The following is a 57671-nucleotide window of genomic DNA, read 5'->3' as shown; positions in this document are numbered from 1 at the left end:
AGGAGGAATACCGGCAGCAGCAGGGAAGCTATGCGGACAAGGAAACGCCGGGGCCGCCGGCTTTACGCCCTTTCTCCGTGGCGCCTTATACGGTTCCGCTCCCCCAGTTCATGAAGCTCGCTCAACCGCAAAAGCTGGCCGCCGCGATCGGCGAGTTGACGGAGATGAACCGGAGCATCCATATAAGCGGCGTCCGGCTCAGGCAGCAGGCCTTGTTTCAGGAGGTTATCGTCCAGCTTTCCGCCTCCGCCGGCGGAGACGCGCCGTCCCCGCAATCGGTTTGCGCGGATGCGGCCGCCTCCTACCTGCGCAAGCATTACCGCGAGCCCTTTTCCGCGACAAAGCTGGGCGAAAGCATCAACTTCCATCCCGTCTATATCGCCCGCTGCATGCAAAAGGTGTTCGGCTGCCCGCCGGCCGTATATTTGCTGCGCCTGCGCATCCAGCAGTCCAAGCTGCTGCTGCTGCAAACGGACCTGACCGTGGAGCGGATCGCCGAGCAGGTTGGCTTCAACACGGCCTCCTATTTCACCGCCTGCTTCACGAAAATGGAAGGCCTGTCGCCGCGAAAATACCGGCAGCGCTTCTTTTGGAACAAGCATTAGCTGACGGTTTTAAAACTCAAGCGAAAACATAAAGGGAAAAAATGTCGCTATTTCGACGGTATCACCCATTTTTAGATAAATAGAGGAGTTTAATGGCGCTGTTTTCTCAAGCCGCAGGGAGATGGCTGCTTTTTTCACTGTTCATTGGAAAATAAGGCCAAAAGATTCCGCTAAGTGCAATGAACACGCTTCATTCCGGAAAATAAGACTATAAAGTTCCGCTATTTTATGAGGGGGGCTTCTCTCTAAGACAAAAAAAGGCCGCCCAACAGCAGATTTGTCTGCTTGGACAGCCTAGACGCCGGATTTTATTTTTTGCCCGGGTCGATATCCTGCGGCCGCAGCCCTTCCCAAATATTGGGGATGTCGGCCTGTTCCGGGTGCTCGAAGACGAGAAAGGCGGTAGGGAGATACCGTTCCCCGTATTCCGAGGACGGCTTGTTGACGATTTCCCCGCCTTCTTTCACCAACACGGTGGACGACCCGCCGTCCAGATTGGCGGCGATGACCGCGCCGTGCTCCAGCATGACCTGCTGCACGTCGTACAAGCTTGCACCGATGCTGTAGCCCGGCTGGCGCCCGTCGATCACGACGAACAGTATCGCCCCGTCTTCCCTTTGCCCCATCGCCGTTCGCGGTGCGATGCCCCAGCCTTCTTTTTGATTGCGGATCTGTCCCTTGCCGTTGACGATGATCCGCGGCTGGAACGTGACGGCTTCCTGAATCCCAAGCTCTTCCAACTCTTTCAGTGTATATTTTCCGGCGATCATCTTCCCCTGCTTGTCCAGCCCCACCACCTGGGTGGACGTTTTGGAGCCGAGGCCGTTGTAATAAATCTTGCCTTGCGAAATCACGACCCCGATCGGCTTAAAGCCGTTGCCTTTCCAATTCGGGTCGGCAAATCCCCCGCCATTGACGCCGGCGACGGCTCCGGTCCGCTGCACCATGCTGGAGACCTTCTCGCCTTTGCCGCGTTTGGCCGGAACGCCAAGCCGGATTTTCGTCGGATCGTTGACGGTCAAGACGTATCCGTGATAGCCGCTGCCTGAAACCTCTTCGATTTCGACAAGCGGTTTTTCTTCTTTGGTTTCTTCCTGCTGCGGGGCTGCGATCGTATGGGTATCCTTCTCTTCGCCCATCTGCTCAAACTGGGCCTGATAGGCGGCCACCCGCTTGTCCAGCTCCGCTTGCCCGATAATGTATTTGGCCCAATGGCGGTGCTGCGTCGTAATCAAGGTATCGGCCATAAGGAACCGGACGTTATTGCCGGAAGGCGTAAAGAACAGCCATATCATGGCCGCCATTCCGATCCATAACATCACCAGAAACGTTAAAGAGGAAAAATAGATAAAGCCGCGTTTTCGTCTTTTTGGCGTTTTCTTGCGTTTTTGGCCCCGTTTCCCCCGTTTAACCGAGGTCCGGCTGGGCAAAGATGCTGTGGGCATGTCGATTTTCCCCTTACCTTGTCTATGATCGAATGATGCTAATATAACGAATTCTCCGGGATGAAAGTTTCAGTAACCTCATAATTGCCACGCTTTTGTCCCGTTCTTAGCACGATTCCATCCTAATTATAGGAGGTAGAAACGCATGTCCGCAATCCAATTCGCAAGTTAGCCTGGGCGGCCCTGCCGCACGTTGCCCGATGGCAACACTTTTTTACTTCCGGGCGGCGACCTTATCCCACTCCGTGTCCAGCTGATTCAAATAGGCAGCGGCATCCTTCTTTTGCAAGAACCCCTGAATCAGAGAGTCTAGCTTCATGGCCCCCGGAATGTAATGGTCCGCGAAGTCGGAAATTTGCCCGGCCGTGAACGCTTCCTTGAAGCCGTCCATGATCGGATCGTCCTGCGTAACCCCGGTGATCGCCGGGAACGCCTTCTGTTCGTCGATATATTGCTTCACATTATCGGGCTGCAGCAAAAATTGAACGAATTTCATCGCTTCTTCGGGATGCTTCGTATTTTTCGATACCGTCAGCAGCGTGTCCACCCCGGAAATCACTTTGTTTTGCGCCGGATCATTGGTCGCCGGGAGCGGGAACACGCCGAGTTCGATCGACGGGTTGGCCTTCTGAATTTCCGGTATCGCCCATACCCCTTGCAGATACATCGCGGATTCGCCTTTGGCGAAAGCGGTGTTGCCGTCATTGTAACCTTTGCCGAAAATATCCTTCTGCCCGTAATCGAGCAGCTTCAGCTGCTTCTCGGCCACTTCTTTTAACGTATCCGCGAACTTCACCGTACCTTCCTGGCGCTGCTTGAAAATATCGGTGCCGGCGATGCTTGGCTCAAGGGCGTTGAACGGCACCAGCGTGGTCCAGGAATCTTTATACGTGAGATAAAAAGCGTTTTTCCCTTCCGCTTTGAATTTCTCGGCCACGGCGATGAATTCGTCCCAGGTTTTCGGCACTTCGACGCCGGCTTCCTTGAAGATCGCTTTATTGTAAATCACGCCGCTGGCGTTGGCGGAGAACGGAAGCCCGTTCAGCTCCGCGGAGCCCGTCAGGTCGTTCAGCATTTTAATATAGGCCGGTTGAATCGTCTGGACGAGCGGATTGTCCGTGAAATCCTTGAACATGCCGCCGGCGGCCAGCGTCTTGAACGTGTCGGTGGCCCCGAGCCCTACGACGTCCGGAATGTCCTTTTTCGCCGCGCGGGTTTTCAGCACGGTTTCGGCGTCAGGCGGATTAACTTGGGTCACCTTGATGTCCGGATTGGCTTCGTTAAACTTGGCGATGAGCTTGTCGAACGTCGCTTTGGCTTCCGTTTTGTTCTGGAAAAATTCGATTTCGACCTTCTTGCCGGAGGAACCGCCAGAGGTTTGGCCCGCTGCCGCTCCCGTGCCGTTTCCGGAACCATTGCCGCAGGCGCCAAGCAGGGACACTGCCAGCAGGCCAGTCAATACGGGTGCTATTATTTTCTTCATCGTCTTAAATCCCCCTGATCAAATTGGAATGAGAAACGTAAACGTTTACGTAAATGGCCCCGCTTTCGGGCGTCGCTCGCCCATTTTAGCCGATTCCTGATGTCCAAAAAAACAAGACGCATTACGTAAACGCTTACCCAAAATATATAACCGCGATTTTTGTTTGTCAATGCCCTTTGGGAAAGCCCCTTCTCACCATGAAAAAAACAAAGTTGACAAAATAAAAGGCGCGTTCTAAGATTTGGGTAAGCGTTTACGTTGGATGCCGCTCGTTCCTGCGTAAGCAAAATTTTTTGCAGACGGGACTGGTAAAGAAAATGAACCCAACCATCAAGGACGTGGCCAATAAAGCCAATGTCTCTATCGCGACTGTGTCGCGGGTGCTCAACAACCTGCCCGGATACTCGGAAAAGACGAAAGATAAGGTGTTTAAAGCCATCGAAGAAATCGGGTATCAGCCCAATGCGATCGCCCGCGGTCTGATCAATAAACGGACCCATACGATCGGCGTCATGTTTCCCACCGTGTCCAGTCTCTTCTCTTCGGAAATTCTCCGCGGGGTGGAAGACTACGCCCAGGACAACGGCTACAGCGTTGTGGTGTGCAATACCGATTCCGACGGGAAGCGGACGCTCAAATATTTGCAGGTGCTGCGGGAGAAGCAGGTTGACGGCGTGATTTTTTCAAGCGAAGTGTTGAAGAAGGAGTACTATCAGGCATTAAAGAAAATGCAAATTCCGTTCGTGCTGGTCTCGACGGAGTCGAATTACAAGAACGTACCGTACGTAAAGGTCGACGATTTTAAGGCCGCTTTTGACGCCGTCCAGTATCTGATCCGGATCGGCCACCGAAAAATCGCCTTGATCGGCGGGACGAAACATGACAAAATCGCCGGGGTCACAAGAATCGAAGGTTACAAGAAGGCGTTGGAAACGCACGGCATACCTGTTGACCCCGCTTATATCGCTTACGGGGACTTCTTGTTTGAGCGAGGCTGCGAAGCGATGGAAAGCTTGTTGCGGAAGGCTCCGGATATGACCGCGGTGTTCGCGGCCAGCGACGAGATGGCCATCGCCGCCCTATCCGTGGCCGCCAAGCATGGGATCAAGGTTCCGGAGGACCTGTCGATTATAGGGTATGACGATCTCAAGCTGGCCCAAATGGTGGTTCCTCCTTTGACCACCGTCCGCCAGCCGCTGTATGACATGGGGAATCTGGCATCCCAGAAGCTGATCCGCATGATCAAAACCGGCGAAGCCGAAAGCAGCCGGATTATGGCCCATTCGATCGTGGAAAGACAGACGGTAAAACCCTATGCCTGATGTCTTTTTTTCGCACAATACGTAAACGTTTACGTTCGGTTGTCACACTTCATTCCGTTTTAAGGAGGATCATCCATGACCAAGCGCCGCACGGCCTTTTATTTGATGACTTTGCCCGCTTTGCTGCTGTTTTTCGCCTTTCACACCTATCCGGCCCTGCAGGGGATATTTTACGCCTTTACGAACTGGGACGGCTTCAGCGACGGTTATGAGTTCGTCGGGCTGAAAAATTTTATCAACGTATTCAAAGACTCCAATGTGCTCGAATCGTATATCTTCACATTCAAGTACGCGATCGCTGCGACGATTCTCATCAATGTCATCAGCCTGGTGATCGCGCTTGGGCTAAATTCGAAAATCAAAGCGAAAAACTTCTTCCGCGCCGTTTATTTCCTGCCGAACGTGCTGGGCGTTTTGATTATCGGCTACATTTTCAATTACCTGTTTTCCAACGCCTTTCCCGTTTGGGGCGAAAAGCTGGGCAGCGAATTTTTCTCGACCAACCTGCTCGGGAACGCCGACTGGGCTTGGGCCGGCATCGTCATCGTCGGCGTCTGGCAGTCCATCGCCTACAATACGATCCTCTACCTGGCCGGGCTCCAGACCATCCCAAACGATCTTTACGAAGCCTCGAGCCTGGACGGCGCGTCCAAATGGAAAGAGTTCTGGAAGATCACGTTCCCGATGCTCGCTTCGTTTTTTACCATCAACATGGTTTTGGCCATGAAGGGCGGGCTCATGGTGTTTGACCAGATCATCGCGCTGACCGGAGGCGGCCCGGGCACGTCCACGCGCTCGATCGCGCTGCTGATTTACCAAGGCGGGTTTACCGGCGGCGAATTCGCTTACCAGTCGGCCAACGCGGTCATTTATTTTATCGTCATCGTGGCGATTTCCCTGTTCCAAATCAAAGTTCTGCAAAGACGGGAGTTGGATCAACTATGAGAAAACCTACAAACTGGCCGGCTACGGTTCTCATTGCCCTGGGCTCGCTGTTTATTCTGTTCCCGCTTTATATGACGGTAAGCATCGCGCTCAAAAATCCGGAGGAAATGGCGAAGTCGATCTTCTCGCCGCCTACGGGACTGCACTTCAGCAACTTTGCGCGGGCCATCGAAGCGACCGGTTTTTTTCACGCGTTGGCCAATAGCGCCGTCATTACCGTCGTATCCGTCGTTTGCATCCTGCTAACCAATTCACTGGTTTCTTATGCGATTGCGCGGAATATGAACCGCCGTTTTTTCAAGCTGCTGTATCTGTACTTTGTCAGCGCGATGTTCATCCCGTTTCAGATCATCATGCTGCCTGTCGTCAAAGTGACGACCGATCTGGGCATGAACAACATTCCGGGCCTCATCATGCTGTACATCGTTTACGGCCTGCCGTTTAACGTGTTCGTCTACGTCGGATACATCCGGTCCGTGCCGATTGAACTGGAAGAAGCGGCCAGAGTCGACGGGACCTCGACGTGGGGAACGTTCTGGCGGATTATCTTCCCGCTGCTCGCGCCGATCAGCGCGACCGTGGTGATTTTGTCCAGCTTGTCGACATGGAACGACTTCCTGCTGCCGCTGATCCTGCTGGCCGAACCGACGCAATATACGCTGCCGCTGGTGCAGTACGTCTTCCAGGGGCAGTTCAGCACGGACTACAACCTGGCGTTCGCCTCCTATCTGCTGGCCCTGCTGCCGATGGTTGTCGTTTACCTGTTTCTGCAAAAATGGATCATCAACGGCATTACGCAAGGCGCGGTCAAAGCATAGGCTGCAGTTTAACCGGTTGCAAACTCAACTAAATATAGAGGAGAGCTAATCATGCAAAAAAAATGGTGGAAAGAAAGCGTAGTGTATCAAATTTACCCCCGCAGTTTTATGGACAGCAACGGCGACGGCATCGGGGATCTGCAAGGCATCGTGTCCAAACTCGATTACCTTATGACGCTTGGCGTCGATGTGATCTGGTTATGCCCCGTTTTCCGCTCGCCCAATGACGACAACGGCTACGACATCAGCGATTACCGGGAAATCATGGCCGAATTCGGCACGCTCGCCGATTGGCGGGAGCTGCTGGACGGCCTGCACGCGCGGGGCATGAAACTGATCATGGATTTGGTCGTAAACCATACTTCCGACGAACATGCCTGGTTTGCCGAATCCCGCAAATCGCCGGACAATCCGTACCGGGATTACTACATCTGGCGCCCGGGCAAGGACGGACGGGAACCAAACGACTGGAGTTCTTTTTTCGGCGGGCCGGCATGGGAGTATGACGAGGCGACCGATGAATATTTCCTGCACCTGTTCTCCCGCAAGCAGCCCGACCTGAACTGGGATAACGGGGTGGTCCGCCGCGAAGTCTACGAGATGATGACCTGGTGGCTGGATCAGGGGATCGACGGCTTCCGGATGGACGTGATCAACCTGATTTCCAAAGTTCCGGAACTGCCGGATGCGGGGACGGACGTACGGGACGGCAGCTATCATTTTGGCGGAAAATATTTTGTCAACGGCCCGCGGGTCCATGAATATCTGCAGGAAATGAACCGGGAAGTGCTGTCGAAATACGATGTGATGACCGTCGGCGAGGCGATCGGCGCCAGCCCCGAGGATGCGCTGCATTATGTCGGCGAGGACCGCAGCGAGCTCAATATGATTTTCCATTTTGAGCTGATGGATGTCGATTCCGGTCCCGGCGGCAAATGGGACGTCAAACCCTGGAGGCTTGCCGATATCAAAGCGAACATTACCAAATGGCAAACTTCGCTGAACGGAAAAGGCTGGAACAGCCTGTACCTGAACAATCACGACCAGCCGCGGTTGCTCTCCCGGTTCGGCGACGAAACCCGCTATCCCAAAGAATCAGGGAAAATGCTGGCCACGCTCCTTCATACGCTCCAGGGTACGCCATACATTTACCAAGGCGAAGAAATCGGCATGACCAACGTGAAATTCGCTTCGATCGGCGAATACAAGGACATCGAGACGATCAACATGTACAGGGAATATAAAGCCTTGGGGCATCCGGAAGAAAAGATCATGAACTCCATTTACGTTAAAGGACGGGACAATGCGCGCACGCCGATGCAGTGGAACGCGGAAGCGCAGGCCGGTTTTACGACGGGAACGCCCTGGATCGCCGTCAACCCGAATTACAAGGAGATCAACGTGGAGGCGGCCTTGGCGGATCCGGATTCCCTTTTCCACTATTACCGCCGTCTCATCGAATTGCGCAAACAGCACGAAATCATCGTTTACGGCGATTACTCCTTGGTTGCGGAAGATGACGACCGGGTATTCGCCTACGTGCGTGCGTTCGGAAACGAGCGGCTGCTCGTCATCCTGAATTTCTTCGGCGAAGAGACCAGCTTTGCCCTCCCCGCCGAGGTTGCCGCAGCGGACGCGGAGCTGCTCATCGGCAATTATGCGCGCGAGCCGCTGCCGGATCAGGGACTATTGACGCTGCGGCCTTACGAAGCCCGGGTGTACAAGTATACAGTGTCTTAAAGATGCGATCCCCCGCTGGCGTCGATCAACTGCCCCGTGATCCAGCGGCTGTCTTCGGAAGATAGAAATGCGGCGATATCCGCGACGTCCTGCGGCTGCCCCCATCTTCCGAAGATGGAATAGTCCGCGCCAAATTGACGCGAGTCCGGATCCTGGAGCATCGGGGCGTTCATCTCCGTCTCCACGAAGCCCGGCTGGATGGCGTTGATCGTAATGCGGCGCGGGCCAAGCTGGGCGGACAAGGACAACGTCAGCGCGTTGATCGCCCCCTTTGTCATGCTGTAGGCGGCAACGCCGGGCAAAGAGATCCGCGTCACGGCCGACGACAGGTTAATGATCCGCCCCTCGTCCCGCAGCCGCGGCAAAGCTTGCTTGACCAGGAAAAACGGGACTTTCACGTTGATGTCCATAAGTTCGTCGAACACCTCTTCCGTAGTTTCCTCAATCGGCAGCGTGGAGGCGATCCCCGCATTGTTCACCAAAATATCGAACCTGGTGTCGTACGTGCGTGTTTTTAGCGCCTCGTCCAATGCCTCATAAAACGCCCCCACGCTTCCGGCATCGCTGAATTTTTGACCTATCGCAAATGCGGTTCCTCCGCTTTGCTCGATGGCGCGGACGACCTCTTCGGCCGCTTCCCGGCTTTGCCCGTAATGGACGGCTACCAAGGCCCCTTCTTGCCCCACACGGATCGCAATGGCTCTGCCGATGCCTCGGCCGGCTCCGGTAACCAGCGCGGCTTTTCCTGTCAATTTCCCCATGTTCCATAACCTCCGAAAATTTAAGTTTAAATTCAAATAGATTATGGCATAGGGCGGATTTTGTTATGTTGCTCTCTCATTCGTGCCTAACGGAATGCGCGTTAATCCAATAAAGACAATATAACCGATACGGAATTGTCGGCAAATGACCGTTCAGGACGCGATTTCAGCAGCACGGTAAGGCCGATGAGCGATACGACCAATGTCTGAGCTAGAGCTTGCGCATTCAAATCCGCTTTAAGCTCGCCGGATTGTACGCCTTGTTCAAGCTTCTCCTGGAATATTACGGCAAGATACATCTCATGTTCCCTCGTAAGAACTTCAAATTTCTTGTCATGCGGCGCCAGCTCCACCATCGTATTGATGCAAAAACACCCGCGATTCTCCCCCCCTTGGTATTCCGCCTCCACCAGACTTTCAAAGTAGGAGCGAAACGCTTCTTTGACGGTTGCGTGCTTTTGCAGTCTGGTGCGGACATAAGAAGCGTGGGACCCCATGTATTTACGCAGGGCAGCTTCGAACAGCTCCGTTTTGTCTCCAAAAGCCGCGTATAGGCTTGGCCGCTGAATCCCCATTCTCGAAGTTAAATCGGTTAAAGACGTTGCTTCAAACCCCTTCTCCCAAAACAATTCCATGGCGGCCTCTAATGCTTTCTCCTTATCAAATTCGCGAAGTCTGGCCATCGTTACCTCCATCATCCTCGTTAAGTATCGATTGGTATAAAATAATTCTATTTTTCAAAGTGTTCATTGTCAATGATCGCTGTAACCACAATGAAATTTGTTGACAAAAAAAGTTTCAAGGCAGTATAGTTTATGTTAAATTATGTACCGAACGGTATATAAAATTCATTTTTTAGCGATGGAGGGTAAAAGATGGAGAAATCCCAAGCGAAAGCAAGCGCTGGCGCCCGTACTGGCAAGGCTGCGTCTCAAGGAGCCGCCTTAACGTCCGCACCTGCTGCCTCTTCTTTTATGTCGTACAAAATAGCTCTGTTGTTCGCCATCGCCTGCGGCCTGGCGGTTTCCAACGTTTACTACGCACAGCCGCTGCTCGATTCACTGGCGGAACAATTCGATATCACCCGGTCGTCCGTTGGAAGCATCATTACCGTTACGCAAATTTGCTATGCACTAGGGCTATTTATGCTGGTGCCGCTCGGCGATCTTCTTAATCAGCGCCGGCTTATCATCGTGATGATGCTAATATCCGCAGGGGCTCTTGCCGTTGTTGGCATCGCCAATACCGTCACCGTGCTGTTTGCCGGTTTAGCGGTTGTAGGATTGCTTGCGGTCGTAACGCAGGTGTTGGTATCGTACGCATCCACTTTAGCCGCCCCGTCCGAAAGGGGAAGCATCGTCGGGTTAGTGACCAGCGGAGTCGTGATCGGAATATTGCTCGCGCGAACATTTGCCGGGATTTTAACGGATATCGCCGGATGGCGCTCGGTTTATCTGGTCTCTGCAGCTTTAATGCTGATCATGGGTGTAACTTTATACCGGGTACTCCCGCAATATCACGGCAAAAAGGAACCATTATCCTATCCGCAATTGCTGCGCTCGGTGGTTCAATTATTCGTACAAGAAAGAGTGCTGCGCATCCGCGCAGGTTTGGCTTTACTCATATTCACGGCGTTTAGCACATTATGGACATCCCTGGTGCTGCCTTTGAGCTCGCCTCCGGCATCGTTATCGCATACCGCAATCGGGGCGTTTGGCCTGGCCGGCGTTGCCGGAGCGTTGGCGGCGTCTAAAGCGGGGCAGCTTGCCGATCGCGGCCTGGGGCAGAGAACGACGGGCTTGGCGTTGGTATTGTTGCTGATATCTTGGCTGCCGATCAGTTATACCGAATACTCCTTGCCTGTCCTGGTCATCGGCATCCTCCTCCTTGACGCGGCAGTGCAAGCGGTGCATGTCACGAACCAGAGTTTGATTTTTGCCGTGCGTCCCGAAGCGCGAAGCCGGCTCACTGGGGGATACATGATCTTTTATTCCATCGGCAGCGCAACCGGAGCTATCGCTTCAACCCATATCTACGCTTATTCCGGTTGGAGAGGGGTATGCCTGTTCGGCGCCGCCGTGAGCGCCATTGCCCTCTTGTTTTGGGCTTTGACCCTTCGGCAGATTAGACCGGCAGACTAGACCAGGCCGGCGTCCACATCGGGAAAGCGGACAGTCTTCCTGCCGACCGGCAAACCCCTCATAAAAATGGCCAGCCCCGGCCAGCGCCGTCTACCGGGTCGAAAACGGGAAAATCGCCGAGGCGGGAATGGCGGCCGCTTCAGCCCGCGTGGCCGTGCGCAGCGAGAGACGGATGCCGAAATAACCGAAGGAATTAGCCCTTCAGAAACTTTTCATCCCCCTATTACGTAAAAGTTGATATATGACGATGTTTGTTGATGTTTGGAGGTGGGGGAATTGATAAGAAACCGGAACCGGTCCCTGCTCTTGCTTATTCTTGTCCCGCTCGCCGGCGGACTGCTCTTTGGGGGCGGAAAACCGGCCGAGGCGGGCTATTGGAACGATTTTTGGAGCGGGGTCAATGAACTGTCGCAACTCCCCTCCGAGGTGAGTGAATTAAAGGCGGATTACCAGAACACTTTGGACAAGCTCGATGCGACGCAGGAAACGCTGGAAAGCTTCCGCCGGCAAAACGAGGAGCTAATGGCGCGCAACAGGGAGCTCGCCGCTACCGTATCGGCTTTGACGGAGGCGCAACAGATCCGTGACGCCAATGCCCGAAAAATCCGGGTGATGGCGTTTGCCGGCCTCGTGCTGTTTGCGGGCTATTTTGTCGTGCTGCGGCTCGTCCGGTTGGCGCTCCGCCGCTGATTTGCCGCTACGGAGAGGAGGAGTCCATGATGGATATTCTAAAGCACAACGACGGCCTGGCGGGGTTGGGCGGGCATACGGTCACCTTCGACTTGCGCGAAGCCGACAAGCTGCATCTGCTGCACCCCGGGCAAGTCATCGCTTACCGCGGCCCGGCCCATCACCGGACCGACAGACTGATGAATATGAAAGGCATCTACCGGAAACGCAAGCTGCTGCGGGCCGATTTCACGGGGCCCTGCCGGGTAACCGCCTCCCTCCCTCCCGCCATCGGTTTGAAAGTGCTCGAGTTTGCCGGGGAGAGCGACTTGCTGTACGACTTCCGGCATCTCTTTTTTTATACCGAAGGCATCCGTATGGAGAACCGCATTCTCAGCATGAAAAACATGATGATCACCCGTGACGCGGTAAAAGTCAAATTTTCCGGCCTAGGGCAAATCGGGATTCTGACCCAAGGACAGGTGATCGAGCTGCCGCTGCATCCCGAAGAGCCGCTTTACGTGGAAGCCGGACGGGTGCTCGCTTATCCCGAGCGCGCCAAGCTGGAGCTCTCCGTTTACGGCAATCACTTGGCCAGCCAACATATGCGCTACCAATGGAAAATGACCGGACAAGGCTCGGTGCTGGTCCAATCCGGCGGCCCCGGAAGCGGTGAACTGGTACGGGATCTGCAGGCGGAGGACGGCATCGTCAAACGTTTCCTGCGCGAGGTGATCCCTTTTGGCGGCGTGTTTATTAAGTGATCGGCCTCCAAAAATAGGGCTCAAAACAACAAGCGTCGCTTGATTGCGGGACAAGTGCAATAGCGTGGATAAGCGCATTAGTGTGAATAAGCCCATTAGTGTGGATAAGCGCATTAGTGTGGATAAGCGCGGGTGGCAGCCGTTAGTGTAGAAAATGTACCGTACAGCTTGATCATTCGAGATAACACGTTAATCAAGCGCCGATTTCTGGGTCGAGCCCAAAAATTTCTGGGTTGAGCCCAAAATAACGGCACTTTATGTCCTTATTATTCGGAGCCAGGCATGTTTGTCCCCATTAGCGGCATTTTGCCCTTATTTTCCTATGAAGGGTCCAGAACGCGGGCATTTCTTGATGATTCGAGAAAATAGCGGCATAAAATGCCTCTATGTCTCTCAAATGGACGGATACTGCCGGAATAACGCCATTTTTTGCCCTTATGTTTTCGAAGCAGTTTTTCGAAGCAGTTTTTCAAAGCAATTTATCAAAGCAGATTCTAAGAGCAATCTGTTTGGCAGGTTGCCCCGGCACAATACAAAAGAGCACCGCCGCTTTATCGGCGGGCTCCTCTTTGATGTTCAGCGGCGTCCCGCTCGCCTGTGGCCCTTCGGTCCAAGCGGCCAAGTGCCATGGCACTGAAAGGCTGACCGGGTTAGGATGCAGAGGTGCGCCTGATGGTTTGGTCAAGCGCCGTTGCTGGTTTTGGACCTCTTTGCTCGTTTCATTTTTTTATATCTACAGATATGGTCTTATTGTAGGTTTTAATATAATCGAACCCGTCCACCATGAGGAGCTCCGGTTTGTCCGTGGTGTTAAAAGAATACGTATTCTCCCACAGAATGTTGCCATTTTTCAAATCCCAAGGGCGGGATGCGGAAATCGATGATACGGGAACTACGTTACCGCCGGCTTGTATGGATAAATGGTCCGTTTCCAAGTGTACAAATTGTTTTCTGGCGATCACGATATCATAGCCTGTGTCGGTTTTGGTTACGCTGCGAATCCATATCTTTTCATTTCCTATTTTGATGGATCGGTCTGATGGTGCGGCAAGGGAGACGGGTTCTTTTACTTTCTGATATCCTGGGAAACTTTCCAGTACAAGTTCAATGGTCTTAATCTTGTCTGTTGGAAGCACATCAAATTCAATTTCAAATCCCGAACCAACCGCCCCCCTATATCCCCAATTTTTCACTTCTGTTCCATTAACATAAAGCTTAGTATTGGCTGGATATCTTGGGGGTTCCTTTAATTCATAATGCGCCTTCACGATGGTTGAAGATGGCGAAGCGGTAATGGAGTCATAGTGGACAGCGCCCTGATCAACAGGAACGGATTTGGAAATATTCTCTTTAATGATACTCTTCATCGCTTGAGTAGGGTCAAACTTGAAGGAAATAGGATACAATGCCTGTTCCCCATTACCCAGCCGCTCACTGAATGTAGCTGTCAATGTTCTGGAGAATGGACTAACCGGCTCGAATTTATACACTCCTTCGAACCGGGTTTCATCTTTGCTGTAATTGCCGTTTCCTTGAGTCGGATTGGAATTAGTCAAGAACCCGTGCAATTGGTCTACACCGTAACGAACGAAACCATTGTCATCCAATACGGAGCCTGCGGGCCGATTAATGGTGTAATACATTAAAAATGCGTTATCGTCGGCAATAACACCGTTAATGGTAATGACAGTACCGTCATCAAGCGTTTTGCTTTGGTTTACCTGCTGTCCGTATCCTTGCTCGGCCACTTCGGAAAAACTCAGGGAGGTCAACTCGCTTTGATTAAGCAGCTTGCCTCCGTAATAAGCGAAGGCAGGATATTCATACATTCCAACAATCAGAAGGAGCGCCGCGGCAGTTGATATACCCCATGTCAAAGCTGGATTCTTCTTTCTTTTCTTAGCGGGAACATTCTGAAGCGCATTGCGAAGTCTGCCTTCAAGTTCCGGCGGAGCCTGCACCCTATTCAAAAACTGCTTATGCTCCTGTAATTTCTCTTCGATCGTGTTCATAACGATCACCTCCGATCATGACTTTTAGTTTTTGGATGCCTTGCGAGATTCTTGATTTGATGGTTCCAAGCGGCGCACCGGTTATGTCCGCAATCGTCTGATACGGGAGATCATGAACATATCGAAGTTCGATCGCTTCCCGCTGTTGTGCGTTCAAATGAGATAGCAGCACCTGCATGTCCATCTCGGACTCCGAATAGCGATATGGATGATCGTCAGCCAATGCGGCAAGTGATGGTCCTCGCTCGTCTTCCAGCGGAAGAAACCGCGCCTTTTTGCGGAGTAATGTTTTGCACCGATTGACGAGAATGGTTTTGCTCCAGCTGTAGAAGGCTTCGCCCTTTCGCAATTGATCAATCTTTTCATACAGCGTAACAATCATGTCTTCCATCGCATCCATCGCGTCGTGCTCGTTTCCCATGTATGCATAGGCAAGACGATAATAAGCGTCCTGATCGGCTATGACTAGCTGCAGTAAGGCTTCCTTGTTGCCTTTTTGGGCTTGTTTGACCAGATGGCTTACTTTCATGTCCTCCCCCCTTTTCATAAGTAAGAGACAGCAGAGGTTATAAAAGTTCATTTTGCACAAAAAAAGCTCCACACCCGGGTCTCAGGGAAGTTGCTGCATCCCTAAGAGGTTGTAGAGGGGATAGATTTAATGGAAACTATAGTTGAGGGACTTCATCAAGTTCAAACCAATCATCAAATTCACCTACAAACTCTTGATTTAATATTTCGACAGTATCACTGTTATTCGGTCAGATGAGACATCTTTCTTTCAGGGCTCTCTCTTCTATTGATGTGATTACCCTTACGATGCAAATATAGCGATAATTCATATAGTGATATTTTACCAAATACCGAATAAATTATTTCAGCTGCCGCTTTGCTGGAGGAATTCACTCGAGACGATGGCCTCCGGCTGATATCAAGGTTAACTCTTTGGTAGGAGATGTTTCTTGAGCAAAATTAAAAGCCGCTCATTTGAGCGACTGCAGGATGTTGATAAAGCTCTGTTTTTTGAGTTTGTTTGAATAAGTTAGATGAATTTTTGAAGAGGTCCTACCCAATCTGATTGCTCTTCAACCAGCCAATCATTTTATCGCACCATTCACTGCAGCTCTTCTCAAAACTTATCCCCATTTCGATAATGGCAATGGACGAGAAAAGCGGATGGTCGCTGGTTAATTCCTGATTCTGCTCGCGAATCGAAGCGATCTTGTCCGTATACAACTCCACCCGCTGCTCATGCTCAGCCCTTTTCTTTTTCAAGTGAGGAATCAAAACTTCCGGGGCAATCAACCATGAGTTGTACTGCTTGAGGAGGAATTCATCCCAATTCCCCGGCTCGCTTGGCTCCATGACCCATTCCTTTAAATGTTCAATCCCTTGGTCCGTTATTTTATAAACTTTCCGTGCCGGTCTGTACGATTCCCGTTCATGCGATTGCAGCTGCACCAGCCCTTCCGTTTCCAGTTTGGAAAGCAACGGATAGAGCTGGTTATTGTTGATTTTGTAGAAAAAATTAATTCTATCTTTCATCTGCTGCTTGATGTCATACCCGCTTAAAGGTTCCCGAGCCAATAAACTAAGCAATACAAATTTAATGGAACTCACTTGGATATTATCCTCCTTCAAAATATACATAAGTTAATTTTAACATAAGTTATTATTGACATATAAACTTTCTTGATATAAGTTAATATTAACCTATAAAGCACACAACTACAATCCAAGAAAATGAGGAGCGATTACCATGCGTCTTGTCTTTAATGATCAAACTTTTTCCTTTGAGCTGCTTAGAACGCTCAGCTATGCCCCTTATGGAGGAGCCGATATTGGCGAATGTCTGTCAACCGCCTACCGGATCAAAGAAGGGGATTTTGAAAGCTGGTACACCGAATGGTATAAAACCGCCGAAAGAATTCAAGCTTTGGCTGACGACAGCCTGAAGCGGGGCAATCGAATCAGTGCGAAGGAGTTTTATATGAGAGCCTCCAATTACTACCGCACAGCGGAATTTTTCCTGCATGGCGCGCCGGGTGATCCACGTATCCTGGAGACTTGGGATAAAAGCCGGTCCGCATTCCGCCAAGCCATTCAATTCATGGATTTCGTGGAGCAAGTGGAAATTCCGTATGAGGGGACCCGTTTACCGGGATATTTTTACCGCGTAGATGACGAGCGGCGGCCTACCTTGATTGTTCACGGGGGCTATGATTCTACAGGGGAAGAGCTTTATTGGGAAGTGGCGGCGGCGGCACTGCAGCGTGGGTACAACTGCCTTACCTTCGAGGGTCCGGGGCAAGGCGCGGTTATTCGGGAGCAGCACCTGCCGTTTCGCAACGATTGGGAAAACGTTGTCTCGCCTGTGGTCGATTTTTTGTGGAATCGGGCTGAGGTCGATCCCCAACGGATCGCCCTTATGGGGATCAGTTTCGGCGGTCATTTAGCGCCTCGTGCAGCCGCTTTCGAACATCGCCTTGCCGCTTGTATCGCAAACGATGGTTTATTCTCCTTTCAATTTGGCGAGATGGGCCGGAAACTTCAGCAAGGGTTTCATGGCGATTTGGATGACCCTATTAATATGGAAAAATTCATACGTATATTAATGGAGAAGAACGTCAATATCCGCTGGGCGATCGAAAACGGCATGTTCACGTACAGAGCTAAAAGCATTAGTGAACTCGTCGCGAAAACAGCTGCCTACACCTTGGAAGGCGTGGCCGATAAAATCCAGTGTCCCACGCTCGTGTGCGAAGCTGAACATGATCACTTTTTCGCAGGCCAGCCCCAGATGTTATATGACGCGCTCGCTTGTCCTAAAACCTATATGAAATTCACCGCCGAAGAATGCGCTGAGGAACATTGTCAATTTGGAGCATTGCTGCTGTTCAATCACCGGCTCTTCGAATGGTTGGATCAAACGCTGCAAGTAGGCAAGTAACTGCATTGGACGAATAATTACGGATACCAACGAGGGTTAAAAAAAGATGACTCCTGTACAATACAGGAATCATCTTTTTAAGTACAAGTTTGGCCCGCAATTGGTTCAAATTTTGTACGCCTTCATCGCCTTGCGCAGCTCTTTCAGCGTCGGCCGCTTGCCGTAGAGCAGTACGCCCGTACGGTAAATTTTCGCCGACAGCCAGCCGAACAGGAAAATTGCGGCGGCGAGGATAAGCAGCGAAAGCGCGATCTCCCACACCGGCGTTGTTCCGACGCCGATCCGGACGATCATCGATACGGGCGAAACGAACGGGATATAGGAGCTTATTTTAAGCAGCATCGAATCGGGGCTGCTCAAGCTGAAAATCCCGATGTAAAAAGCGACCAGCGACAGCATCGTAATCGGCATCACCGCCTGGCCGAGCTCCTCCGTCCGGCTCACCAGCGAGCCGATGGCGGCAAACAGCGTCGCATACAGAAAGTAGCCGAGGATATAGAAGACTAGCCCAAGCACCAGCACCTCGACGCGGATCTGCGATAAATCGAGGTTGAAATCGGCCAGCACCGGCTGGTTGTACGGCAGCGTTACGTTGACCGCAATGACCGCGGCGAACACGAAAATCTGCAGCAAGCCGATAAAAAACATGCCGATGATTTTGCCGAACATCTGCGCCAGCGGCGATACGCTCGTAATGAGAATTTCCATGATGCGCGAGCTTTTTTCCGCCGTCACCTCGGAGGCGATCATATTCCCGGTCATCGTGATCGTCATGAAGAACAAAATGATCAGCGCGTATACGACGACATAGTTGATCGCGCCGGGCTCCGCCCCGCCGTTGCCGCCCGGCCCTTCCTTGGCTCCGTCTTCCGCGGCGGACTTTACCGCCTCGATCTGAACCGGCGCGTTGAGCGCGGCGATTTGAGCTTCACTAAGCATGCCCTTCGTAATGTACTGCACCTTGACGTGCTGAAGCGCCGCTTGCAGGGCGGTTTGCAGATCCGCCTTCATCTGGCCGGACTCGGACGTATACGTCACCGCCGGAAAACCGCGATCCGCCCCGGATGCAAACCGCAGATAACCGTCGATTTTGCCCGCTTCGAGCTCTTGACCCAGCGCGGCCTCATCCGCGTTTTCGTAGGGGATCAGCGTAAAACTAGCTGCCGGCTGCTTTTCCGCATAGGCCGTTAAGGCTTTCGCCAACTCCGGCTGGCCGGCATAGACGACGCCGATCTTCGACGGCTGATCGTTGCCCCCGGCAAATTTATCGATAAAATAAGGCACATGGAGGCCGACAGAAACGAGCAACGCCAACACGACCGTCGTGATGATAAAGGCTTTCGTCCGCACCTTGTTCATAAACGTAAAGCCGATCACCGTACGCATTTTATTCATTCGACTCGCCTACCTCCCGAATAAAGATTTGGTTGAGCGTCGGTTCCTTAATCTCAAAATGCTCCACTTCGGCAGATTCCATCGCGGTTTTCAGAATCGCCTGCGCAGCGGACGCATCCTTGATCCGGAGCAAATAACCGTTATCCGTCCGCTCCACCGCTTTAACGCCGTCTAACCTCTCCAGGCCGTTCACTTCCCCCGCCGTTTTCAGCAGCACCTCTTCGCGGGGATAACGTTTCTTAATTTCCTGCAAATTGCCCTGCAGTACCGTGTTGGAGCGGTGCAAAATCGTAATGTTGTGGCACAGCTCCTCCACATGCTCCATCCGGTGCGTGGAAAATAAAATGCTGGTGCCCTGGTCGCGCAGCTCCTTCACCGTGGCCTTGAGCAGCTCGACGTTAACCGGATCCAGACCGCTGAACGCCTCGTCCATGATGACGATTTTCGGCTTGTGGACGACGGCGGCGATAAAGCCCATTTTTTGCTGGTTCCCTTTGGACAGCTCCTCGATTTTTTTGTCGTAATATTCCGGCACTTCAAAACGGTCGAGCCAATATTTCAGGCTTTTGTCGGCCTCCGCCGCCGACATCCCCCTCAGGCGGGCCAAATAAATGATCTGGTCGCTGACCTTCACCTTGGGGTACATACCCCTTTCTTCCGGCAAATACCCCATCTCGTGTTGGAGCTCCCGGCCGTACGGCTTGCCATGGTACAAAATGCGTCCGCTGTCCGGATAGATCAGCCCCAGCACCATCCGCATCGTCGTCGTTTTGCCGGCCCCGTTTGCGCCAAGCAGACCGTAAATTTCCCCTTCCTCCACCCGAAGCGAAATATGATTAACGGCCGTTTTTTCCCCGAACTGCTTTACCACGTTTTCCAAAACCAACGGATATGCCATCATTTCTCCCCTTCTTTCGTAAAAAAATCGCCCGGAGGATAACCCTGCATCCATAACTTCAAAATTTCCTCCAGCTCCATACTCCGGCTTTGAATCACCTGCAGTCCATGGTCCCCGCACCACTGCGTAAAATCGCCATTGTTCCTAACGGCCAGCTTGCTGATGCCGGGGCCATTCTCCCGGAAAATTACGGTGCCGGGGAAATCACCCGGCGTCAAGTTTTCCCCTTTGAGCCAAAATTCTTTCCAGCTTCCAAGCAGCAGGTCTTTTTCGGCCATGCCGAGCACCTTGCCTTCATGAACGAGGGCGATGTAATCGGCCAGCCGCTTCACTTCTTCAACCATGTGCGTACTGAGCACGATCGACACCGCTTCGCCACCCTCATCCATAAAATCTTTCAGTTCCTCGATCATCGTACCCCAAGCGAACGGGTCAAGCCCAGACGAAGGCTCGTCAAGCAGCAGCAGCTTCGGTTTGGCCGCCAGCGCGGCGGCGATTTCGAATTTGCGCCGTTCGCCTTTGGACATCCGGTTTAAACGTTCGCGCCGCGGCACATCAAAACGGTCCATTAACCGCTCAAACCGCTTCGCGTCCCAATCCGGGTACCAATGGGAGCGGAATTTCGCCGCTTCTTCCGGGGTCACAAAGTTCTCGTCCACCGCCGGGTTTTCCGGAACGTACCCGATTTGCCGGCGAATTTCAAGCGGCAGTTCGCCGGCCGGAACGTGGCCGTACCATTTGATTTCTCCCTCATCCGGTGCAATGATCTGCAAAATCATCTGCATGATCGTGCTTTTTCCCGCTCCATTGGGTCCGACCAAAGCGACGATATAGCCTGCGGGAATTTGCAAATTCAGCGGGCCGATCGTTTTCCTGCGCCCCCGCTTTACGGCCCCAATCAGCTCTATAGCCAGCTCGAATTCCATCAGCTCTCCTCCCCCTTTTTGCCCTCAGATCCGTATTTCATCCGCAAAACTTGCAAAAACAGCTGTTTCAGCTCTTCCTCTCCGAAATTCATCGATTTCCCGGTATCTACCGCCGCGGCGATGGCCTGCTGCACGACCGTTTTGCGGTATTCACCGCGTTCCTGGGCCCCCACCTTCGCCACAAAGGTCCCGGTTCCTTGCTTCGTCCGCAGCAGCCCCTCGTTCTCCAGATCCTGATAAACGCGGCGAACGGTGATTACGCTGCAGTTCAGGCTTCCGGCGAATTCCCGGATTGAAGGCAGCAATGTTCCTTCTTCGATTTGCCCGCTGACAATCAGCGATTTGAGTTGCGTTTCGATCTGATGATACAACGGCGCTCCGCTCTCCTCATTCAGTTGAATGGGAATCCACATCGCTTTCGTCACCTCCGCCTTCCAGCGCTTTTCCCAAGGTTCCCATTATGCCAGATCCCGCACGGCCAGCTTGCGCTTCGTGACGGCGGCAAACAGGTTTAAGCCCAGTGCTCCGCAGACCAAGGCCCCCCACATCAGCGGCGACAGGAGCGCATATCGCCCGGAGTAATCTACCGTCAGCTTGATCAGATTCCCCCCGAAGCCGTTGACGACAAAAGCGAGCAAAGCAACCAGCACCATCGAGGCCATCGACATCCAAAGATATGTGCTGCCTTTTTTTAAAAATTCAAAGTAAATATACGCGCCGTTAAGCAGCAATCCGTAGCCGCACCAGGTTAAGGCAAAAGCAATGTATCCCGCCGGACTCAGCTCGCTTCGCAGGGTTGCCGAAAGCAGATAAAGCGCCGCAAAATAAAGCACGCCATTAAAAAAGATCGCCGTAACCAACTGTATAATCCGGCCTAGCATCACCGCGTCCGCCGGGATGGGAAGCGTGCGGTAAAACCGCAGCATCTGCGTATATGAATCTTCTTTAAGGTAGTTAAAAGAGCGCCGCGAAAAATAAAAGCCGGTAAACGGAATCAACAGCAGCATGAGAAAATCCGCCAGCGGTTTAAGAAAAGAAGCTTCCCGTTCACCGGGTTCGAACATAAAGCTCATCATCAGCGCCATATACAGCATAAACAAAACGTTCCAGATCAGATACAACCGGTCCCCGTGCAGATCCCTTTTGAAGATGACCCAAGCGTCTTTCCACCTGTTCAATACGCTCAACCTTTCTTTTTCGAAATGTAAACTGGCTCAAAACCGAAATCAGTGGTCGACAAAATAAATTGTCTTGATATCCCTGCATGCTGCTTTGCACGATTATTCCTTTTGTTCAGGGGGGAGAGGGTAGGGGCTAATCACGGTCCTTTCATTTTTCCCGGTGTCTTGCCCCATTCCTCCCGTCGGGTCTGCCTTCACTTCTCCTAAACCTCCTTCTCAACAAACCTGTCTAACGTTCTCGAACATGTCTGCTTCTCCCAAACCTATTTTCTTCTCCTGAATTTACTCTCTGCTTCCGGATCAAACGGGATAATCGTGCAAAGCGTCCGGACAGCGGGGATATTGATCTCCCGATATTTCTTGCCACGATCGGTTTCCGGCCTCCCTGTCAAGCGCCGATTATTAGGTTGAGCCGTAAAACTTCTACTCAATTTGGGCCGGATACGGTTTAAAGCAAACTCCGAACCGTGCGCTGAATTTTGCGTCAAACTGAACTGTATCTACTGTGTATATATTTATATACAGTATAATGACTAGGGGGGGATTCGTCAAACCTCCCTGCTCAACACGCCTTCTGCAAGCAAAAAAATAACGCCCCGAGTTTATAACTCAGGACGTTACCATATGCGGGACAAGGGATTCGGTTAGCGCTTTGGGTAATGCTTGATTAGCGCTGGGTTAGTGCTGGGTTAGTGCCGGCTAGCGCTGGGTTAGCACTCGGCTAGCGCGGGTTAGCACTCGGCTAGCGCGGGTTAGCGCTCAGCTAGCTCGGGTTAGCACTCGGTTAGCGCGGGTTAGCGCTCAGCTAGCTCGGGTTAGCGCTCAGCTAGCTCGTTCCCCGCATCGTCAGACGCCGAGAATCACTTCCCATACCGGCTTGGTATGGCCGCCCGGGTACATCAAGTACAGCAGCACGTAGACGGCCACGCCGGTAATCGCCGTAAAAAACCAAATCACCGAGGTCGTTCTGCCCCATTTGCGGTGTTTCGCGTACTTTTCCCGGAATCCAAGCACCAGCGTCGTGAGGCCGAAGACGGCCGCCACCGTCGCCAGAACGATGTGGAAAATGAGGAAAGTCTGATAATATCCTTTCAGGCTGTCCGGACCGCCCCAGGACGTATTCCCGATAAACACCGTACGGGACATATAAATCACAAAAAACAGCAGCGCCGCGACCGCGGCGGCGATCATCGTCTTCTTGTGGGCTTCCCGTTTGCCCTTAATGATCAATCGCCACCCGATGGCAACCAGCACCGCACTAATGACGATAAACGACGTGCTGATCGTCGGGAACAACGTGTACAGATCCAATTTCGAACCTCCTAAAAGTTTTGTGAGGACTGTATCCTTGAATTTGTTACGAACAAAACTGGCTTCGTACCCAGCAAACTGATCGTTCCCCCACCTCACGTTGGAAAAATCCAATAGATTGCCGGACATCGAACGCTATTTTGGACTCAACTCGCTTATTTCGGCCCAAAACCTAAACCGGTGCGTGACCGGGGAACAGGTGCGATTGCGTTAAAGTGTGTGTAAATGATCGAATAAAGAAGCTCGAAAAATCTAACGGTTGTGAGCGACGCTATTTGGGTAAAAACGGGGGTTTACAAGATGTAACGGTTGCCAGCGTGCTTATTTCCCTTTTTTTCGCAGGAAAAGGGGCTGTTTCGCCCAAATAAGCGCGAATACAACCGTTAGAAATGCAACCTTCGTTTTTTCGGCCGAATAAGCGCTATGACAACCGTTAGCATAAAATTGTGCCGAATAGTTGTACCTGATAGATGTGCCGGTTAGATCGATCATTCGAGGCAACCCCATTGGTCAAGCGCGATTATTCCGTCATACAGCATGATCCCGCCCCGCGGCGCCTTTATTCCGCAACTTTCCCCGGCGGTATAATCGCCGCATCCAAACGGAGATCGGAAAGTTCCCGCACCTCGGAAAGTTCACGCGCCTCAGAATGCTCACGAACCCCAGAAGACTCACGAACCCCAGAAAGCTCGCGCGCCTCAGAATGACCGCGCGTCCCGGCAAGCTGAACCGCCAGTTCTTCATCGTCGCCTCCGCGATTTTCTTGCTTGTACCACTGGTAAAAGACATATGCCAGCATCGAGGCGAAGATAAACTCCTGGATGAACTTCATCAAAATGCCGCCCACCTGCTGATCGATGCCGGGTTCCAAGAACCCGAAAAACTGCGGACCGCCGAATTGGCTTAACAGCATCGCGGGATTTCCCGAAACGCAGTACCCCATCGCTCTCGCCCACACGTTCGGATCGCTGTAGGTCGCGTAAAGCGGCTCCTTCGTAAAGATAATCAAGCCGCAGGCCGGCGTAAGCAGCACCATGTTCAGAAAAATAAACCCCATTTTCTTCAGCCCCTGCGCCCCCGGGCGTTCAGGCAGCGGGTTCACCAAAGTCCACCACATCAGCCCCGAAGCGATAAACAGGACGATGTAATAAAGCCGGTGCACGCCGAAATGCAGCATCACGTAATCGTGAACCGCCGGGATATGGTAAAACGAAAACAGTCCGTTAAACACCACGGCCGCCGCCACCGGCTTCACCAAAAACCGCAACTGGCGCAGCGGGCTTCCGGCCAGAAACACGGCGACTTTCCGCCATACCCAAGGCGGGATACCCAACATCAGCAGCGGCGGAGCAACCAGATAAGACAATGCCATGCTTATCATATGGAAGCTGAACATCATATGCCCCAGCAGTTCGACCGGACCGCCCTGAGCCAGGTACAGCAGCGCCATCCCGGCCGCGAACAGCAGTTTCCGCCCCGCCGGCACGCGTTCCTCCGCGGCCCATTTCCCGCCGCCCGGACCGATCAGCACGAAATATCCCGCCGTAATCAGCAGCATAAAGGCCAGAAATACCGGACTCCAAACATCCGCAAATTTAAAATATTCTAATCCAAGCATCGTAAAACCTCCCTCCGCCGCCGGATTTTCTGTCTAAATTGTGAAAAAAAGAGGGGGGCCATGATCTCCGGATCAGACCCGCCTCTTTTTCATCTTACCACCACATCCAGTATAAAGCGGCAATGACCGCGGTAAAAGCGACAAAGAATCCCCCGAACATAAACAGGATCGGGATCATGTGGCCCTTATCCTTCATGTGCATCCAGTATCCCAGTTGCACAAGCACCTGCAGCACCGCCATCACCAGCAGCAGAATGACGGTAAACGCCGCGTTCACTCCGCCGGCGGCGACCGCCGCGAAAGCGATCAAGGTCAAAACGATGGAGAACACGAAAGCGATGATATGCTTCTGCGGGCCCTCATGCCGCTGATGGCGTTTGACCGCTTGCGTGCCGTTTGTTTCCTGGCTCACCATCTGTTATACCACCTTTCCGAGCAGGTAGACGACCGTGAAAATGAACACCCATACAACGTCGATAAAGTGCCAGTAAATGGCCGATACGTACACCTTCGGCGCCGTTACGACGGTGAGGCCTTTTTTGAACAGCTGACCGATCAACAGCGAGATCCAAAGAATACCGAACAAAACGTGAGCCCCGTGGAACCCGACCAGCGTATAAAAGGCCGAGCTGAACGCGCTCGTCGTCATGCCGTATTCATCGCGATGTACGTATTCGTAAAACTCGTAAATTTCCAGGACGAGGAACGCCAAGCCGAGCACGACCGTGACGGCCAGCCAGGTCGCCAGCTTCTTTTGATCGCCGCGGTGCATCGCCTGGATGGCAAATACGCTCGTCAAGCTGCTCACCAGCAGGATAAACGTCGCGGCCGCCGTCATCGGCAGGCTGAACAATTCGGCCGCCGACGGTCCGTCGGCGACTTGGTTCCGCAAAGTCAGGAAGGTGGCGAACAGCGTGCCGAACAGGACCGCCTCGCCGCCGAGAAACAACCAGAAGGCCAGGATTTTATTGCGTCCTTCCAGCGTCGCCTTCTCCGGCTCATGAGGCAAAGCGCCCGCAGCCTGATGCGCATGTGGTGTCGTCATGCCGTAACCTCCTTCTCATTCGGCTCTTCCGGTTCGATATGCCAGCCATGATCGTCATACAGCGAACGAAGCAGCATGCATCCAAACGTAATCGCCAAACCGATGATGACTACAATGTACTTATTAAAGAGCAAATTCAGGAAGCTGTTGCCGAAATCGTCATTGGTGAACATAAAACCCAAACCGGCGATAAACAAGCCCACCGACATCACAAACGGAAGGATCGTCGGCGAAGGCATGTGAATTGGTCCCACCGGTTCCGCCGGCGTCATCTCCTTGTTGCCGGCCATTTTCTCTTTCCAGAAAGCGTCGAGCCCGCGCACCAGCGGAATTTGCTTGAAGTTGTATTCCGGCGGCGGCGAAGGAATCGCCCATTCCAGCGTACGTCCGTCTTCCCAAGGATCGTTTGCCGCACCTTTCGGTTGTTTTGCCGTAATTCCGACGTTGATCAGGAACACGATGACGCCCACGCCCATCAAAAACGCGCCGACCGTACTGATCAGGTTCAGCAGGTCAAAGCCCTGGTTCGGCAAATACGTAAACACGCGGCGCTGCATCCCCATCAAACCGAGGAAATGCTGCACAAAGAAGGTCATATGGAAACCGATGATAAACGTCCAAAACTCGACTTTTCCCAATCTCTCGCTTAACATGCGTCCAAACATCTTCGGCCACCAATAGTGCAGACCGGCAAACAAGCCGAGCACCAGGCCGCCGACGATTACGTAGTGGAAATGCGCCACGACAAAATACGTGTCATGATACTGATAGTCCGCAGGGGCCGAAGCCAGCATAACGCCGGTAACCCCGCCCATGACGAACGTCGGGATAAAGCCGGAGGCGAACAGGTTCGCCGCCGTAAAGCGGATTTGCCCGCCCCACATCGTAAACAGCCAGTTGAAGATTTTGATCCCTGTCGGGACGGCGATCAGCATCGTCGAAATGGAGAACAGGGCGTTTGCGACCGGCCCCATCCCCGTCGTAAACATATGGTGAGCCCAAACCATGAAGCCGAGGAAGGCGATCAAAATCGTCGCGAACACCATCGAGCTGTAACCGAACAGCCGCTTGCGCGCAAACGTCGGAATAACTTCGGAAATCACGCCGAAAGCCGGCAAAATCAAAATGTACACTTCCGGGTGGCCGAAAATCCAGAAAATATGCTGCCAAAGCACCGGGTTCCCGCCGCTTTCCACATTGAAGAAATTGGCGCCCAAAATCCGGTCAAAGGTCAGCAGCACCAGGCCGACCGTAATCGCCGGGAACGCGAACAAAATGATGGCCGAAGTGATAAACGTCGTCCACGAGAACATCGGCATCCGCATAAAGGACATGCCCGGCGCGCGCATCGTAATGATCGTCGCCAGGAAGTTCAGACCGCCGATCAACGTCCCCAAACCGGCGATCTGCAGGCCGATCGTGTAGAAGTCCACGCCGTGCGTCAAACTGTAAGTGTTTGAAGACAGCGGCGTATAAGACGTCCATCCGGCATCTGGAGCCCCGCCCATCAGCCAGCTGAGGTTCAGCAGCAGACCGCCGAACAAAAACGTCCAGAATCCCAGCGCGTTCAAAAACGGAAACGCCACGTCCCGAGCCCCGATCTGCAGCGGGATAACCGCGTTCATCAGGGCGAAAATGACCGGCATGACGCCGAGGAAAATCATCGTCGTGCCGTGCATCGTAATCAATTCGTTAAACTGCTGCGCCGACACGAAATCGTTCATCGGCTTTGCAAGCTGCACGCGGATCAGCAGCGCCTCAATCCCGCCGATCCCGAAGAAAAATCCGCCCGCCACCAAATACAATATGGCGATTTTTTTGTGATCGACCGTCGTTAACCAGTCCATCAACCCCTTGTGCCGCTTGACACTGTGAGCATGAGCCAAGGTTTGTACCCCCTTTAAATTGCTATCCATCCATCAGTAGGATAATTTGCTGTTTGCCAAATAGTCGGCGATGGCGTCGATTTGGTCATCCGTCAGCCCCAGGTCTTCCTTCGGGTTCGGCATTTTGTTGCCGGGTTTTACCTTTTGCGGATCCGTCAGCCATTCCACCAAATTATCCTTGATCGGTTTTCCGTCCACCGGCTTGCCCGACGCTTCCGAATTATGTAAGATGCTGGCAACGGTTTCTCTGCTTCCGATTCCCGTCAGATTCGGTCCGACCGGGCCGCCTTGATCACCGACAGCGTGACAGCTCAAGCATTGCGTCTTGAACACTTCCGCGACTTCCGGATCGGCGATCGTCTGAACCGGGGCTTTCATGGAGTCCACCCAATTGTTGAAGGAATCCTCGCTCACCGCTTTAACCCGGAATTCCATGAACGCGTGGGATTTCCCGCAGAGCTCGGCGCATTTCCCCAAGAAAACGCCTTCGCGGGAAGCTTCAAGCCAGGCTTTATTGATCGTCCCGTCCGTATTCGTGTCGATTTTCCCCGCTAGGGAAGGTACCCAGAAGGAGTGCAGCACGTCGGCCGTTTTCAGCTCAAGCGCGATTTTCTTGCCGGTTGGAATAATCATGTCCTGGGCCGTCGTAATGCCGTAATCGGGATAAGTGAATTCCCACCAGAACTGGTGCGACGTTACTTTGATTTTGACGGCATTTTTATCCTTCGAGTAGTCTTCGCCGATCGCGAACACCTTTTGCACCGTAGCCACGGCCAGGATAAGTACCAGAACTAACGGGATGGCCGTCCAAATAATCTCCAATTTAAAGTTGCCTTCGACTTGCTTCGGCACTTCGGTTTGTCCCGGTTTGCGCCGGTACTTCACCAAGACGTAAGCGGCGATGCCAAACACGATCAACATGACGACGATCATGATCGAAATCGACAGCTTGATAAGTCCGAGTTGCCCTTCGGCCACCGGTCCCTGCGGTCTGAGCACGGACAGGTCCTCGCGGCCGCATGCGGACAAGAGGAGCGAAAGTCCGGCAAACAAAGGCAACAGCCGCTTTACAGCCTTCCACGGTTTCATCATTCATCTACCCCACTTCTTCCGTTTTCTTCCGATCTGGCATACAGTTTCCAGAGAGCGAGCGCTCAAAAATTCCACAAGCCTATCACGGAAACTACATTTCTGTCAATTACAACAATCACCTATTAAATATATGATCGAACCCCTGTTTTGTCAATGATTGAAGGGGAGTTCACAAATTGTTCAAAAACCCGAAAAGGCCCGTCACCAAAGGATTTGTTAGCGTTTTCTAGGTTTCGACATAGGTCGAAAGAGCTGCCAAATTTTGCGTAATCCCCGCCGTGCGAGAGCGTTTTCCGGCTCTGCTTCATTTTTGACATTTCTTTAAACATTATTTCATTTTAGCAAAAAAAAGAGAGCCATCGCTCTCCCTTATTTTGTCAGCACCAGCGGGCCGTCCTCCGTAATGGCCAGCGTATGCTCATAATGGGCCCCCAGGCTGCCGTCCGCCGAGCGGATCGTCCAGCCGTCATCCTCCCACAGCACGGCCCCCGTATCCCCGCCGGTAAAGATCGGCTCAATGGTGATGACCATGCCCGGCCGCAGCGTCACCCCGCTCTTCGGCCGCCCGAAATTCGGAACATCCGGCGGTTCGTGCATCGATCTCCCGATCCCGTGTCCGATCAGCGCCCTGACGATGCCGACGTTCGCCGCCGTTGCCACGCGCTGCACGGCGTAGCCGATGTCGCCGATTTTGCTGCCCGGGTAAGCCTGGGCAATCCCGGCGTCAAGCGCCTTCTCGGTCGTCTGGAGCAGCTTCTCTGCGTCCGGCCCGACCTTTCCGACGCGGTAGGACCAGGCCGAATCCGCCAGCCAGCCGTTTTTATTGACCACAATGTCGATCGTCACGATATCCCCCGCCTGCAGCTTGCGGTCGTTCGGGAACCCGTGGCAAACGACGTCGTTGACGGAAGCGCAGGTCGCAAACGGAAAACCGCGGTATCCTTTTTGTTCCGGCGTGGCGCCGCGCTCCGCCAGAAACGACTCGACAAAGCGGTCGATTTCCAGCGTCGTGATCCCCGGACCGATCAGCCGGGCAATCCCTTGGTGGCACTCCGCCAGAATGCGGCCGGCTTCCCGCATCCGCAATATTTCCTCTTTCGTCTTTAATTGTATTTTCACGCTTATCAGATTCTCCCCTCATGATGAACGAAAATTTGACGATGACAATTCCATTTATTATATGTAGATAGAGAAGAAAAAAAACGTCCCGGACGCGGGTCCCGCGCCGGAACGAACACAGACTAATCTCAAATGGCTAGGATACGGATGAATCAAGCTTGCCCAGCTCAAGCTCAACAAGGTGGGTCAATTCCTCTTCGTAGCCGCCCATGATGCGATACTTGCGAACATATTCTTTCACGAATTTTTTCGGATCTTTCGGTTTGAAGATTCGGGTCATTTCCCGTAAACTTTCTTTAACTTCATCGTGACCTTTCGTTGCCATATGAATTCCCTCCCAGAACGTTTAAAGGTAAATGCTCCGATGCCAGAGAACGCGAAATGTCTTGATCCATGTTTTTATGCAGTCGCTGCGGGCTAGTTTTGGATGACCTCCTATTTTTTCATTGTAGCATATTCGGCATCAGGTTTCAGCTTCTTCCAAACATACATTTTTTGCCCTGCGCCCACATTAATTATATTTATATGTCTGGCCGTAGGTTAAAATAAGGCTTAACCGCAAAAAAGTCAGCTCGACTTAAACAGGAGTGATATTATCTTCATGACTTATCAAACGCCTAAAATCATGATCTTGTACGCCAGCTACGGGGATGGCCACTATCAAGCGTCCAAAGCCCTCGAAGCCAGCTTCCGCAGCAAAGGCATTGCGGATATCGTCCTGCTGGATTTAATGGCCGAAGCCCATCCGCTGCTGAATGAGCTGACCAAATTCGTGTACATGCAAAGCTTCCGCACGCTGCCGCTTATCTATGGTTGGGTGTACAACGCGACCAAAGAAATGCAGTTTGAGACCTCGCCGCTCGGCGTCATCAATTCGTTTGGCATGGGAAAACTTCAGCAGACCATCGACCAACTGCAGCCCGATATCATCATCCACACCTTCCCCCAACTGGCGATGCCCAAGCTGAACAAAAGGACCGGCAAATCGCTGCCCCTGGTCAATATCGTCACCGATTTTGACCTGCACGGGCGCTGGATTCACCCGAGCGTCGACCGCTATTACGTCGCAACCGACGATTTGAAGCTGGAGATGACGTCGCGGGGCATTCCCGCGGGAAACGTCGTTGTCAGCGGCATTCCGCTGAAGCCCGATTTCTTCAAGGAGCCGTCTCCGGGCGGCGAAATCGCGAACCGGCTTGATCCGCGAAAGAAAACGGTTCTGCTCATGGCCGGCGCTTACGGGGTGATGACGGGCATCCGCGATATTTGCAACCGGCTCGTGTCCTCCGGGCGCCATCAGGTCGTTGTCGTCTGCGGCCGCAACCGGAATTTGCACCGCGGTCTGAGCAAGCAATTGGGCGAGCATCCGGACGTGCATGTCTACGGCTACGTCAGCGAGGTGGCCGCGCTGATGCAAGCCTGCGACTGCATCATCACCAAGCCGGGCGGAATCACATTGTCGGAAGCGCTGGCCTGCCGGCTGCCGATTTTCTTGTATCGCCCGGTCCCCGGGCAAGAGCTCAACAACGCCCTGTATCTGCAGAAAAAAGGCGTGGCTATGGTCGCCGAGGATCCCGGAACGCTGACGGGGCAAATCGAAGCTCTCCTAAGCGATGAGGAGCGCCAGGCCGCCGTCGCCCGGAAAATCGAAAACCTCCGCAAGCCGGAGGCCGCGGAGGCGATCGTGAACGATATTATGCGGCAATGGTTTACGCCGCCGGAAGGAGAGCTGGTTCTTACCGCCGAGGGCTCGTCATACATTGGGTAGTAAGAATCCAGCTTTGTGAAAGAAGGTGCTGCCGTGTCTCCCTTCAAATCTTCCACCGGCCTGTACGAGAACGTCGCCGGATTTCTTTGCTATTTGTTCGCCTTTGTGGGCGGCGTCGCATTTTTGGCCCTCGAACGAAGAAGCCGGTTTGTGCTGTTTCACGCCCTGCAATCGGTCATGCTGTTCGGCGGGCTGATGCTGGCCCACGCGCTTTCCGGCTTCCTGCCGGTGATCGGCGTGGTCGTCAACCTGCTGCTGACCGTTCTGGGCGTCACGCTTTGGGCCGTGCTGATGCTGGCCGCGCTGCAGGGCAAATGGCTGAAGCTCCCCTGGCTCGGCGAACTGGCGGAGAAGCAGCTGCAGCGGATGTAACCAGGGCTAGGGCTAGGGTTAGAACAAGGCCCAGGGCTTGTCCCCGGCTGCAGACCAAACGCGGGCCAGGACCAGGCCATAGGCCTGAATGCAAGCCAATTAGCCCTGCTCCGCTTCCTTGGCCCCGGCCTCGGCCTTGCGGCGTCCTCCCAGCCCGTTGAACAGCAGGTTCATGACGATCGCCGTGACGCTGCCCGCCACGATGCCGTTATCCGCCAAAATGCGCAAGTAGGCCGGCAGCCGGTCAAAAATATCCGGCTGCACCGTTACGCCCAGCCCCATGCCGACGGAGCAGGCGATGATCAGCAGGTTTTCGTGCCGGTTCAGATCGACCTGATCTCCCAGCATCCGGATACCCGAGGAGAGCACGAGCCCGAACAGCGCGATCATCGCCCCGCCGAGCACCGAGGTCGGCACAAGCTGCGTCAGCGCGGCGATTTTGGGTACGAAGCCGATCAGGATCAGCAGCCCGCCGGCGACCACGATCACGTCGCGGGTTTTGACCCGGCTCATTTGGACAAGGCCGACGTTTTGCGAATACGTGGTGTACGGGAACGAGTTGAAGATCCCGCCCAGGATGATCGCCAGCCCTTCGGCCCGGTAGCCGCGCGTCAGATCCTTTGATGTGATGTCTTTGTCCACGATTTTGCCGAGCGCCATAAACACCCCGGTCGATTCGGCCACGCTGACGATCGCCACCAGAATCATCGTCAAAATCGCCGATGCGTGGAAGGTCGGTTTGCCGAAATAAAAAGGCTGGATCGCATGGAACCAACCCGCTTCCTTCAGCGGCGTCAGGTCCACTTTGCCGGCCAGCGCGGCCACGAGCGTCCCGATGATCAAGCCCAGCAGGACGGAAATGGAACGCGGAAACCCTTTGGCGAAACGGTTCATCAGGATGACGAACAGCATCACCCCGAAGCCGAGCACTAGATTAAGCGGGCTGCCGAAGTCCGGGTTTTCGCCCGGGCTGCCGCCGCCCAGATCGGAAATGGCCACCGGAATCAAGGTGACCCCGATGATCGTTACAACCGAGCCGGTCACCACCGGCGGAAACAGGGCGATAAGCTTGCCGAACAAACCGGCAAACAGGAAAACGAACACACCCGAGGCAATGATTGCTCCGTAAATGGCGGAAACCCCCATCCCGTCCTGCAAGCCGATGGCGATCATCGGCGAAACCGCCTGAAAAGCGCAGCCCAGCATCACCGGGAGCCCGATGCCGAAGAAGCGGTTGCCCCATACCTGCAGCAGCGTCGCCACGCCGCAGGCGAGCAAATCGATCGCGATCAGATACGTAAGCTGCGCTTGCGTGAAGTTGAGCGCGCCGCCGACGATCAGCGGCACGATGACCGCGCCGGCATACATCGCCAGCACATGCTGGATGCCCAGCGAAAATGTTTTAAGCGGATGCCTGTGATGCTGAAAAATACGTTCTCGTTCCATATTGAACCGTTCCCCCCGAAATTCATTCATGCCATAAATAATTGCAGCTGCGTTTTGTTTCCCCTATTAATTAGGCTCTTCAACAAAGGTAACCACGCCGTCTTCCAGCGCAGCGACCCGGACCAGCGAATCGACGCGGTATCCCGCTTCCTCCAGGAGGCGGGCCCCCGGCTGAAACGATTTTTCGATGACGATGCCGATGCCGGCGACGGACGCCCCAACCTGCTCAACGATGCGGGCAAGGCCGAAGGCGGCTTCGCCGTTGGCCAGGAAGTCGTCGATGATCAGCACCCTGTCGCTCGGGGACAGAAATTTTTTGGACACCGTAATTTCATTCGTCTCCCGCTTCGTAAACGAGTACACTTTCTCCACGAGAATGTCGTCCTTCAGCGTCAGCGATTTATGCTTTCTCGCAAAGATCATCGGAACCTTCAGCTCCAGCGCCGTCATGATCGCCGGGGCGATGCCCGAGGATTCGATCGTCAGCACCTTGGTGATCTTTTCTCCGGCAAAACGCCGGGCGAACTCTCCCCCAATCTCCCGCATCAGCTCCGGGTCCATTTGGTGGTTCAGGAAGGAATCGACTTTGAGCACCTGATTGCTCAGCACGATGCCTTCGGTCATAACCTTCTCCTTAAGCAGTTTCATTGCAAACCTTCCCCCTTAATTTTTCGTTGCCGCAAAAAACAAAAAGCCCATTTTCCACAATCGGAAAATGGACTACGCGCAGGTAAGCCGCTCTAAATTTCAACTTAACGCCGCAAGCCTTCGGATCTGCTTGAACAGTCGCTTGGCCTGCTTAACCCCTGGGACGCGTAAAGACGCGAAAAATAGAGCTCCTCCCGTAGTCCGATCATTTCCGGTGATCAGGTAGAAACATGCAGGCCAATCCCCGCACTTATACGAGAAAAACATCGAACCTCTTTTAAGCAATGTCAGAAGTATAACGCAAATCGCCCAGGGAAATAAAGAGGGATTTCGTCCCTTTATTGAATATTTTGTAGAAATTCAGACCCGGCCCCTTGCCAGGACCGAAAAAAACGGCTTATAACAGCTTAGATCGGCCGGAATTCGCGCGGCATGAGGTTGGTCAGCAGCGATCTTAATTCGCCGTCCTCCTTGTAGCTTTTCTCTCCCGTATCGAGGCGGCGCACCCGGATTCTGCTGTAATCCGCGCTAGAGTCGGTCGGTTCAAAGACCAAGTTTTCCCGATCCGTCAGCCGCAGCTTATACCCCATTTCCTCGAACATTTGCAAAAAATCCGCTTCCGTCGGCAGCTTGCCTTCGTCCAAAAAGATAAGCCCCCTTAATTCCTTCGGTCCCTCGCTATGCATGACTTCAAAATGGACGATGCATTCCATGCAAATTCACGCTCCCTAATCTCTTACGGTTGATGCGTATAGCATCCCCCGCGTTTTCAGCGGGCATCCGCGCCAAGCGGGGAGTTGCCCCGCGGTTTCCGTGACTGAAAACGGCGCCGCCGCCTAATTATTACTACGTACCATCTCTCAGGTCGGCAGGAAGCGTTTGTGACATTCCGGTGAAATTATCCAGTGCCCCTGAATCACCTGCGCCAAATTTCCCGCGCACCCGCAAGCCCGCGCACCCGCGAACCTAAACCTGCTCCGAACCGCAATGCGGGCACCACTTGGTGCCTTTGACGAGCATAGACCCGCAGATTTGGCATTTGACGGTTGCGATCGTGATGCCCGGCGAAGGCTTCTCTTGCGAAGGCTTCTCTTCATCAGGCTGCTCCGCTTTTTGCGTCCATGAGCGGATTCGCCGGTCAAGCTCCTCCTGCCGTTTGCGTTCCCGTTCCAGATTGCGGAGCAGCCGCTCCTCCTCTTCGGGATCGGCCGGTTCGCGGACCGCCTCGCTGTCCCTCTTCTCCGCGGATTCGATCAAATTGGCCGAAAACAGCAGCTGTTCCAGGTCGATGGTTCTCTTCGTTTCCTTCCCCGGCGGTTCCGGGCTGGCGGCAATTCGGGTATCCTCCGCCGTCGGCGCCGCCGCCCTTACCGGCTCGATCAAATCCTCCGGAATGACCGCTTTTTTCCGTTTGACCAGCTTATGTCCGCAATACTGGCAAAAAACAGCGTCCTCGGACACCGTCCGCCCGCACGCTCCGCACAAACGCTCGTTTTTTAGCTCGGCGACTTTCGCCCGGATCTCGTCCCGCTCCTCGGCCAGCAAGTCGCAGGTTTTGGCCAGATCAAGCATCTCCTTCTCGGCGTAGGACATATCTTTTTTGCGGTAGCCTTCGTAAAAAATTTCTCCCATCTTTTGGTAATACAAACCGAGTTCCCGTTCGATATTTGAAATTTGCGTGTTAAGTTTTCCGATTTCAACGACGTTTTGCGCGCGATCGGTCACCTTTCCCGCACCATCTTTTAATCGCTGTAAAAAATTCATGATGATTCCTCCCCGCGAAATATTCATTATCATACCAGATTTTTCACCCCGGTGAAAACTGTCCCCAGGCTTATGACGCGGTATTTGACCGTTTTGTTGCTCCGGTGAATGCGCTTTCTTTTTGATTCGGGAGGGCGTTCACGGTACAATTAAAGGGAAAACCTGAACTTGATTAGGAGTAGATAGCCTTGAGCGTATTAGATACGAATTCCGATGACAGCGTGCTGAAGCAACTGGATTTAAGGGAGCTGTACCAGTGGGAGATCGGCGAGGATGAGCTGCGCAAGCTGGAGGAATGGAAGAAGCTGCCCTTCCTGTACGAGCTTGCCCTGGATGAGCTGGGGAACAAAATCAAGCTGATCCAAACGGAGTGGAAAATCCACAACGGGTACAGCCCGATCGAGCATATCAAATCCCGAATCAAAGAGCCGAAAAGCATTCTTCAAAAGCTTGAACGTAAAGGCCTGGAATTGACCGTCGACAATATGGTGAACCAAATCCACGACATCGCCGGGATGCGGATCGTTTTTTCCTTCGCGCGCGACATTTACAGCCTGCTGGACCACCTGAAGCACCGGGAAGACATCACCGTCCTGGAGGTCAAGGATTACATTGAAAATCCCAAGCCCAACGGCTACCAGAGCCTGCACGTCATCGTCGCCGTACCGCTGACCTTGTTCGAAGGCCAACGGTGGATGAAGGTCGAAATCCAGATGCGCACCCTGGCGATGGATTTCTGGGCGAGCATGGAGCATATTTTGTACTACAAATACGACAAACAAGTACCGCCGCACGTCGTGCGCGAGCTTTCCGAAGCGGCCAAGGCCGCCGACGCCCTGGACAAAAAAATGCACGGCCTGCGCAAAGAAATCATGGGCGTATCCGAAGCCGCTTTGCCCGAGTAGGCACGCCGCGGGGCAGGCGGATGCGCCGGGGGCGGCGAGTGCGCCGGGGGCAGGCGAATGCGGCGGAGGCAGGCGAGTGCGGTAGGTGCAGGTGAGTGCGGCGGGGGCGGGCGAGTGCGGTAGGTGCAGGCGGGTGCGGCGGGGGCGGGCGAGTGCGGTAGGTGCAGGCGGGTGCGCCGGATGCAGGCGAGTGCGCCGGGTGCGGACGTGGCGAGCCGGTGGCGCAGCTCTGTGCGGAGCGGAGGATAACCGCAAAAAGTACAACTATTTTCGATGATCTGCCCGCTCTCTCCAAAATAATTGCAAAAAGCGCAAGTATTTACTCCAAAAACTTTACCCTCTTTCCAGACAACGATTAATAACTGCACTTTTTACGTCTATTAAGCATTCTCCAACCTTTACCGGCCAAAGTAACTGTAATTTTGAGTCAATTTCATAATTCAAAACGCTTGATATAACTGGATTTTTTGGGCATAGAAAAAGGAGTACCTCCCCAAATCTCGAAGTAATAGTGACCAAACCAAACTCGAGAAAGAGAAACGGAGGTAATCCCTATCTATTCAATTCGCCAAACGGAGTTGTTTTCCTTCGAGGAATTAATGGAAATGCGCCCCGAAGATAAGTACAGCCAAATCTTCGAGCATTTGGATCTTGCCCCAGTCATGCAGGCACTCAGCAAACCAAAACGTCGCGGGCGTAAGGAAGAATTAAATTATCCAGCCATGGTATATTCGCTGCTCATCGCAAAGATGGAGGGTATAGAATTCGTCTCTTCCATCATAAAACGTCTGGAAAGCAGCGAGGAGTTTCGCATCCAATGCCGGTTCACCGGCTCGGACCGTATACCAAGCGAATCGACCTACTCTCGGCTGAATCTGGCGCTGCAGCAAAAGGGTCTGCTCGAACAGGTGCTGGACCGTTTGGTGAGAGCCGCTCATGCCGAGGGTTTCTTAACGGGAGCTCATATCGCCGTCGATTCCTCGGCGGTTGAAGCGTGGGACTGCCAATATGGAGAATCTGCTGCCAAACGCCGAGCCGCAAGGAAACAGAAGCAAAAGAAGGAATCTTCGGTGCAACAGCTCGAAATGGAGCCCGTTCTCCCCGTGTCTGAGACCGAACCCACGAAGCCGACAAAGCCGGTTTACGGGCGTGGAAATTGCTCGGCCGAAGAAAAGGAGCGCCGCCGTAAAGAACGGGAAGCATACGAGGCGAGCCTGCCCCCTTTCGAAAAGAAAATAGAAAACATGTTGCCCTTCACCTACGACGAGCTGTTTGAAGCGATGCCCAGGTCTGCTTCGCGTTGCACCAAGAAAAATTCGAAAGGCAAGCTCACCACCTGGTATGGCTATAAAGCCAACATCGTAGTGGATACCGATAGTCAGTATGTGCTCAGCGGGGTACTGAGCTCGGCTCATTTGAACGACCAACGCATGGCTGTACTGTTGCTCAAAGGTCTTCCACTTAAGTTTCCCATGCTGAAGGTGAAATATGGGTTGGGGGACAAAGGCTACGACAGCACGCCCATTTACGAGTTGATTCGTTCGCTCCAAGCTTACCCGATCATTGATATCATCCACCATACGGCTCCGCCGGAAGGGATGAATCTTGATTATGGTCCGGTTTGCAAAGAAGGCCACGCCTATCGGTACGACAGCTTTGATCCCAAGTATGAGACACTTCGGTATACCCGTCCAAGCGAGTGCAAGGAATGTCCGTTTGCGGAATCCGGCTGCCAAAAGGTGTTTAAAATTCGGATCGAAACGGACGTGCGTAAGCACACCTATCCGGCAAGAGGCAGCAAAGGGTTTAAAGAACTGTACAAAAAGCGAACGGCTGTCGAGCGTGTCTTTGCCTATCTCAAGGGTTACTATGGATTGAAACGAACACGTCACCGCGGTGTCCGAGCCAACGTCGACTTCCAACTCAGTATACTTGCGTACAACCTAACCAAGTTTGCACTCGATAAGTTGAATAAACGCCTGCCTCAAGCAGCATAACCGTATTTTTTTAAACAAGCAGCATTTTATTTTCGGTAATTATAGCTCTATATTCGAATTGAATTATGAAATTGACTCATTTTTGCAGCTATTTCGGCCGGTTTGTCATTTTGCCGCGTCTTTTTTCTAAATAAATGTATACCCGCTTCTGTTGCATCCGGCGTTTTCGGCAATCCTGCCGTTCGTGCCCGGACGGCATCAGAACGCTTTATTTTGCCGTGCTTAGCTTTTCAATCGCTTGCTGTTCGGACGGCATAAAAAAGAGATCGTTTCCGCTGTTGGATTCATAGATGAAATCGCGCAGGCTTTGACTGGCATACCTCGAAAAATCCCCCGCGATGGCAAACTTCACTTGATAATTAACAAACTTCTGGACAATTTCGCCAGCCAAGCGGGTTTTTAGGTCAAAAAAGCTTTCATTTATCAGGGATTGATCCATCACAATCCGGTCGCAGCCAGTTACATATCGTACGGTGGCCATAAGGTCCAGTGCCGACTGAACGTCATGTATAACCACTTCGTTGCTGCTTACGACAGCGATATCGCGTCCGTTAGCTTCCACCTTTTTGATTTGCACAGCGATCCTCCTCCTTTTCGGACTTTCTTATTTTTCAGCGATAAACCTTTGAATATAATCATGACAAATTAAGCGATTATCTTCACCGTTCGGAGTCGGAATTTCAGTGACCCTAAAAAGGCTTAGACCTACAACCATGGCAAGCAGCCCATAAGCAGCGCCGACCGCATCCAGGGCTAGGGCTGAAAGATGCCCCGATTCATGACCGCGTTCAAAAATCCAGGCAATTCCCCGCAGGTCAGCCGTTTAGCTTTTCGACAAAATTTCCTGCAGTCGGTGATCCATCGCCGCTTTCGAAAAAAACTGCACAAACAGCCTGGCTTGATCGTCATAGGGGATATGCATCTGACCGACCCCGTCAATCGCCGAAACCTTGATTTTCCTTTGCCCCTCATCAAGAGGCTGCAGCGGCGGCAAAATGTTTTTTTATGTAATGTTCAACATTTCATGGGCGTTCATGGAGCTGTCGATTTCCGCTTGGATTTTGACGCCATAGTAGGCCAGAAACGCCTTAAACGCTTCGATCGTCAGATGATCCTTGTTTTTATAGTAGTATGTGACACCTCTTCGAGCAGTTTGCGTACTCTGCAACCTTATCCAGCGTAAGTCCATCCATTCCGTGCTTGCTGATGCGGGTCAGCGTGGCATTGATGACATCCGCGCGGCGCTTTGGCTCCATTCCTAATTTGGGCATCTTTTCACCTGTTTCTTTTTATACTGACTAGTCGGAATAAATAAAAGATGAATTAGTTTACCCCCCGCTGTCAAGTTCTCATGGTGATGCCCCCCGCCGAAGAAGCACTCCTGTTTAGAACATTATCAAGTTAATAAAAAACCGACCCATTCGGATCGGTTCGCCTGTTGAAGGTTCTTCAGCGGACGGAGGGCGCCTGCGGGCTGTGGACGCCTGCGGGCCGGGGACGCCAGTAGGCGCCGTTTTCTAGTGCGCGTGTAAAAGCAGCCAAACCACCTATGCGCATGCCCTTCCGTTTTAAGCCCAGTCGCAAAAATAGCACCATAAATGGGCTCAACCTGGAAATTGGCGCTTGACTGCCGGCTGCTGGAATTGCCGACTGTCGACTGCTAGTACTGCCAACCGTCGGCCTGCAAAATAACGGCACTTTATGTACTTATTATCCGCAGCCAGGCATGTTCATCTTAATTAGCAACATTTTTGGTCCTTATTTTCCTAGGAATGGTCAAGAAATCAGTAATTTCCTGGGAATTCGAGAAAATAGCGCCATAAATCGCCTCTATTTCTCTCAAATAGACGAATATTGCTGGAATAAGGACATTTTTGTCCTTAACTGGGGGGACTGAACAGCCGCAGCTTCATCGCGGTTAGCGATGCACTTTACCGCGGCGGTACCGGCTACTTTTCACTGGCTGGGCGCGGGTGGCACGTCAGTGCTCGCTGCGGGCGGGCCCGTCAGTGTAGGCCGGGCGGCGCATCAGCGCGGCCTGCCGCGCAGCGGTGCGGCGAGCCGCTCGGCCCGCTGCCGCACCTGGGCGGCGACGAGCGCCAGCCCCTGGGCCGCGCCGGGCACGCCGGGCAGCAGCGCCGCCCACGGCGCCAGGTCCGGGCCACCTGGCGGCTCGCCGGCCGCGTCCGGGCGGCCCAGTTCCACGCCGATGTCGTGGAACTCCGGCCCCGGCTCGTGCAGCCGGCCCTGCTCCGCCGCTTCGGCGAGCCACTCGGCCAGGGCCGCGCCGCCGCCCGGCCCGGACGCCCGGCGCTCGCCTTCGCGCGGCCCGGCGGCCCGGCGCAGCGCCGCCTCGGGGTCCGGCAGCGGCGCGGCGGCCGCCCAGGCGTCCCACACGGCGGCGGCCAGCGTCTCGGTCGTCCAGCCGAGCGCCTTCAGGCGCAGCACGGCGTTGCGCGCCCAGGCCGCCTCGGCGGCGGCGACGGCCTCGGCCGCCCGAGCGCAGCCGGGCACGCCGCAGGCGCAGCGCACGCCGCTGCTGCCATCGCCTCCGCCGCTGTTGCTGCTGCCATCGCCTCCGCCGCTGTTGCTGCTGCCATCGCTACTGCCTCCGCCTTTGCCGCTGCTGCTGCCTCCGCTGCCACCATCGCTACCGCTTTCGTTGCTGCCATCGCTACCGCTTTCACCGCTGTTACCGCCACTATAGCCGCCATCACCGCTACTGCTGCTATCACTGCCGTCGCTGCCTCCGCTACTTCCGCCGTCGCTGTCGCCATAGCTGCCACCGCCGCCATCCCGCCCCGCGGCTTCGCGCCAGGGCGGGCGCTCCGGCAGCAGCGCCGCGATTCCGGCGGCCCCGCGCTCCAGCAGCGCGGCAAGCTCGCGCGGCCGCTCCTGCAGCCGCCGCAGCAGGGCGCGGCCCGCCCGCTCCCGCTCCGCCGCCGGAGCCAAGGGCAGCGTCACCGCATGCTTCCCATCGATTTGGCAGACCAGCCCGTCTGCCGTAAGGCTCAGGGAGCATCCCCTCCCCTCCGCTAAAGATCCCGCGCGGCTCATCCGATCCCTCCTTCCAGGATGCCGTCCGTCTGCAGCGCAATCAGGCTGCGCAGCTCGTCGTCGCTCATTTCCGTCAGCCACTGCTCGCCGGAGCCGACGACCTGCTCCGACAGCGCTTTTTTCCGCTCGATCAACTCATCGATCCGTTCCTCCAGCGTCCCCTGGCAAATCAGCTTATGCACTTCGACGTTTTTCTCCTGCCCGATCCGGAACACCCGGTCCGTGGCCTGGTTCTCCACCGCCGGATTCCACCAGCGGTCATAGTGGACGACATGGTTCGCCCGCGTCAGATTCAGCCCCACGCCGCCGGCTTTCAGCGACAGCACGAACAGCGGCGAGCCGCCGCCCTCCTGAAACAGGCGCACCATCCGGTCCCGATCCGCTTTCGCCACGCCGCCGTGCAGGAAAAACGGCCGTTCCCCGTAACGGTCGGCCAAAATCTCCTGCAGCAGCTCGCCCATCCGCACATATTGGGTAAAAATCAGCGCCGCTTCCCCGCTGTCCGTAATGATGTCCAGCAGGTCGCCGAGCCGCTCCAATTTGCCGGACCGCAGGGCCGGGTTGCCGGCGCGGGCTCTTTCCGCAACCAGGTCGGGATGATCGCAAATTTGCTTCAGCCGGGTCAGCGACGACAGCACCAGCCCCTTTCGGGCGATACCGTCCCGCCTGCCGATGTTCGCCATCAGTTCCTCCGTGACCGAGCGATATAAACGGACTTGCTCCGCCGAAAGCGGGCAATAAGATTTCAGCTCGATTTTTTCCGGCAGATCCTTGCGGATATCCGGATCGCTTTTCAGGCGGCGCAGCATAAACGGCGCGACCAATCGGCGCAGCTTCTGCAGCTCGCCGGTCTGTTCGCCGGCGCCGGCCTGGTAACGCGCGCGAAAAGACGCATGGGAACCCAAATAACCGGGATTGAGGAAATGAAAGATCGACCACAATTCGCTGAGCCGGTTTTCCACCGGTGTTCCGGTCATGGCGATCCGATGGACGGCGCTCAGCTTCATTACGCTTTGGGCCTGCTTGGTGCCGAAATTTTTGATGTACTGGGCTTCATCCAGCACCACCGTGCCCCACTCCAGCGCCCGCAGCTCCCCGGCGTCCCGGCCGGCAAGCTGATAGGTGGTCAGGATCACGTCGCAGCCGCGGCACGCCGCGACGAACCGCTCCCCGTGGCAGCGGCCGCTGCCGTGGTGGACGTACAATCTGAGCTTTGGGGCGAACCGGCTTAATTCGCGCTGCCAGTTCCCGAGCAGGGACGTCGGGCAAACGATCAGCGATTGACCGCCCCCTCGGCTGGCATTGTCCAGCAATACGCTGATAACCTGCACGGTTTTGCCGAGCCCCATATCGTCGGCAAGCAGGGCGCCGAACCCCAGCTCCCGCATCGCGGCGAGCCACTGGTAGCCCCGCTCCTGATACGGCCGCAGCGTGCCGTTAAGCCCGGGGGGGACCGGCCGGAGGTGTCCGGCGCTGCGGGCCAAGCCCCCTTCGATGAGCATGGACAGCATTCCCGCCGTCTCGATGCCTTCGACTTCCACACCCTCAAACAGCGCTTCCCCGGCTCCGCTCGCAAGGTGCATCAATTCGCGGAACGTCAGCGCGCCGTTTTCATGGCGTTTCATAAATTTCAGAACCTGGCGGATTTCCTTGTTATCGATCTCGATCCATTCACCCCGAAAAAAAACGAGCGGCGTTTTCGCCGCAGCCAGCTCGGCCAGCTCTTCCCGCGAAATTTCCCGGCCGTCCAGGACCGCCGCCGCCTCAAACGCGACCAGCTGCTCAACGCCCATCCGGGGCTTTTCCTGCGCGCCGTCCCCCGGCATACCCGCCCAGCCCCGGGCTTCGAGGCGGACGCCGGAAGTACGGCGGCCTTCCCGGGTCCAGCGCGAGGGCATCTGCACCGTGACCCCGGTTTTACGAAGGGTTGACACCGATTTGCTAAGGAATGAAAACACCTGCTCCGGCGCCAGCAGCAAGCCTTCCGGGCGCGGCCCCTCAAGCGCGGCGGCGATCTCCGGGGACGCCTCCGCCGCTTTGGCCAGCCGCAGCAGCACATGCTCCTGAACATTCCGGTAGAGCCGGCCGCGAATCTCCATATCCCGCTGCGGATAACTCCAAATGAGCCGCAGCGGCAGAAGAACTTCGGCATCCTCGGCCCCTTCGGCCCAAAACGTCAGCCGCCACTGCGGATGGTCCGGCTCCCCGTCTTCCGTCCCTTGCCCGTATTCCCCCGCCGGTTCGATGCGCAGGCACAAGCGGAAGCTCCCCGTCTCCGGCGCGCCGGCTTCCCGCTCGGGGGACTTTGGCCGGCCGCCTCCGGCCTCGGCGATCTCCTCCGTCAACTGCTCCAGCTCCGCCGCGCTTCCCTGAACGTCCGCAGGTTGTCCGCCGCTGAGCAGCCCGTTCCACCACAGCTCGGCCAGCGGCGAATAGCCCCTGCGGTAATCCGCGCGGCTCGGATTCAGTTTCCGGCCAAGCTCCCCGGCCGCGGCCCTGGTCTCATGATCGATCATCGCCATCAGAAAAGAATGCAGCACCGACATTTGCCGGTCGAGGAGCGGACCGTCTTCTTCGGCGGCGCCGGTTTGCACCGCGGCCAGGCAGACGGGAGGCATGGAACCGGCCAGCTGGCGGAACCGCTTCGCATCCCGCTCCGCCGTCAGCAGCGGCCCCCAGGCCGGACGCAGCTGGGCCTGGGCGCCGCGGCGCCGGCCGGCGGCCGGCACCGGCCTGCTTCCGGGCGCGATCCGTCCCCGCCATAGCAGTTCCAGCGCAAACTGCGCCACCTTGCTCCAATAACCCATCTCCGCCCCGGGCTTGATCCCCTGCCCTTCCCAGTCGGTCTTCTCCCAGCCCAGCAGAAGCCTCCAGGCCTCCGGGACGGGCAGCGCCAGACCTTCAAGCGTGCGGCCGATCAGGCTTTTACGATCTCCGGACTTAAACGATTTGCGGACGGAGGAAACCGGAAAGCGGACCTCCGCCAGGCGCAGCGCGGCATGCCCGAACGGGCGGACGCCCGGCTCTGGCTCCACGCGCCTCATCACCGAGGTCCATGCATCCACCTTAGCTTCAGATATTTCACCGGAGAAGCAGAACAGAACGTCCCCCAGCCATATTCCATATAGACGTTGATTCATGATGGTCTCCCGTCGATTTCCTGTTTCCAGCCAATTTTTTCTACTACCATCTTATACGAAAACCGGGTTATATAAAACCTGAAGCCGCCATAAGGAGATTCGCTTCTCCTCCGGCGGCTTCAGGCAAGGCGGATACGAACCCGCATATGCCCGGGCTCCCTCGGCTTGCTGTTTTATTTTACGGCGATGACTTCGATTTCGACGAGACCGTCCTTGGGCAAGCGGGCCACCTCGACGGCGCTGCGCGCCGGATACGGTTCGGCGAAAAACGATCCGTATACCTCGTTTACTTGGGCAAAATCGTTCATATCTTTCAGGAACACGGTCGTTTTCACGACTTTGTCCAGCCCGCTGCCGGCCGCTTCCAGCACAGCTTTGACGTTGCGCAGCGCCTGCGCGGTCTGCGCCTGGACGCCTTCCGCGAATTGTCCGGTTTCCGGCACAAGGCCCAGCTGGCCCGAAGTAAAGACCAGATCGCCCAGCCCGACCCCTTGCGAATACGGCCCGATCGCCCCAGGGGCAGAAGTTGTTGAAATCGCTTGTTTGTCCATTTATATCCATCCCTTTCTCAAGTTGAATTACCCGTTTGCATCTATCCGCACAATCAATAATTCAACTTCTATACTTTCATCTATTGTAGCGATGTTCATCTGCCTTGGGCAAGACTTGTCTCCATTCTTTGTGTCTCCGCCGGCTGCAGGGGCAGATAAAGGGCGAACACGCTGCCTTCCCCTTCGGCGCTCTTCATGCGCAGAAATCCTCCGAGCAGGCGGGCCAGGTTGCTGCTGATCGGCAGGCCGAGCCCCGTACCGCCGTATCTGCGGCTGATCGATCCGTCCGCCTGCCGGAACGATTCGAACACGGCCGATTGCTTATCCTTCGGAACGCCGATCCCGGTATCGGCTACGGCAAACACGAGCCATTCCCCTTGCGGGACTTCGCCCAGCGCGGCCCGCCGGATGTTGAGCGTCACTTTTCCTTGATGCGTAAACTTAAAAGCGTTGGAGAGCAGGTTCCGCAAAATTTGCGCGATCCGGTGAGGATCGGAAACGATCGTTTCCGGCAGCCCTTCTTCCACCCGCACCTCATACTCCAGCTTTTTCTGCGAGGCAATAAGTTCAAAATGAACCCGCATCCAGTCCGCCACTTCCGTCAGCACCACTTCCTCGTCCATGATTTCGAGCCGTCCTGCCTCCACTTTGGACAAGTCGAGGATGTCGTTGATAATTTGCAGCAGGTCATGGCCCGATTTGTAGATGATTCGTCCATACTCCGGCAGTTCGTCCCCGACGTCCTCGCTTTCGGCGATGATTTGCGCCAGATTGATAATGCTGTTCAGCGGCGTCCGCAGCTCATGCGACATCGTCGCTAAAAATTCAGATTTATAGCCGTTGGCGAGCGTCAGCTGCTTGGCCCGGTCCTCCAGCCCGATTTTCGCTTTATGCAGTTCGTCCGTCTGCTTTCGCAGCAGCTCGTTGGCGTGCTTCAACTCCAAATTTTGCCGATGTCCCATCTGAAAATCGCGGAGAATCAAGGCAAATACAAAACTAAAGAGCACGGCGAGCGGGAGCATGATCGGCATAATTTTAAACAGATAGGTATGTATAGGGGTAACCCCGAAAAGAATAGTGTTCAAACAATTTATGCCGTTAACGGCCAGGATCGTGACAATCCCCATAAAGGCAAAGCTTTGCTTGGCGCGGTTAAACCAAACTCGCAGGCCGGCGCAAACCGCTCCGAGCGCCGTCAAGTTCACAAACCCGAAGAGCGCGGCGTCGCTTACGCCAAACGATAAGCGCACCAAGCCGATCCCGAGCCCGATCGTCAGCAGGGTAAGCGGGTGCGGATAAACCAGCGTCGCAATGATCAACGGAACGATCCTGAGGTCGAAAATGATCCGGTCATCCAGCGAGAATCCGAATTTGATGCAAATCCAGCCCGCCAAAATCATCACCAGAACGGACAGAATGTACTTGAAGCGCGGCGAAAGATTCCTGAATACATATTTGTGCATCACATTGGTCACATAAGCGACTGCAATCAGCATTCCCAAATTGATCAGAAGCGTGTTCCCCAGGCTCACAGGCTTCCCACCCCCGTCGGTTCAATGTATGTATAAGCGATTACCCGGGATTGACCTTCTCCATTCCTCTCCGGCAAGCATTTACAAACAGCTCGGCATAATGCGGATCCCACTGGCTTCCCCGGCCCTGCTCGAGGATCTCGAGCGCCTGGTTGGGCTCCAAACCTTTGCGGTAAGGGCGGTCCGAGGTCATCGCATCAAAAGCGTCCGCCACCGCGATAATCCGCCCAAACAGCGGGATATCTTCCCCGGCAAGCCCGTCCGGATAGCCCTTGCCGTCATACCGCTCGTGATGCGATCTTACCCCAGGCAAAAAAGGAGCCATGGCATCCGCCGGCTCGATCTGCTTCAGAATGGCTTCGCCAAGCACCGGGTGCTGTTTGATCTGCTCCCATTCTTCATCCGTCAGCCGGCCCTCCTTCAGCAGCACGGCGTCGCGGATGCCGATTTTGCCGATGTCGTGCAGAAGCGCCGCCTTGCGCAGCTCGTCGATGCGCTCCTCCGGCAATTCGGCCAGCCGGCCGATTTTCACCGCGTATTCGGCCACCCGCAAGGAGTGCCCGGCCGTATACGGATCGCGGGCGTCCAAAGCGGCGGCCAAGGTGGCAAAATAGCTGTCGACCAGCTGGCTGTTGCGCGCCGCCTCGGACCTAAGCCCCCGCAGCATATGATTAAACCCGGACACGAGCCGGGAAAACTCATCGGAATACAAATCCGCGGCCTCCGAGCGGAGATCCCCCGTTTTTACTTCGGCCATGCGCTCATACAGATGCTGGATCGGCAGCATGATTTCCCGGGCCATCAGCCTGGAGCCAATGAAGGCGAAGCCAAGGCCGACCGCCAGGATATATCCCGCCCACTGCCAGTATGCGTAAGCGCCGTACCCCCAGTCCTGAAGCCGGAACTGGACGGAGAGATTGTACAGCAGCAGCGGGGAGGCGCCGATCAGAAAAAAGCTCCATTTTAACTTTCGCGATACGGGAACAAATACCCTTCCGCCCAGCGTCAATTCCCTGCCGAACAATTTGCGGCTCCAGGCGCTAAGCTCCTTCAAAACCGGGCGCACCGCATAGGAGGTCAAATAAAACTCGATCAATGCGTGCATGCCGCAGACGAGAACGCAGCCCAGGGAGGCGAGCAGCACATAATAGGAAGGAATCGTGATCCGGCCGGCGGCCGCAAGCTCCAGCGACAACACAGCCCCGGGCACGACCAGGCCGAGCAGATGCGGCCCGAGAATGCGTTTTACGGCCAGGGAAGGCATCCGGTGCACTCTGATATATACGTTTTGCAGAACCTGAAAGCTTCCGATCTCCTCGAGAAAGGCGCTTCTGACCGGTTTAAGCTGCAGATAAAAGACGGCGCCTTCCAGCAGGAGCATGACGCAGACCGATACGCAAAGCACTCCTGCAAGCCAGATGTACTCTTCCCGGGAAACATCCAGCGGCGCAGCGAAAATCAAGCTCGCAATCGCAATGCCCGCCAGAAAGGAGCCGGCCGCATAATTAAGCATGAGACGACGAATAAAAGTTCTGTATACCGTCACGGCGTGTTCCGCCTTCCATTCGCAAATTGTCGGGTAACGCCCGCTTCCTGTATTATCGGCATGAACCGGACCGCATTTCAGATATTATCTGGAACTTTTTGTTTAAAACTCCTTTCTTTTTGTATCTGTATATTCTAGGACCCCAAACGCACGAACGGATCAAACGTCACTTTGGCAATTTAAAAATAAATATTTCAAATTATTGAAAATTGCTCTTAAACCTGCGAAGCCTTGCATGATGGCACATACGCCATTTTGCAAGGTTATTTTATGTCACAATGTACGTGATTTTTTTCACATTAACCTATTTTTTTATATGCTAAAATGCCTTCGAACAAAGGTTATAAGACTCCTTTAGGCCTAGTCCGATCGGCTATCCGGCGGGCTTCCAACCCTATTCGTTATTAAAATGTCTTCACATTTTAATATATAACATCTTTTAAATGGAGGGTTCTATCATGAAAAAAGCATCACTCTTACTCAGCAGCGCTCTTGTACTAGGGCTGTTGGCAGGCTGCGGCTCCGGCGCCCCGGCGGGGAACGGCAGTGCGAAACCTGCGGACACCGCCCCGGCAACGGCGGAAAACGGCGCAAACGGCAACGGCTCCGCGGCTTCGTCCGAACAAGGCCAACATCAGGATGGCGTCTATTACGCGATCGGCGAGGTCGATCCGGACTCCGGCTGGCAATCGTACGTGACTTTGACCGTGTCCGGCGGCAAAATCACCGACGCGAAATGGAACGCGATCAGCGAAAAGGCTCCGGTCGACAAAGCGACTTATTCCAAAGAAGGCAAATACGGCATGAAAGCCGGCGGCGCTTCCTCCGAATGGCATGAACAAGCCGAAAAGGCGGAGCAATTCCTGCTCGAAAAACAGGATCCCAAAGCGGCCGCTTTGAACGATGAAGGCAAAACCGACGCGATTTCCGGCGTTTCCATTCATGTGAGCGACTTCTTTAACCTCGCGGATAAAGCGCTCGCCGCCGGACCGGTGGAACCGGGCATCTACAAAGACGGCACCTACCACGCCGAAGGCGACGCGTTCGATCCGCATTCCGGCTGGAAGGAAACCGCGGACGTCGTGGTGGCCGCAGGCAAAATCATTAAAGTCAACTTCAGCGGCGTCAACGACAAAGGCGAAGACAAGAAACAAAACTCGATCGACGGCAAATACGGCATGAAAGCCGGCGGCGCCCAAGCGGAATGGCACGAAGAAGCCGCCAAAGCGGAAGCGTATCTCGTGGAAAAACAGGACCCGGCTTCCCTTACTTTTAATGAAGAAGGCAAAACCGACGCGATTTCCGGCGTATCGATCAGCTTGAAATCCTATTTCGATCTGGTTGCCAAGGCACTTGAACAAGCGAAATAACTACAACCAACCTATACGAGAAGGTGAACCTCTTGAAAAAGATAGTCGTTTTGGGCGGCGGTTACGGCGGTGTCGTCACTTCCAAGCATCTGGCCAAACTGTTCAAGAAAGACAAGGACGTGCAAATCCAGCTCATCGACCGAAACCCCTATCACACGCTGCTGACCGAATTGCATGAGGTCGCGGCCAACCGGGCTCCGGAGGACTCGGTCAAAATCGAGCTCAAGAAGATTTTTGCCGGGCAAAAGGTGGACGTGGTGCTCGATTCCATCGACAACATCGATTTTGGCGCCAAGAAGCTGCGTTCGGCGAAAAATACGTACAGCTACGATTACCTCGTGATCGGCACCGGCTGTAAACCGACGTTTTTCGGAATTCCGGGCGCCGAGGAGCATGCCTTGACCTTGTGGTCCTACGAGGATGCCGTGCGGCTTAAAGAGCAAGTTCGCCGCATGTTCAGCGAAGCGGCCAAAGTGACCGATCCGGTCAAACGGCGGAAGATGCTTACCTTCGTCGTTGTCGGGGCCGGGTTTACCGGGGTCGAGCTGGTCGGCGAACTGGCGGAATTCCGCGACGAGCTGTGCAAGGAATTTTACATCGACGCGGGCGAAGTCCGGCTTGTCGTGGCGGATATGGCGCCGAAGATTTTGCCGATCCTGCCCGACAAGCTCATTCAGAAAGCGGCCAAACGCCTTCATAAAATGAACGTGGAGATCATCACGAGCGCGAAAATCACCGGCGTAACGCCAGCCAGCGTACAGCTCGGAGACCGCGGCGAGCTGGAAGCCGACACAATCGTGTGGACGGCCGGCGTCGAAGGCTCCGAACTCGTCGGCAAGCTCGACGTGAAGCAGGAAGGCCGCAAGCGGATCGTCACCAATGACAAGCTGCAAAGCATCGATCACGAAGATGTGTACGTCGTCGGCGACAACATTTTTTACATTCCGGAGGGAGAAACCCGTCCGGTGCCGCAAATGGTGGAAAACGCCGAGCAGGCCGGCCCGCTGATTGCGCATAACATTTACGCGGACGTCCACGGCAAACCGAAGAAGTCCTATAAGCCGGGATTCCACGGGACGATGGTGTGCATCGGCAGCCGCTACGGTGTGGCGAATGTCGGCCTGCCGAATAAAATGTTTATGTTAAGCGGCTTTATGGCCATGCTCAGCAAGCACATGATCAATATGTATTATCTGTTCACCGTGGCCGGCTTTGCGAAAGTCTGGACTTATATGATGCATGAATTTTTCCATGTGAACAACCGCAGAAGTTTCGTCGGCGGCCATTTCGCCAAACGTTCGCCGAACTTCTGGCTGCTGCCGCTGCGCCTTTTCGTCGGCTACAAATGGCTGGAAGAAGGTCTCGACAAGCTGCCGAAAATTATGAAGGAACCTTCGAAAATCTTCCTGATTCCGGCTCCACCGCAGGCCAGCGACGTCGTATCCGCGGCCAGCGAAGCCGCCGGCAAAGTTACGGAAACGGTTGACGCCCAAGCTGCGGCATCGGCCGTAGAGAGCGCTTCGACCGCGGTCACGGCGCTGCCTGTGCCGGGATTTATCAAATCCATCGTCAGCTGGTTTATGGACGTGTTCTTCTATACTTCCGACGGCGGATATACGGCGCTGGCCACCGTGTTCCAGTTCTTCATGGTATTCATGGAAATCGCGCTTGGCGTCATGATTATCGTAGGCCTCTTCACCGCGATCGCTTCGGCGGCCACCGTCGCCCTCGGCGTCATGATCTGGTCCTCCAGCATGGCTTCCGCGGAAATGCTGTGGTACATGACGGCCGGCGTCGCCCTAATCGGCGGTTCGGGCAGCGCGTTTGGCCTGGATTACTACGTTCTGCCTTGGCTCAAGAAACAGTGGAAGAAAATCCCGCTGGTACGAAGATGGTATTTGTACACCGAATAGCAACCATAGCAAGTGACAACCAGCAATTCACCCCCTTGACGAATAATCCGGAGTAATGGGCGCATAAGCCGCGCATTACTCCCCTTTTTCTATTATTGCCGAGTCAGTGGCCCTTGTTCCCTGCAAGCTTACCGCATACCAAGGAGTGTGTCCTTATGAAACCTATACTCTTCCAAGACGCTTGTCGTTTATTGCAAGGCGAATTATCGCCCGAGGCCGGCATTCATCCCGATATAACGGCAGAAGAAGTCGAACCGTTGGCGAACCTCCTGGAACAATACGATATACCTAGGGTGCGCCAGCGCCGTTTGTTGACCATTTACATCGCAATCAAGCTCGCCCTTCAGCGCCACAGCCGGTGCGATCATGCGGCTGCGGGCGAAGAGTTGACCCGTTTGGTGCTGGACGGCGACTATCTATACAGTTTTTACGTAGGTTTATGCCTCAAGTGGGAGGAATACGATCTCCTGTCCCATCTGGCCCCCATTATCAAACAAATTCAAATCAAACGCGCGGAAGGACGCGCCGAAGACGAACGGCTGCTTAAGGGCTGGGAACTGTTCCTGCAGCTGGATTTGAACCGGACCACGACCGGCCGGGCGATTTAGATTGACATTGCGGTTTAGCCTTGAGAATACGAGTTCACGGGAAACGACAACAAGGAGGGGCTTTCCATGAAACTTCATGAGGCGCTTGACATTTCTTTAAAAGCGGTAGACCGGGAAATCGAAAATATGGTCAAATTTGACCGGGACGTTCCCCGCGCCTCGCAGCTTGCCAAAAGCATCATCGAACTTATCCGCTCCGGCGGCAAGCGTGTCCGCCCGCTGATGGTCATCGTCGGCAGCCGCTTCGGCCCCGCCCCGGATGAGCAAAAAATTTGGCGTTTGGCCGCGGCCGCCGAGTTTATCCACGCCGCCTCCCTGATTCACGACGACATCATCGACGATTCCCCGGTCCGCCGCGGGCAGAAGGCGATGCATATAAAGCTGGGCGTGAGCGGCGCGCTGCATGTGGGCAACTACATGTCGGCCAGGGTAATCGAGCTGATCTCCGTTTACTCGGCGGACCGGGACAAATACGCGTACAATTTGTCTTCCCTGGTTACGACGCAGTTATGCCTGGGCGAATATCAGCAGTTGGCTCATCTTTACGATTACAGCGTGACGATCGAGCAGTATTTGGAAAAGTCGAAAAACAAAACCGCGCAGCTAATGGCCACCTGCTTGCAGACCGGTGCCCAGGCATCCGGGGCGGACGCGGAAACGGCCGAGCTGCTGTACGCCTTTGGGGAGAAGCTCGGCATGTCGTTTCAAATCCGCGACGATGTGCTCGATTTCACCCAATCGGCGGAGCAGCTCGGCAAGCCGGCCGGCAGCGACCTGCGCAGCGGCCAGATCACCTTGCCCGTGCTGTTTGCGCTGCAGGACGAACGGCTCGCCCCCCGCATCCGGGCGATCACGGCGGCAAGCCCAGCCGCCGAAGTCGAAGCTGTCGTCGCGGCCATCCAGGCGAGCGGCGCGCTGGAGCAAACCGAACGCCTAAGCAGCCGCTACTTAGACGAGGCGCAGGAAATCATCGGCCGCCTGGCCCGCTACCCGGCGCATCGCGATCTTCAGGCCTTGCTCGACTATTTTGGCGGCCGGGATCAATAGGTGCGAGGCGGCTGGTTAAGAAAACCGCCTGACAGCCCCTTTTAATGACTCTAACTTCGACTTTGGATCGACTTGAGGGAATGTTGTATGGGGGGCACCCTCCGTTAAAGTCGTGTCCTTATCTATTCCCTCTTCGGTTCTACTCCGAGAACCCTTCCCCTTTTTTCAGAGTCGAAGCACTGAGTACTTCGGCTCTAGCGTCAACGATGTAGAGGCGCCACGATCCGGCGGGGTCAGTGTATCTACCTTTTGCACCGTAGCCGTTTCGAGCCGTGTCACAAATCGACACCAGGTGAGGGGTTGTCTAAAGAGACTGTTTAAAGGGTTCGTGTCTTGATGTTCCTGCCTGTTGCCTGTTGCCTGCTGCCTGCCTTTGCACGATTATTCCTTTCGTTCAGGGAACAAAGGGTGGGGCTAAAGCAAATCATGGGTTCCAAAAAAAGAGAAGAAAAAACAAAAAAAGATTAGGAAAAAATGAGGCGGTTCAGGTGAGATTTTCGGCTTGATAAGGGAACGCATGTTTGGTATAATGAAATAAACGGAACTTATGTTCGTATATTCTTAATTCGGGGGCGAGTAAACATGGAGATCAATGCGGGAACGGAACTTCAGCCATTCAGCAGCCGTTTTAACAGCGAGCAGGACTGTATGGAGGCGCTGATCGCGATGAAGTGGCCAAGCGGCTTTGTCTGCCCGCGCTGCGCTCACACCCGGTGCAGCCGTCTGACTTCCCGGCATATCCCCTTATTCGAGTGCGGAAAGTGCAAGCATCAAACGTCGCCTTTGGTCGGCACGATTTTTGAAGGAACGCATTTGCCCTTGCTCAAGTGGTTCGAGGCCCTGGATTTATTCCTGCTTGAGGGAGGCATCTCGGCGCTGCGGCTGAGTAAGGTGGTCCGGGTCACCTACAAGACCGCTTGGTCAATGCTGCACAAAATACGCCATGCCGTGGGGGAGTTCGATGCCCGGGAGCTGCTTTCCGGAGACGTGAAGGTGAACAGCGATCAGTATGGGCGTAATCCGTCCAGGTGTCAGCTTTCGCATCCGTATGCCTCGGCGGTCGTAGCCGGCTGCACGGTCACGGAGTCGGGCGAGCCGGAACAGGTCAAAATCCGCCTGGTGCCGCATAAGCGGGGAGGCGAAAAAAGGGCAGACCGTCACGATCTAACCGCGTTCATCAATGGGCATGTGGATGTCCGTACATCGGCGGTGCAGTCGTTCCCTCAGGCCTTTCGGCTGTATGCGCCCTTGCGGAGAGTGGTGAGAGAGGCGTGGGAATCGCTGAAGAGTACGTATGGAGCCTTGGGACTGAAGCATCTGCAGGCGTATCTGAACGAGTACACCGTACGCCGCCGGCTGCGCCTGCCCAAAGCGGAAGAAACGATGCGGCAGAAGTTGCTGCGCATGTGTGTGGCGATTCCGGCGATCCCTTACCGCCGGCTGATCGCGCGCCAACCGAACCAGCCCCTTGCGGTTGCGGCCTGATCGTGACGCTGGAACGGTAGGGGTTACTTGTTGTAGATCAATTTAATGGGTGGGATTAGCATGAACAGTACGGGCGTTGCTGCAGACGGAAGGGTTTAGGCTACAGCAAAATCACGGTCTTTTCGTTTCCTTCGCGTCTTATCCTTGATCTCCTGTCTTGCTCTATTGTCTAGGCTGTTTCACCTTCCCTAAACCTGATTCCTTCCCCTAAGCCCGTCTAAATTATTTCGAACCTATCTGCTTCTCCACCAAATATTTTTTCTCCCGAGCTTGTCTTTCTCTCTGCTACCTGATCAAACGGGATAATCGTGCAAAGTCTCCGGACAGCGAGTGTTGATCTGCCGCCCCCCCACTTCCCTAACCTCAAGCTTTCAAAGTTGAGTTATAAATTCCAGAATCTCAAAAAAACCGTCCCGAGACTTTCGATGCAGTCTTGAGACGGTTTTTGATCGACGATACAGGTCAAGATAAAGACAGCTCTCATTGGAAATATCCAATAGAATACGCTGCAAGTCGCCTGTTATGCTCCACACCAATTACACGCCACTTGCAACCCATTTACACGCCACCTGCCGGCAGCGCCCGGTCCTTACTCCAGCCGCTCTCCATTCGAGGCGATTACCTGCTTATACCAGTGGAAACTTTGCTTGCGGGAGCGGGCCAGCGTGCCCCGGCCTTCGTTGTCTTTATCGACGTAGATAAAGCCGTAGCGCTTCTTCATCTCGCCGGTTCCGGCGCTGACCAGGTCGATGCAGCCCCAGGGGGTATAGCCGATGAGGTCCACCCCGTCGGCGATCGCTTCCTTCATCGCCTTGATGTGCTCGCGCAGGTATTCGATCCGGTAATCGTCGTGAATCGAGCCGTCTTCCGCCACTGTATCGGCCGCGCCAAGACCATTTTCCACCACCATCAGCGGAATTTCGTAACGGTTGTAGATGTTGTTCAACGACCAGCGCAAGCCGGTCGGGTCAATTTGCCAATCCCAGGCGCTGGCTTGCAGGTAGGGATTTTTGAGCCCCAGCGATAAATTTCCGCCCACCTGTTCATGCTCCGGGTCGGCGCTAACGCAAACCGAGGAGTAGTAGCTGAAAGTGTAGAAATCGACGCAGCCCGCTTTTAAAATCTCCTCGTCCCCATCCTCCATCACGATCTCGATGTTGTTTTCCCGGAAATACCGCTTGGCGAACCCGGGGTAGGCTCCCCGCACCTGCACGTCCGAGCACAGGAAGTTGCTGAGGTTATCCTTTTGCTGGGCCAGCAGGATATCGTCGGGGTGGCATGTCCGCGGATAGGAGCACATATAGGCGATCATGCAGCCGACCTTGAAATCCTTATTGATGTCATGGGCCAGCTTCACGGCTTTAGCGCTGGCGACAAACTGATGGTGCAGCGCCTGATACAAGAGCCGCTGATCCGTTTTGGCCCCTTGCCCCAGCTCGGCCCCCTCCTCCGGCATGATGGCGCCGGCGATAAAGGAGCCGAACGGCATGGTCAGGATATTGATTTCATTAAAGGTCAGCCAATACTTGACTACGTTTTTATACCGGTTAAAAATCACTTCGCAATACTTCACGTAAAAATCAATCAGTTTGCGGTTCGTCCATCCGTTGTATTGCTGGGCCAGATGCAGCGGGGCCTCGTAATGGGATATCGTCACCAAAGGCTCGATCCTGTGTTTCTTCAGCTCCGCGAACACCCGGTCATAAAACCGCAGGCCCTCTTCGTTGGGCTCGGCGTCGTCGCCGTGCGGGAAAATCCGCGACCAGGCGATCGACATGCGGAACACCTTAAAGCCCATTTCGGCGAACAACTTGATATCATCCTCATAACGGTGATAAAAATCGATCGCTTCGTGGCTGGGATAATAGGCGTCCGGCTCCAGTACCGGCGTAATCCGCCGCGGCGTCGTATGGGTGCCGGCGGTGATTACGTCAGCCGTGCTCAGCCCCTTGCCCCCTTCGTTGTATCCGCCTTCGATCTGGTTGGCCGCCGTAGCGCCTCCCCACAGAAAACCTTCCGGAAAAGCTATAGCCGTATTAGCCGTATATGCCATTCGTACGTTCCTCCCCAATTATTGAATTTCCCAATTTCCTTAAGGCCGCCGCCTCAAATGACCACCGTCAGCAAATCGTCCTGATAATCGACCGCTTTCCGTTCCGTTTCGATGACATCCAAATAATCGCCCGTATTGGAAATGATCACAGGCGTGGTTATATCATATCCTTCCGCTTTGATCGCTTCGGCGTCAAACTCCATCAGCACCTGGCCTTTGCGGACCCGATCTCCTTGTTTGACTTTGGGAGCAAAATATTTGCCTTTCAGCTTTACGGTGTCCTTGCCCACATGGATCAGGATATCCACGCCGTGGTCGCTGGTGATTCCGATCGCGTGTCCCGACG

General features: G+C 54.5%; 50 protein-coding genes, 1 pseudogene and 1 riboswitch (2 of these 52 only partly in view). Of the genes and pseudogenes, 18 read left to right on the top strand and 33 right to left on the bottom strand.

Annotation, left to right across the window (positions count from 1 at the left end):
- On the top strand, positions 1–605 hold the 3' portion of the coding sequence (locus NYE74_RS27600; protein ID WP_036626272.1) for a helix-turn-helix transcriptional regulator. The gene continues 301 nt to the left of window position 1, outside the view; the window shows 605 of its 906 coding nt (coding positions 302–906); its start codon lies beyond the left edge, outside the window; its stop codon occupies positions 603–605.
- A gap of 308 nt (positions 606–913) precedes the next feature.
- Here NYE74_RS27600 and NYE74_RS27595 read toward each other — a convergent pair whose 3' ends face one another.
- Both NYE74_RS27595 and NYE74_RS27590 read right to left on the bottom strand, forming a co-directional pair.
- Positions 914–2050 (bottom strand): phosphodiester glycosidase family protein, encoded by a 1137-nt coding sequence (locus NYE74_RS27595; RefSeq protein WP_036626273.1) that lies wholly within the window; start codon positions 2048–2050, stop codon positions 914–916.
- Between the two features lie 214 nt (positions 2051–2264).
- Positions 2265–3533, bottom strand: a complete 1269-nt coding sequence (locus tag NYE74_RS27590; protein ID WP_213511177.1) for an ABC transporter substrate-binding protein — start codon at positions 3531–3533, stop codon at positions 2265–2267.
- Positions 3534–3850: 317 nt separating this feature from the next.
- Between NYE74_RS27590 and NYE74_RS27585 the strand changes: the two genes are divergently transcribed.
- From NYE74_RS27585 to NYE74_RS27570, 4 genes are all read left to right on the top strand, one after another.
- Positions 3851–4855, top strand: coding sequence for a LacI family DNA-binding transcriptional regulator (locus NYE74_RS27585; RefSeq protein ID WP_036628826.1), 1005 nt, complete (start codon positions 3851–3853; stop codon positions 4853–4855).
- Between the two features lie 75 nt (positions 4856–4930).
- Complete coding sequence (locus NYE74_RS27580) at positions 4931–5800, top strand: carbohydrate ABC transporter permease (protein WP_036626275.1); 870 nt, start codon at positions 4931–4933, stop codon at positions 5798–5800.
- Positions 5797–6618 carry a carbohydrate ABC transporter permease gene (locus tag NYE74_RS27575; RefSeq protein ID WP_036626276.1) on the top strand — a complete coding sequence of 274 codons (822 nt, stop codon included), beginning with the start codon at positions 5797–5799 and terminating at the stop codon, positions 6616–6618. The genes NYE74_RS27580 and NYE74_RS27575 overlap by 4 nt, the downstream gene beginning before the upstream one ends.
- 51 nt (positions 6619–6669) lie before the next feature.
- A complete protein-coding gene (locus NYE74_RS27570; protein ID WP_124333271.1) occupies positions 6670–8358 on the top strand; it encodes a glycoside hydrolase family 13 protein in 1689 nt (562 codons plus the stop codon).
- On the opposite strand, the gene NYE74_RS27565 is transcribed toward NYE74_RS27570, so the two are convergent.
- Entirely contained in the window at positions 8355–9119 is a 765-nt protein-coding gene (locus NYE74_RS27565; protein ID WP_213511175.1) for an SDR family oxidoreductase, read from the bottom strand. The genes NYE74_RS27570 and NYE74_RS27565 overlap by 4 nt on opposite strands.
- Positions 9120–9220: 101 nt before the next feature.
- Positions 9221–9802, bottom strand: coding sequence for a TetR/AcrR family transcriptional regulator (locus NYE74_RS27560; protein WP_036626281.1), 582 nt, complete (start codon positions 9800–9802; stop codon positions 9221–9223).
- 291 nt (positions 9803–10093) lie between these two features.
- Here NYE74_RS27560 and NYE74_RS27555 point away from each other — a divergent pair, with 291 nt between their 5' ends.
- The 3 genes from NYE74_RS27555 (at position 10094) to NYE74_RS27545 (ending at position 12693) form a co-directional block, all read left to right on the top strand.
- A complete protein-coding gene (locus NYE74_RS27555; protein WP_227872942.1) occupies positions 10094–11260 on the top strand; it encodes an MFS transporter in 1167 nt (388 codons plus the stop codon).
- 276 nt (positions 11261–11536) lie between these two features.
- The gene (locus NYE74_RS27550) at positions 11537–11950 is read left to right on the top strand and encodes a hypothetical protein (protein WP_155621318.1); all 414 of its coding nucleotides are present in this window, start codon (positions 11537–11539) and stop codon (positions 11948–11950) included.
- 29 nt (positions 11951–11979) lie between these two features.
- Positions 11980–12693: an AIM24 family protein gene (locus NYE74_RS27545; protein ID WP_036626286.1), complete on the top strand. Its 714-nt coding sequence runs from the start codon at positions 11980–11982 to the stop codon at positions 12691–12693.
- Between the two features lie 719 nt (positions 12694–13412).
- On the opposite strand, the gene NYE74_RS27540 is transcribed toward NYE74_RS27545, so the two are convergent.
- The 3 genes from NYE74_RS27540 to NYE74_RS27530 form a co-directional block, all read right to left on the bottom strand.
- Entirely contained in the window at positions 13413–14705 is a 1293-nt protein-coding gene (locus NYE74_RS27540) for a DUF4179 domain-containing protein (RefSeq protein WP_036626287.1), read from the bottom strand.
- Positions 14671–15234 (bottom strand): RNA polymerase sigma factor, encoded by a 564-nt coding sequence (locus NYE74_RS27535; RefSeq protein ID WP_213511174.1) that lies wholly within the window; start codon positions 15232–15234, stop codon positions 14671–14673. The genes NYE74_RS27540 and NYE74_RS27535 overlap by 35 nt, the downstream gene beginning before the upstream one ends.
- Positions 15235–15767: 533 nt before the next feature.
- On the bottom strand, positions 15768–16322 hold the full coding sequence (locus NYE74_RS27530; protein WP_036626291.1) for a PadR family transcriptional regulator: 555 nt from the start codon (positions 16320–16322) through the stop codon (positions 15768–15770).
- Between the two features lie 139 nt (positions 16323–16461).
- Between NYE74_RS27530 and NYE74_RS27525 the strand changes: the two genes are divergently transcribed.
- Entirely contained in the window at positions 16462–17652 is a 1191-nt protein-coding gene (locus NYE74_RS27525) for an alpha/beta hydrolase family protein (protein ID WP_036626294.1), read from the top strand.
- A gap of 105 nt (positions 17653–17757) precedes the next feature.
- On the opposite strand, the gene NYE74_RS27520 is transcribed toward NYE74_RS27525, so the two are convergent.
- The 13 genes from NYE74_RS27520 to NYE74_RS27460 form a co-directional block, all read right to left on the bottom strand.
- The gene (locus tag NYE74_RS27520; RefSeq protein WP_124333274.1) at positions 17758–19047 is read right to left on the bottom strand and encodes an ABC transporter permease; all 1290 of its coding nucleotides are present in this window, start codon (positions 19045–19047) and stop codon (positions 17758–17760) included.
- On the bottom strand, positions 19040–19945 hold the full coding sequence (locus NYE74_RS27515) for an ABC transporter ATP-binding protein (protein WP_278737866.1): 906 nt from the start codon (positions 19943–19945) through the stop codon (positions 19040–19042). The genes NYE74_RS27520 and NYE74_RS27515 overlap by 8 nt, the downstream gene beginning before the upstream one ends.
- Positions 19945–20871: an ATP-binding cassette domain-containing protein gene (locus NYE74_RS27510; RefSeq protein ID WP_036626300.1), complete on the bottom strand. Its 927-nt coding sequence runs from the start codon at positions 20869–20871 to the stop codon at positions 19945–19947. The genes NYE74_RS27515 and NYE74_RS27510 overlap by 1 nt, the downstream gene beginning before the upstream one ends.
- The gene (locus tag NYE74_RS27505) at positions 20871–21284 is read right to left on the bottom strand and encodes a GntR family transcriptional regulator (protein ID WP_278737863.1); all 414 of its coding nucleotides are present in this window, start codon (positions 21282–21284) and stop codon (positions 20871–20873) included. Before NYE74_RS27505 ends, NYE74_RS27510 begins: the two co-directional genes overlap by 1 nt.
- A 45-nt stretch (positions 21285–21329) precedes the next feature.
- Entirely contained in the window at positions 21330–22049 is a 720-nt protein-coding gene (locus NYE74_RS27500; RefSeq protein WP_278737861.1) for a hypothetical protein, read from the bottom strand.
- A gap of 849 nt (positions 22050–22898) precedes the next feature.
- A complete protein-coding gene (locus NYE74_RS27495; protein ID WP_036626304.1) occupies positions 22899–23363 on the bottom strand; it encodes a DUF420 domain-containing protein in 465 nt (154 codons plus the stop codon).
- A gap of 559 nt (positions 23364–23922) precedes the next feature.
- Complete coding sequence (gene ctaG, locus NYE74_RS27490; protein ID WP_278737859.1) at positions 23923–24981, bottom strand: cytochrome c oxidase assembly factor CtaG; 1059 nt, start codon at positions 24979–24981, stop codon at positions 23923–23925.
- A gap of 94 nt (positions 24982–25075) precedes the next feature.
- Entirely contained in the window at positions 25076–25396 is a 321-nt protein-coding gene (locus NYE74_RS27485) for a cytochrome C oxidase subunit IV family protein (RefSeq protein ID WP_036626305.1), read from the bottom strand.
- 3 nt (positions 25397–25399) lie between these two features.
- A complete protein-coding gene (locus NYE74_RS27480; protein WP_036626308.1) occupies positions 25400–26026 on the bottom strand; it encodes a cytochrome (ubi)quinol oxidase subunit III in 627 nt (208 codons plus the stop codon).
- Positions 26023–27873, bottom strand: a complete 1851-nt coding sequence (ctaD, locus tag NYE74_RS27475) for a cytochrome c oxidase subunit I (protein ID WP_172531729.1) — start codon at positions 27871–27873, stop codon at positions 26023–26025. Before ctaD ends, NYE74_RS27480 begins: the two co-directional genes overlap by 4 nt.
- A 72-nt stretch (positions 27874–27945) precedes the next feature.
- Positions 27946–29004: a cytochrome c oxidase subunit II gene (gene coxB, locus NYE74_RS27470; RefSeq protein WP_155621329.1), complete on the bottom strand. Its 1059-nt coding sequence runs from the start codon at positions 29002–29004 to the stop codon at positions 27946–27948.
- 369 nt (positions 29005–29373) lie between these two features.
- On the bottom strand, positions 29374–30123 hold the full coding sequence (gene map / locus NYE74_RS27465; RefSeq protein ID WP_036626315.1) for a type I methionyl aminopeptidase: 750 nt from the start codon (positions 30121–30123) through the stop codon (positions 29374–29376).
- A gap of 136 nt (positions 30124–30259) precedes the next feature.
- On the bottom strand, positions 30260–30448 hold the full coding sequence (locus NYE74_RS27460) for a hypothetical protein (RefSeq protein WP_036626318.1): 189 nt from the start codon (positions 30446–30448) through the stop codon (positions 30260–30262).
- Between the two features lie 276 nt (positions 30449–30724).
- On the opposite strand from NYE74_RS27460, the gene NYE74_RS27455 reads away from it, so the two are divergent.
- Both NYE74_RS27455 and NYE74_RS27450 read left to right on the top strand, forming a co-directional pair.
- Positions 30725–31891, top strand: a complete 1167-nt coding sequence (locus NYE74_RS27455; protein ID WP_270620010.1) for an MGDG synthase family glycosyltransferase — start codon at positions 30725–30727, stop codon at positions 31889–31891.
- Between the two features lie 33 nt (positions 31892–31924).
- Positions 31925–32263, top strand: a complete 339-nt coding sequence (locus NYE74_RS27450) for a DUF4870 domain-containing protein (RefSeq protein WP_124333278.1) — start codon at positions 31925–31927, stop codon at positions 32261–32263.
- 99 nt (positions 32264–32362) lie between these two features.
- On the opposite strand, the gene NYE74_RS27445 is transcribed toward NYE74_RS27450, so the two are convergent.
- From NYE74_RS27445 to NYE74_RS27430, 4 genes are all read right to left on the bottom strand, one after another.
- Positions 32363–33709: a nucleobase:cation symporter-2 family protein gene (locus NYE74_RS27445; RefSeq protein WP_036628830.1), complete on the bottom strand. Its 1347-nt coding sequence runs from the start codon at positions 33707–33709 to the stop codon at positions 32363–32365.
- Positions 33710–33775: 66 nt separating this feature from the next.
- Positions 33776–34357 carry a xanthine phosphoribosyltransferase gene (locus NYE74_RS27440; protein WP_036626325.1) on the bottom strand — a complete coding sequence of 194 codons (582 nt, stop codon included), beginning with the start codon at positions 34355–34357 and terminating at the stop codon, positions 33776–33778.
- Between the two features lie 177 nt (positions 34358–34534).
- Positions 34535–34635, bottom strand: a riboswitch (purine riboswitch).
- A 129-nt stretch (positions 34636–34764) separates the two neighbouring features.
- The gene (locus NYE74_RS27435; RefSeq protein WP_036626327.1) at positions 34765–35070 is read right to left on the bottom strand and encodes a hypothetical protein; all 306 of its coding nucleotides are present in this window, start codon (positions 35068–35070) and stop codon (positions 34765–34767) included.
- A gap of 253 nt (positions 35071–35323) precedes the next feature.
- A complete protein-coding gene (locus NYE74_RS27430) occupies positions 35324–36121 on the bottom strand; it encodes a zinc-ribbon domain-containing protein (RefSeq protein WP_036626329.1) in 798 nt (265 codons plus the stop codon).
- Positions 36122–36345: 224 nt separating this feature from the next.
- On the opposite strand from NYE74_RS27430, the gene NYE74_RS27425 reads away from it, so the two are divergent.
- A complete protein-coding gene (locus NYE74_RS27425; RefSeq protein WP_036628831.1) occupies positions 36346–37026 on the top strand; it encodes a GTP pyrophosphokinase in 681 nt (226 codons plus the stop codon).
- Positions 37027–37625: 599 nt separating this feature from the next.
- Positions 37626–39023: a transposase gene (locus tag NYE74_RS27420; protein WP_155621591.1), complete on the top strand. Its 1398-nt coding sequence runs from the start codon at positions 37626–37628 to the stop codon at positions 39021–39023.
- A gap of 208 nt (positions 39024–39231) precedes the next feature.
- Here the strand turns inward: NYE74_RS27420 and NYE74_RS27415 are convergent, their stop codons facing one another.
- The 7 genes and pseudogenes from NYE74_RS27415 to NYE74_RS27385 all read right to left on the bottom strand — a co-directional run bounded on the left by NYE74_RS27415 (position 39232) and on the right by NYE74_RS27385 (position 48849).
- Positions 39232–39600 carry a DUF4180 domain-containing protein gene (locus tag NYE74_RS27415; protein WP_036626331.1) on the bottom strand — a complete coding sequence of 123 codons (369 nt, stop codon included), beginning with the start codon at positions 39598–39600 and terminating at the stop codon, positions 39232–39234.
- A gap of 27 nt (positions 39601–39627) precedes the next feature.
- Positions 39628–40294: pseudogene (locus NYE74_RS27410) on the bottom strand (TetR/AcrR family transcriptional regulator).
- Positions 40295–41051: 757 nt separating this feature from the next.
- Positions 41052–42080, bottom strand: a complete 1029-nt coding sequence (locus tag NYE74_RS27405; RefSeq protein WP_341005348.1) for a hypothetical protein — start codon at positions 42078–42080, stop codon at positions 41052–41054.
- A complete protein-coding gene (locus NYE74_RS27400) occupies positions 42077–45220 on the bottom strand; it encodes a DEAD/DEAH box helicase (protein WP_341005347.1) in 3144 nt (1047 codons plus the stop codon). Before NYE74_RS27400 ends, NYE74_RS27405 begins: the two co-directional genes overlap by 4 nt.
- 173 nt (positions 45221–45393) lie before the next feature.
- A complete protein-coding gene (locus NYE74_RS27395) occupies positions 45394–45771 on the bottom strand; it encodes a RidA family protein (RefSeq protein WP_036626334.1) in 378 nt (125 codons plus the stop codon).
- Between the two features lie 95 nt (positions 45772–45866).
- Positions 45867–47303, bottom strand: coding sequence for an ATP-binding protein (locus NYE74_RS27390; RefSeq protein WP_445323425.1), 1437 nt, complete (start codon positions 47301–47303; stop codon positions 45867–45869).
- 40 nt (positions 47304–47343) lie between these two features.
- Complete coding sequence (locus NYE74_RS27385; protein ID WP_124333595.1) at positions 47344–48849, bottom strand: HD-GYP domain-containing protein; 1506 nt, start codon at positions 48847–48849, stop codon at positions 47344–47346.
- A 458-nt stretch (positions 48850–49307) separates the two neighbouring features.
- Between NYE74_RS27385 and NYE74_RS27380 the strand changes: the two genes are divergently transcribed.
- The 5 genes from NYE74_RS27380 to NYE74_RS27360 all read left to right on the top strand — a co-directional run bounded on the left by NYE74_RS27380 (position 49308) and on the right by NYE74_RS27360 (position 55272).
- Complete coding sequence (locus tag NYE74_RS27380; RefSeq protein ID WP_036626339.1) at positions 49308–50219, top strand: hypothetical protein; 912 nt, start codon at positions 49308–49310, stop codon at positions 50217–50219.
- A 32-nt stretch (positions 50220–50251) separates the two neighbouring features.
- Positions 50252–52132, top strand: a complete 1881-nt coding sequence (locus tag NYE74_RS27375; protein WP_036626342.1) for an FAD-dependent oxidoreductase — start codon at positions 50252–50254, stop codon at positions 52130–52132.
- 155 nt (positions 52133–52287) lie between these two features.
- Positions 52288–52740: a hypothetical protein gene (locus tag NYE74_RS27370; protein WP_036626345.1), complete on the top strand. Its 453-nt coding sequence runs from the start codon at positions 52288–52290 to the stop codon at positions 52738–52740.
- 66 nt (positions 52741–52806) lie between these two features.
- A complete protein-coding gene (locus NYE74_RS27365; RefSeq protein ID WP_036626347.1) occupies positions 52807–53787 on the top strand; it encodes a polyprenyl synthetase family protein in 981 nt (326 codons plus the stop codon).
- A gap of 582 nt (positions 53788–54369) precedes the next feature.
- Positions 54370–55272 carry a transposase gene (locus NYE74_RS27360; RefSeq protein ID WP_115311248.1) on the top strand — a complete coding sequence of 301 codons (903 nt, stop codon included), beginning with the start codon at positions 54370–54372 and terminating at the stop codon, positions 55270–55272.
- Positions 55273–55861: 589 nt separating this feature from the next.
- Here the strand turns inward: NYE74_RS27360 and NYE74_RS27355 are convergent.
- Both NYE74_RS27355 and NYE74_RS27350 read right to left on the bottom strand, forming a co-directional pair.
- Complete coding sequence (locus NYE74_RS27355) at positions 55862–57325, bottom strand: glycoside hydrolase family 1 protein (protein WP_124333593.1); 1464 nt, start codon at positions 57323–57325, stop codon at positions 55862–55864.
- 53 nt (positions 57326–57378) lie between these two features.
- A protein-coding gene (locus NYE74_RS27350; protein ID WP_124333592.1) for a beta-glucoside-specific PTS transporter subunit IIABC crosses the window boundary here: on the bottom strand, positions 57379–57671 show its 3' end. The gene runs 1603 nt beyond the window's last position; 293 of the gene's 1896 nt are visible here — the last part of the coding sequence; its start codon lies beyond the right edge, outside the window; it ends in the stop codon at positions 57379–57381.

The organism is Paenibacillus sp. FSL P4-0127 (genome assembly GCF_038007325.1).
GTDB lineage: Bacteria > Bacillota > Bacilli > Paenibacillales > Paenibacillaceae > Fontibacillus > Fontibacillus macerans.
Note: the sequence above shows the minus strand (reverse complement) of the source record. Positions and strands in the feature narration are given on the sequence as shown.

What these genes read in the sequence shown, in the direction of transcription:
- NYE74_RS27580 (WP_036626275.1), top strand. Translation starts at nt 4,931, where the DNA reads ATGACCAAGCGCCGCACGGCCTTTTATTTGATGACTTTGCCCGCTTTG.
- NYE74_RS27395 (WP_036626334.1), bottom strand. Translation starts at nt 45,771, where the DNA reads ATGGACAAACAAGCGATTTCAACAACTTCTGCCCCTGGGGCGATCGGG.
- NYE74_RS27515 (WP_278737866.1), bottom strand. Translation starts at nt 19,945, where the DNA reads ATGGCATATCCGTTGGTTTTGGAAAACGTGGTAAAGCAGTTCGGGGAA.
- NYE74_RS27380 (WP_036626339.1), top strand. Translation starts at nt 49,308, where the DNA reads ATGAAAAAAGCATCACTCTTACTCAGCAGCGCTCTTGTACTAGGGCTG.
- NYE74_RS27455 (WP_270620010.1), top strand. Translation starts at nt 30,725, where the DNA reads ATGACTTATCAAACGCCTAAAATCATGATCTTGTACGCCAGCTACGGG.
- NYE74_RS27460 (WP_036626318.1), bottom strand. Translation starts at nt 30,448, where the DNA reads ATGGCAACGAAAGGTCACGATGAAGTTAAAGAAAGTTTACGGGAAATG.
- NYE74_RS27420 (WP_155621591.1), top strand. Translation starts at nt 37,626, where the DNA reads ATGGAAATGCGCCCCGAAGATAAGTACAGCCAAATCTTCGAGCATTTG.
- NYE74_RS27430 (WP_036626329.1), bottom strand. Translation starts at nt 36,121, where the DNA reads ATGAATTTTTTACAGCGATTAAAAGATGGTGCGGGAAAGGTGACCGAT.
- ctaD (WP_172531729.1), bottom strand. Translation starts at nt 27,873, where the DNA reads ATGGACTGGTTAACGACGGTCGATCACAAAAAAATCGCCATATTGTAT.
- NYE74_RS27480 (WP_036626308.1), bottom strand. Translation starts at nt 26,026, where the DNA reads ATGACGACACCACATGCGCATCAGGCTGCGGGCGCTTTGCCTCATGAG.
- NYE74_RS27585 (WP_036628826.1), top strand. Translation starts at nt 3,851, where the DNA reads ATGAACCCAACCATCAAGGACGTGGCCAATAAAGCCAATGTCTCTATC.
- NYE74_RS27575 (WP_036626276.1), top strand. Translation starts at nt 5,797, where the DNA reads ATGAGAAAACCTACAAACTGGCCGGCTACGGTTCTCATTGCCCTGGGC.
- NYE74_RS27535 (WP_213511174.1), bottom strand. Translation starts at nt 15,234, where the DNA reads ATGAAAGTAAGCCATCTGGTCAAACAAGCCCAAAAAGGCAACAAGGAA.
- ctaG (WP_278737859.1), bottom strand. Translation starts at nt 24,981, where the DNA reads ATGCTTGGATTAGAATATTTTAAATTTGCGGATGTTTGGAGTCCGGTA.
- NYE74_RS27595 (WP_036626273.1), bottom strand. Translation starts at nt 2,050, where the DNA reads ATGCCCACAGCATCTTTGCCCAGCCGGACCTCGGTTAAACGGGGGAAA.
- NYE74_RS27400 (WP_341005347.1), bottom strand. Translation starts at nt 45,220, where the DNA reads ATGAATCAACGTCTATATGGAATATGGCTGGGGGACGTTCTGTTCTGC.
- NYE74_RS27360 (WP_115311248.1), top strand. Translation starts at nt 54,370, where the DNA reads ATGGAGATCAATGCGGGAACGGAACTTCAGCCATTCAGCAGCCGTTTT.
- NYE74_RS27540 (WP_036626287.1), bottom strand. Translation starts at nt 14,705, where the DNA reads ATGAACACGATCGAAGAGAAATTACAGGAGCATAAGCAGTTTTTGAAT.
- NYE74_RS27365 (WP_036626347.1), top strand. Translation starts at nt 52,807, where the DNA reads ATGAAACTTCATGAGGCGCTTGACATTTCTTTAAAAGCGGTAGACCGG.
- NYE74_RS27405 (WP_341005348.1), bottom strand. Translation starts at nt 42,080, where the DNA reads ATGAGCCGCGCGGGATCTTTAGCGGAGGGGAGGGGATGCTCCCTGAGC.
- NYE74_RS27570 (WP_124333271.1), top strand. Translation starts at nt 6,670, where the DNA reads ATGCAAAAAAAATGGTGGAAAGAAAGCGTAGTGTATCAAATTTACCCC.
- NYE74_RS27590 (WP_213511177.1), bottom strand. Translation starts at nt 3,533, where the DNA reads ATGAAGAAAATAATAGCACCCGTATTGACTGGCCTGCTGGCAGTGTCC.
- NYE74_RS27565 (WP_213511175.1), bottom strand. Translation starts at nt 9,119, where the DNA reads ATGGGGAAATTGACAGGAAAAGCCGCGCTGGTTACCGGAGCCGGCCGA.
- NYE74_RS27545 (WP_036626286.1), top strand. Translation starts at nt 11,980, where the DNA reads ATGGATATTCTAAAGCACAACGACGGCCTGGCGGGGTTGGGCGGGCAT.
- NYE74_RS27510 (WP_036626300.1), bottom strand. Translation starts at nt 20,871, where the DNA reads ATGGAATTCGAGCTGGCTATAGAGCTGATTGGGGCCGTAAAGCGGGGG.
- NYE74_RS27445 (WP_036628830.1), bottom strand. Translation starts at nt 33,709, where the DNA reads ATGGAACGAGAACGTATTTTTCAGCATCACAGGCATCCGCTTAAAACA.
- NYE74_RS27555 (WP_227872942.1), top strand. Translation starts at nt 10,094, where the DNA reads ATGTCGTACAAAATAGCTCTGTTGTTCGCCATCGCCTGCGGCCTGGCG.
- NYE74_RS27525 (WP_036626294.1), top strand. Translation starts at nt 16,462, where the DNA reads ATGCGTCTTGTCTTTAATGATCAAACTTTTTCCTTTGAGCTGCTTAGA.
- NYE74_RS27435 (WP_036626327.1), bottom strand. Translation starts at nt 35,070, where the DNA reads ATGGAATGCATCGTCCATTTTGAAGTCATGCATAGCGAGGGACCGAAG.
- NYE74_RS27485 (WP_036626305.1), bottom strand. Translation starts at nt 25,396, where the DNA reads ATGGTGAGCCAGGAAACAAACGGCACGCAAGCGGTCAAACGCCATCAG.
- NYE74_RS27520 (WP_124333274.1), bottom strand. Translation starts at nt 19,047, where the DNA reads ATGAATAAAATGCGTACGGTGATCGGCTTTACGTTTATGAACAAGGTG.
- NYE74_RS27355 (WP_124333593.1), bottom strand. Translation starts at nt 57,325, where the DNA reads ATGGCATATACGGCTAATACGGCTATAGCTTTTCCGGAAGGTTTTCTG.
- NYE74_RS27370 (WP_036626345.1), top strand. Translation starts at nt 52,288, where the DNA reads ATGAAACCTATACTCTTCCAAGACGCTTGTCGTTTATTGCAAGGCGAA.
- coxB (WP_155621329.1), bottom strand. Translation starts at nt 29,004, where the DNA reads ATGATGAAACCGTGGAAGGCTGTAAAGCGGCTGTTGCCTTTGTTTGCC.
- NYE74_RS27560 (WP_036626281.1), bottom strand. Translation starts at nt 9,802, where the DNA reads ATGGCCAGACTTCGCGAATTTGATAAGGAGAAAGCATTAGAGGCCGCC.
- NYE74_RS27505 (WP_278737863.1), bottom strand. Translation starts at nt 21,284, where the DNA reads ATGTGGATTCCCATTCAACTGAATGAGGAGAGCGGAGCGCCGTTGTAT.
- NYE74_RS27440 (WP_036626325.1), bottom strand. Translation starts at nt 34,357, where the DNA reads ATGAAACTGCTTAAGGAGAAGGTTATGACCGAAGGCATCGTGCTGAGC.